Source organism: Streptomyces sp. NPDC107550 (assembly GCF_055639095.1).
Window position 1 is genome coordinate 112940 of sequence record NZ_JBVKBC010000005.1, and the last position, 54623, is coordinate 167562.

The following is a 54623-nucleotide window of genomic DNA, read 5'->3' on the forward strand; positions in this document are numbered from 1 at the left end:
CGGAGGCGGACGCGGAGGCCGGGGGTGACCTTTCCCTGGCGCCGGTGGAGGCGGTGACGGCGGTGGAGGCGGTGCCCGGGCGCGGGCCCGTGGCGTCGCCGCCGGTGGCGGGCATTCCCGCGCAGCCGGCCCCCGTGGAGGCGATACCGGCGAGGCCGGGACAGCCCGCACAGGCCGTACAGCCCGCGCAGGCCGCCGAGCCCGCCCGCAGGCGCCCCGCCCGTACGGCGAAGAAGAAGGTCACGCTGCCCAAGGCCCCCAAGAAGTCCCTCGCGGAGAACGACTCCTGGCAGCCCGCCCGGCTCTTTCCCGTACCGTCCGTGCGCAGCGACCGGGAGCGGGAGCAGCGGGCGACGTCCGTGCTGCTCGCGGTGATGACGGAGGTCCCGGAGTTCGGCCGCAGGCTGACGGCCGGGTTCGGGGCGCCGGCGGGCCGGATGCAGACCTTCACCGAGGTGACGCTGGCGCACGGCGACTCGCCCCGGCGCCCGGACGGCGTGCTCCGCGTCGAGCGCGCGGGCAAGCTGTGGACGGCCCTCCTGGAGACGAAGACCAACGGCAACCCGCTCAAGGCCGAGCAGGTCCAGGCGTACGTCGACATCGCCGCCCGGCGCGGCTACGAGGCGGTCATCACGCTCTCCAACGACGTCGCCCTGGAGGGCAGTCCGCTGGTGGACGTGAAGATCGACCGCCGCCGCAAGCACAAGGTGGCGCTCTGGCATCTGTCGTGGGCGGAGGTCACGCACCAGGCGCAGATGCTCCTGCGGCACGAGGGCGTCGGCAACGCGGCGCACGCGTTCGTCCTCCAGGAGCTGCTGCACTACCTCCAGCACGAGAACTCCGGCTGCCACGGCTTCCAGAACATGGGCCCGGCCTGGGTGCCCGTGCGCAACGCGATCGACTCCGAGACGCTGTGCCAGGGCGACCCGCGCGCCGTCGAGGTCGTCGGGAACTGGGAGCGGCTGATCCGCCAGGTCTGCCTGCGGCTCGGCGGCGAACTGGGCCAGAAGGCGCTGCCCGTGCAGCGCAGCCGGCGCGGGAGCGACCCGGGGGCGCGGCGGGCGGCGCTCGCCGACTCGTTCTGCGAGGACGGGCGCCTGTCGGCGGAGCTGCGGGTGGAGGGCTCGCCGGGGGTGGTGGCGATCACCGCGGACCTGCGTACGGGGAAGCTGCGGACGTCCGTCGAGATCGCGGTGCCCGAGGGCGGCTACCCGCTGTCCTCGGCGAAGCGGCTGCTGCGGGCGCTGGCCTCGGCGCCCGCCGATCTGCATGTGGAGACGCTGGTGGAGGGCGGGGGCGGGCCGCGCAGCACGCTGGAGAGGCTGCGGCCGGAGCCGGCGGACCTGCTGCCGAAGGACGGGGCGGTGATCACCGGGTTCCGGCTCTCCCTGTTCAAGGGCATGGGCGGCGCCCGGGGCAACGCCGAGTCCGGGTTCATCCGAAGCGTGGACGACGCGGTGGGGCGGTTCTACGCGACCGTCGTCACGCAGCTCTCCGCCCTTGAACGGGCGGGTGCGGGTGGGCGGGCGCGGGTGGATGGGGCGCGGGTGGAGGGGGCCGGGGTGCCTGTGTGAGCGGGGGCGGCGTGTCTGCGTGAGCGGGAGTGGGCGGCGGGCCGTCCCGTCGTTCATGCCGTTCACGCCGCCGCGCCCTTCACGCCGCCATGACCGCTGTCAGGAGTACCACCGCGTCCGTCTCCGCGAGCAGGCCGTGGCGTTCCTGCGGGATGGGATGGAGGGCGCCCTGGGTGAGGGTCGTGTCGCCGGAGACCGCGGTGAGGCGGACGCGGCCGGTGAGGATCTGGAGCGTGGCGGACTGGGGGGCGTTGTGCTCCTCCAGGGCCGTGCCCTCCGTGAGGGCGATGACGCTCTGGCGCAGCGGGTCCTCGCGGACGAGGAGTTCGGCGCTGCGGCCGTGGGCGGAGGCGCGGGCGGCGGCGAGGTGGTCCTCGGCGAGGGATGTCAGGTCGTGTGTCGTGGTCATGGGGCCAGGGTCGCGCGGCGGGCGGGGTGGCGCGAGTGCGGCTGGGGTGGCGTGTCGTCGGTGGGGGGTGCTCGCGCAGTTCCCCGCGCTCCTTTCGGGGCGATTAGCACCGGTGCCCTGGGGGAGCTGCCCCCGCCTTGGGCAGTCTGCCGCCTGGGGCGGCACGGGTGGGCAAGGCGGCACCCCAGCGCCGGGTGCGTGGAGGTTGTGCCTCGGGTGCAGCCCCGGTGGGGCTTCTCGCGCAGTTCCTCGCGCCCCTTTCGGGGCTGGCCTCCGCAACAACTCCCAGCCCCTCCGGCGATTGAGGAGCGGGGCCTGGGGCAGGGCCCCAGGGTGCCGGGCTCGTCGTGGCTGGGCGCGCAGTTCCCCGCGCCCCTTACGGGGCTGACCTCCGCGCCAGCTCCCAGCCCCTCCGGCGATTGAGGAGCGGGGGCTGGGGCAGCGCCCCAGAGTGCCGGGTGCGTTGGGGCTGGGGGCGCAGTTCCCCGCGCCCCTTACAGGGCCGCCCCGTGAGGCTTCGGCTCGGGGGTTCTTCTGCCCGGGCAGGATGTTGCGACCGTGGTGGCGAAGGCTTGGGCGGCTGGGGGGAGCGTGGACCAGCGGCGGGCCGCCCAGCCTGCCTGGAGCGGGGGGAGGCAGGGGGCCGGGACGAGGGTGAGGGTGGGGTGGCCGGGGCCGCGCAGCCCGGGCAGGTCGGGGACGAGGGCGCGGCCGAGCCCGAGTTCCGCGAGGTGGACGGCGGTGTCCCAGTCGGCGATGCCGGTGGCGCAGGCGGCGTCCTGGGCGATGCCGAGTTCGGCGAACCGTTCGTCGAGCAGCCCCCGGGACGTGGAGTGTTCCGGCGGCAGGACGAGCCCCCCGGCGGCGAGGTCCGCGGGCTCGACGCGGGCGCGGCCGGCGAGCGGGTCGTCGGCGCGGACGGCGAGGACCCAGGGCAGTTCGACGACCGGGCGCAGTTCGATGCCGCGTTCGGGGGCGCCGAGGGTGATCCAGGCGAGGTCGATGTCGCGGGCGGCCAGCGCGGCGAAGCAGCCCCGGCTGGAGCTGACCGTCTGGAACTCCAGGCTGACCTGCGGATGGCTGCGCCGGAACTCGACGACGGCCTGCGCCATGAAGTGCCGTACGGAGGTGGCGCCGGTGGCCACGCGGACGGCGCCGCCCTCGCCGCGCGCCAGTTCGCCGATCCGGCGCAGGGCCTCGTCCAGGGCCCCGAGGCCGTCGGCGGCGGCGGTGTGCAGGACGCGGCCGGCGGGCGTGGGGGCGACCCCGCGCGCGTGGCGTTCGAGCAGGGGCGTGCCGACGTCCTTCTCCAGCCGCCTGATGTGCTGGCTGACGGCGGACTGCGTGCAGGCCAGTTCGCGGGCGACCGCGCTGAGGCTGCCCGCGCGGCAGACGGCGGCGAAGACGCGCAGGTCGTCGAGGGTCATCGACATCGGCGGGGTTCTCCGGGTGCGGGCGGGGCCGACGTACCCCAAGGCAGAACTTGGGGGTGGCGTAGGAAACCCGAGGATTGACTGGGGTCACGGCTCGGCGCACGATCATCCTCGGGACGGCCCAGGGCGGCAACCCGCCCGGAGGTCGCGGACTCCGGGCGGGTGCCGACCCGTTCACGGGCCCGGCGGACACGGAGGCTCCGGATGCAGGTCGTCGAGGCGGTGGCGGTGGGCGCGGCGGGGCTCGCCGCGGGCGCGATGAACGCGGTGGTCGGGTCGGGGACCCTGATCACGTTCCCCACGCTGCTGGCGTTCGGCTGTCCGCCGGTCCTCGCCAACGTGTCGAACAACGTGGGGCTCGTCCCCGGCGTCCTGAGCGCCGCGTACGGCTACCGCCGGGAACTGCGCGGCCAGCGCGCCCGCCTGCTGCGGCTCGGGGCCGCGTCGCTGCTCGGCGGGCTCGCGGGGGCGCTGCTGCTGCTCACGCTGCCCGGCTCGGCGTTCCGCGCGATCGTGCCGGTGCTGATCCTGACGGCGTGCGTGCTCGTGCTGCTCCAGCCGCGCCTGAACCGGTGGGTGCGGGAGCGGCCCGGCGCCGCGTCGGGGCGCGTCGACGGCGGCCTGCCGATGTGGCTGGGGGTGCTCGGCACGGGCGTGTACGGCGGCTACTTCGGGGCCGCGCAGGGCGTCCTGCTCATGGGCCTGTTCGGGGCGGTGCTCCGCGACGACCTGCAACGCCTGAACGCCGCGAAGAACGTCCTGGCCTGCCTGGTCAACGCGGTCGCCGCGGTCGTCTTCATCATCGCCGCCGACGTCGACTGGACGCTGGCCGCGCTGATCGCCGCGGGCTCCACGGCAGGCGGCCTGCTCGGCGCGCGCCTGGGCCGGCGGCTGCCGCCGGTGGTGCTGCGCGGGGTGATCGTGACGATCGGTGTGACCGCGTCGGTGGTCCTTCTCGTACGGGGCTGAACCGCGTCAGGGCCGCGTACTCGGAGCCCCCGGACCGGGCCTCGTACCGGCCGGCCGCGCCTGCCCGGAGGTCGGGCGGCGCGGCAGGGCACGTACCGGAAGAAACCTGGGCTCTACCGGGAGCGCTGGCCGGTGACGAGGCGGTAGATGAACAGCACGATCACCGAGCCGATGATCGCGGCGATCCATGTCGACAGGTGGAAGAACCCGTTGATGGAGTGCACGCCGAAGATGACCTTGCCCAGCCAGCCGCCGAGCAGACCGCCGATGATGCCGATGATCATCGTGACCAGGCAGCCGCCGGGGTCCTTCCCGGGGGTGAGCGCCTTGGCGATGGCGCCGGCGATGAGGCCGATGAGGATCCAGGCGATGATGCCCACGGTGTGCGTCCTTTTCTCTCGGTGTGCTGTCGGTGTTCAGGCGGTGTGCCGTACGGCCCTACGCATATCCGTTCGGAAGCACTCCACACGGGACCAAGGTCCCGGGCCATCCGACTGGTCCACTCGGCGCAACGCGCGGGGCCTCCGTCAGCGCGTGTAGAAGGCGAGCCGGGCCCGCTTCGGCGGCAGGCGCACCTCGGGCAGGTCCACCTCAGGGAGCACGATCTCGGCCGCGGCCTCGAAGCCGCAGCGGGTGAACAGGGCGAGGGCGCGCTCGTTGCGGGCGTCCGGTTCGACGACGATCCGGCGCCGCCCGAGCCCGTCGAGGACGTACGCGACGAGCGCCCCGACCAGCGCCGGGGTGAACCCGGGCCGGGTGCCGTCCGGGCCTGGCGGGGCGACGAGCAGGTGCACGCCGATGTCGCCGTCGCGCACGGCGTAGCACTCGCTGACGCGGTCGGCCTCGGGCTCGTACGTCTGGAAGAGGGCGACCGGGGTGCCGTCGAGGCGGACGAGGTGGGCGTGGTGGGTGTCGAGCCCGGCCATGTGGGCGTAGATCCCGCGCACGTCCTCGCGGGACAGGCCCGTCATGCCCCAGAACCGGGCGCGGTCCTCGCTCACCCAGGCGTGCAAGGTGTCGATCTCGGGCCCGTCCACGTCGAGCGGCGCGAGCCGGAACGTACCGTGCCCTTCGACGTGGTGCGCGAACTCCCGTACGGCGTGCGTGTCCTCGGCGATCGCATGCTCGGTCATCGCGGGCTCGGTCATCGCGGGCTCGGTCATCGTGTGCTCCTCGGTCCGGGTCAGGCGGGCGAAGTCGGTGGTGACGGGGGCGAGGTCACCGGCGAGCCACAGCGGGAGCTGGTCGCGGTGGTGCGGGCTGCCGGGGATCCCGGACGCGCCGAGCGGCACGATCCAGCGGCTGTCGTCGCGCCGGGCGAGGTCCCACACGTACCGGGCGGCGGGCCCGCGCGCGCTGTGGTCGGTGAGGCCGGGCACGCTGGACGTGGACAGCACGCAGTCGTGGTCGCCCGCGAGGCCGGGCCACGCGGCGCCGGGGTCGGGCAGCGCCTGCCAGGGCGCGAGCCGGTGCAGCTCGCCCCAGGTGCGCCCGGCGCCCTCGGTGCGGGCGACCTCCTCCAGTGCCGTGCGTACGGCGGACAGCCGTTCCCCGTACGGGATGTGATCGCGCGTCAGCAGATTCTCCAGGCCGTACGCGACGCGCGGGACGAGCGCGAGCCAGGGCCGGAAGACGGCCGGGTAGGCGGGCATCAGCTCGGCGAGGGGCGCGAGCGAGGGGTGGGCGGCGATCTCGCGTACGACGGCGGACCGCACGCGCGCGTACGCGGCGGCCGGGGCGCTGTCCGCGTCCATCCGCCGGTCCCAGGCGAGGAGTTCGTCGCGGAGCGCGGCGGCGTCCGCGCCGAGCCCGTCCACCTGCCGTACGAGGTCCAGCAGCGGGACGGCGGAGGCGAGTTCGGTGTCCATGTGGACGGCCGCCATGTCCGGCGCGGACCAGGTCGGGCGTTCGGCGAGCAGGGCGGCGATGCGGCGGGCGCGGTGCGGCGGCGCGAACTCGGTGCCCAGGGGCGCGGCGAGGGAACGCTCGTTGGCCATGACGGCGACGCCGGTCGCCGGGTCGATCCCGGCGCGGGGCAGCGGGTCGTGGACGCCGCGCCAGGCGTACCGCTCCTCCCACGCGGGCACCACGCGCAGGGAGTTGGCCGGGTCGCGCACGGGGACGGTACCGGCGACGCGGTGCAGCAGGCCGCCCTCGGTGTCGGCGGCGAGCACCACGTTCACCGGCTCCGCCCAGGCGTCGAGCGCCCGGTCCACGTCCGCGACGGTACGGGCCCGCAGCAGCGCGGGCAGTGCGGAGAAGCCCAGGTCGCGGTGGACGCGGGCGGGATGGCGCAGCGTGATGCCGGTGCCCTCGTCGGGGCTGCCGGTGACGAGGACGCCGCGCGCGGTCTCGACGACCTCGACGCCGTCGTCGTCGTACGCATCGGCGCGCTCCCAGCCGCCAGGACCGTACGCCTCGACGCCGCCGTCCGGGGTGCGCCGCAGCCGCTCGCGGTAGAGGTCCTGGTAGTCGGCCATCGAGTTGGTGACGGCCCAGGCGACGCCGCCGGTGTGGCCGAAGTGCCCGATGCCGGGGACGCCGGGGACGGCGAGCCCGAGCACGTCGAACTCCGGGCAGGCGAGCCGTATTTGCTGGTAGACGCCGGGGGCCTCGATGAAGCGGTGCGGGTCGCCCGCGAGGAGCGCGCCGCCGTTCTCGGTGCGGGCGGGCGCGAGGAGCCAGCCGTTGCTTCCGGTGGTGCCGGGGCCGTCGGTGGCGAAGAGTTCCACGGCGTCGGCGCCGAGCCGCCGGACGACCTCGTCGCGCCACATCTTGGCGGGGAACCCGGCGAACAGGACATGCGTCGACAGCCACAGCCCGAGCGGCGTCCACGGCTCCCACCCCCCGGGCTCCGCCCCGGCCGCCGCGAACTCGGGGGCGGGGGCTGCGACTTCGGCTCCGGCTCGGGTTCGGGTTCGGGTGAGCCCGTCCTCGACCCCGGCGGCGTACCCGGCGACCCAGGCGCGGGTCTCCTCGTCGAGGGCGTCGTGGCAGCGGCGGGCGGTGTCGGCGAGACGCGCGCGGCGGGCGAAGGCGTCCCAGGCGCTCGTCTCGGGCCCGGCACCGAGCAGCGCGGCGCTCGTGCCGAGGAGGCGGTGCCGTTCGACCTCGATCTGCCAGGCGCGGTCGGCGGCGGTGACCCTGCCCTGCGCGTACGCGAGGCTCAGCGCGTCGGCCGCGCGCAGATGCGGTACGCCCCACGCGTCCCGGAAGACCTCGAACTCCACGCACTCCCCCAACGGTCGCTTTTTAGGGCAGCCTAACCTAACTAATTCGTCCCCCGGGCGCGGGGAGCCGTCCCGCGCGATGATCGACGTACGTGCGTACGTACCTGCCGTGGAGGATCCATGGACGTCACCCTTCACATCGCCCAGGACCCCGCGGCCGACGAACTCCTCGGCCGCAGCCCCCTCGCGCGGACATCACCGGGCCGGGGTCGCCGGCGGCGGTGCGGGCGCGTAAGCGGGAGCTGAAGGCGGGGGGACGGTAGTCGGCGTGTGCCGCAACCCGAAAACGCCCCGCACTTCCGACGCCCCTGGTCAGACTCCCTCACGCCCACGCACGCGGTTCCCCGCGCCCCTGAGGTGAGTGGGTGGCCCCGGCCGGTGGGAATCCGCAGCTCTCGCCGTGGCTAGTCGCGCAGTTCCCCGCGCCCCTAGGCAGGTGGGTGGTACCGGCCGGTGGGAATCCCCGACTCTCGTCGTGGTCGCTCGCGCAGTTCCCCGCGCCCCTACGCAGGTGGGTGGCACCGCCCGGTGGGAATCCGCAGCTTTCGTCGTGGTTCTCGCGCAGTTCCCCGCGCCCCTGAGGGAGCGGGGCCTCGCCCCTGCTCCCCAGGGGAGGAGGTGGCGACGAAGTCGCCCCTCCAGGGGCGCGGGGAACTGCGCGAGAAGCCCCACCGGCCGATAGACGACGAAACCACAGGCAGCCCCACCCACCCAGGGGCGCGGGGAACTGCGCGGCCAGCCACCCACCCGCCGAAAGACGAACAACCACCCCCAGGGGCAGCGCCCCTTCAGGGGCGCGGGGAACTGCGCGAGACGAACCACCGGCCGGTAGACGACGAACCACGGGCAGGCCCACCCACCCAGGGGCGCGGGGAACTGCGCGACCAGCCACCCACCGGCCCGCAGGTGAACGACCACGATCAAGGGGCAGCCCCGCTAAAGGTGCCGCCGGCGATCACCCGTACCGCCCGCTGCCGAGCGCGAGCGCCGGCTCAGCGTCGCCGCGTGCCGAAGATCGACCGCGTGATCTCGCGCCCGAGCTGCGTCCCCACCGACCGCGCCAGCGACTTGAAGATGCCGCTCCCAACCACCTGGTCGACCACGGACACATCCCGCGCGGGCCCAGCCGCCGGCACCTCAGCCACCCGCGCGGACAACTTCTCGTACGCCGACTTCCGGTCCACCCCCTCCGCGTACCGCCCGTACAACTCCGACCCCCGCACCGCCGCCCCCAGCGCCTCCCCCGCCACCGGCCCCATCAACGACTCCGGCGCCCGCAACCGCGTCACCGCGACCGGCGTCGGCGCGCCCGACTCGCTCAGCACGGTGACGACCGCCTCCCCGGTCCCGAGCGAGGTCAGCACCTCCTCCAGGTCGTACGCCGAGTCCGGAAACGTCCTCACCGTCGCCTTCAGCGCCTTCTGGTCGTCCGGCGTGAACGCCCGCAACGCGTGCTGCACCCGGTTCCCGAGCTGCCCGAGCACATCGGCCGGCACGTCCTTCGGCGTCTGCGTCACGAAGAAGACGCCGACGCCCTTGGACCGGATGAGCCGCACGGTCTGCGTGATGGATTCCAGGAACGCCTTGGACGCCCCGTTGAACAGCAGGTGCGCCTCGTCGAAGAAGAAGACCAGCTTCGGCTTCTCCACGTCCCCCACCTCCGGCAGCCGCTGGAAGAGGTCGGCCAGCAGCCACATCAGGAACGTGGAGAACAACTGCGGTTTGTCCTGCACGGCGGGCAGCTCCAGCACGGAGACCACGCCCCGCCCGTCGCCGGCCGTACGCAACAGCTCGCTCGTGTCGAACTCCGGCTCCCCGAAGAAGTCGCTCATGCCCTGCGCCTCGAACGTCGTCAGCGCCCGCAGGATGACCCCGGCCGTCGCCGTGGACAGCCCGCCGATCGCCTTGAGTTCGGGCTTGCCCTCGTCGGAGGTGAGGAAGGTGACGACGGCCCGCAGGTCCTTCAGGTCGTACAGCTCAAGGCCCTTCTGGTCCGCGTAGTGGAAGATCAGGCCGAGGGACTGCTCCTGCGTCTGGTTCAGCCGCAGCACCTTCGCCAGCAGCACCGGCCCGAACTGCGTGATCGTCGCCCGCAGCGGTACGCCCGTGCCGATGCCGCCGAGCGCGTAGAACTCGCAGGGAAAGCCGGTCGCCGTCCACTCCTGGCCGACCTGCCCGGCCCGCTCCCGCACCCGCGCGCCGTCCTTGCCGGGCGCGCTGACCCCGGACAGGTCGCCCTTGACGTCCGCGAGGAACACCGGGACGCCCTGCGCCGACAACTGCTCCGCGACGAGTTGCAGCGTCTTCGTCTTGCCGGTGCCGGTCGCCCCGGCGACGAGCCCGTGCCGGGTGAGCATCGGCAGCGGGATGCGGACCTGCGCCTCGGGGTGCGGCCGCCCCTCCCACAGCAGCGCGCCCAGCTCCAGCGCCGGACCGCTGAAGGCGTACCCGGCGGCGATCTCCGGCGGCGGCGCGGACCCCGGCGTCAACCCGGCGCCCTCCGCTACCCCGGACGGGGCGTCCGCACTCTCCGCTCCGCCCGCGATCGGCTCGCTGTCACCCATGTCAGGCCCCTGTCGCCGGCTTGAACGGTCGTCTTCGCCCCACTTCAGGGCGGTATTTCCCAGCGTCGCACTCGCTCTCCATGGCTGCGCCCGGAGAGCCGGGCCCGGTAGGCTTTCCGTGTGATCTTCAAGCGCATCGGAAACGGCCGGCCGTACCCCGACCACGGCCGGGAAAGCACCCGGCAGTGGGCGGACGTCGCGCCGCGCCCGGTCCGCCTCGATCAGCTCGTGACGACCAAGGGCCAGCTCGACCTGGAGACCCTCCTCGCCGAGGACTCCACGTTCTACGGGGACCTCTTCGCGCATGTCGTGAAGTGGCAGGGCGATCTGTATCTGGAGGACGGGCTGCACCGCGCCGTGCGCGCCGCGCTCCAGCAGCGCCAGGTCCTGCACGCCCGCGTCCTCGAACTGGGCTGACCACCCCCGGACCGCCCCCAGGCCGCCCCCGGACTCGCCAGGCCCCGCCCCGGGGACCGCCGCCCGGCGCCCGTATTGACCCTTTCGGGTTGGACCGGGCCCTCCGGCGTGATCATTTAATAGGCATCGCCGTCACACGGCACTACGCTGCGCTCATGAGCATGCTCACTCCCCCCGGCATGGGCGGCAAGTACCGCATCACGGGGGACCGGTATCCCCGTATGCGGCGCGGACGCTCGCGCAGCAGGATCGTGCTCGCCGTCGTGGCGTCCGTCGCCGCGATCGGCCTGATCGGCTGGGGGTCGCTCCAGCTCGTCGACGTCTTCACCGGCGGTGGCAAGGCCACGGCAGCCGGGGCGGGCGCGGCGCACTGCGCGAGGAAGCCCAGCCCGTCCGCGTCCGGCGCCGCCCACGCGGCGGCGCTGCCCCGCCCGGGCCAGATCAAGGTCAACGTGCTGAACGCGACGCCCCGCGGCGGACTCGCCAAGAAGACCGCCGACGAGCTGAAGAAGCGCGGCTTCACCATCGGCGAAGTGGGCAACGCGACGAAGGCGTACGACAAGAAGGTCAAGGGCGTCGGCGTCCTGCTCGGCGCGAAGGGCGCATCCGACGCGGCCCTCCCGGTCCTCGGTACGCAGCTGTCGGGCGCCGAGCTGAAGACCGACTCGCGCGCCAAGCCGGCCGAGGTGGACCTGATCATCGGCAAGGGGTTCAAGGGCCTCGCCCCGAAGACCACCGCGACGAAGGCGCTGACCGCGCTCACCGCGCCGAGCCCGAAGGCGAGCGCCTCCGCGGCCTCCTGCTGAGCCGCCTGCCTGCTGAGCCCCCGCCCCGGGGGCCCTTCCGGAACCGGAGACGGAAAAAGCCGCGGTCGCCGGCCGCTCGGAGTCCGAGCGCCTGGCGACCGCGGCTTTCGCGGTGCGGGGGGGGGGCGTTACTCCGCCGCGCCGTACATGCGGTCGCCCGCGTCGCCGAGGCCGGGGACGATGTAGCCGCTCTCGTTCAGGCGCTCGTCCACCGAGGCCGTCACCACGGTCACCGGCGTGCCCGCCAGCTCCCGCTCCATGACCTCGACGCCCTCGGGCGCGGCCAGCAGCACCACGGCCGTCACGTCGTCGGCGCCGCGCCGGATCAGCTCCTTGATCGCCGCGACCAGCGTGCCGCCCGTCGCCAGCATCGGGTCGAGGACGTACACCTGGCGCCCGGACAGGTCGTCGGGCATGCGCGTGGCGTACGTCGACGCCTCCAGGGTCTCCTCGTTGCGCACCATGCCGAGGAAGCCGACCTCGGCGGTGGGCAGCAGGCGGACCATGCCGTCGAGCATCCCGAGGCCCGCGCGCAGGATCGGCACCACGAGCGGGCGCGGGTAGGAGAGCTTGACGCCCGTCGTACGCGCCACGGGGGTGTCGAGGTCGACCTGCTCGGTCCGCACGTCCCGGGTCGCCTCGTAGGCGAGCAGGGTGACCAGTTCGTCGGCGAGCCGCCGGAAGGTCGGGGAGTCCGTGCGCCGGTCGCGCAGCGTGGTGAGTTTGTGCGCCACCAGCGGGTGGTCGACGACGTGAATCCGCATGTCCTCCACAGTAACCGGGCCGCACCCCGCCCGGCGCCGCCCGGCGCCGCCCGCACTGGCATCAAAGCCCTGGTCGGGGGGAAAGTGGAAGGAACGTGGCGGCCGAGGTACGTGGGGTGGTGAAGTGGCCATGCCGGACCGCAAGCGCCGAGAACGGCCCGAACCGGAGTCCGACGACACCGGGTGCGAGCCGGAGACCGACGCCGAACGCAGGCGCCGCAGGGCCCTGTTCCTGCGCGAGCTGACGGAGGCCCGCGAGCTGCGCGCCCGCGTCCAGCCGCGCCGCGCGCGAGCCGCCCGGATGCGCCAGCAGATGCGTATGCGCACCTTCCGCTGGTGACCGCGAGGCCGCGACCCGCCGGTCCCTTCGGGTGACGCGCCTCACACCACGGCCCCGTGCTCCCAACGATCCGGCGGCCCCGCGCCCAACACAGCGTGCGGAAGACCTCTCTTGAAGCCGTTCTTTCTGCCACGATTCCGAGTGGGCGGAGGTCGATTCGGACTCCCCGCCTCCAACGACCCCGCCGGGGGGACCCCCGACCGGAACACCTGAGACCAGTGGGAGAGTCACGGTGTACTTCGCCGCACTGCTCGCGCGCACCGAAGACGGGTGGGAAGCGAGCGACACGGAGCTCGACGACGTGGAGACCCTGTCGGACCTGTCCGACCTGGCCCGCGAAGCGGCGGCCGAGGCCGGCGCCGAGGACGACACGGTCCTCGTTCTCATCGAACAGGAGGACGCGTGGTTCGGCGTCGTCCGCGTGGACGGCGAGGAGGACCCCCGTATCTACGTGTCGGACGCGGCGGCCGCCGCCCGCAGCAGCTACGGCGAGATCCTCCTGACCGACGAACTGCTCGGCAAGGACCCGCAGACCGACGACGAGTTGGAGGCCCTGGACCTGGACGGCACCGAGGACGGTGAGCCGGACGAGGACGACGCGGACGCGGACGAGGACGGCGGCGGGGACGAGGGCGCCGGCGCCGAAGCCGTCCCCGCGGGCCCGCTCGGCGACCGCGAGGTCCTCGCCGACCTCGGCGTCCCCGAGAAGGAACTCCTCGCCCTCCACGCCGGCGACGCGGTGAACGAGATCGCCGACGTGCTGGGCGCCGCGGAGGTACTGGAGACCGTGCGCTGAGCCCGCGCGCGCGGCCCGCGCTAGATTCCAGGCCGTGACCACCCCCCGCCCCGGACACCCCGTGCCCGCCCCCGACCCCGCATCCGACCCCGCCCCCGACCCCGTACGCGATCCCTGGAAGCCGTCCATGCGGCAGGCCCTCGCCGAAGCGGGGCTCGCCGCGGCGGCCGGTGACGTGCCGGTCGGCGCCGTCGTGCTCGCGCCCGACGGCGTCACCGTCCTCGCCACCGCGCACAACGAACGTGAACTGACCGGCGACCCCACCGCCCACGCCGAGGTGCTGGCCGTGCGGCGGGCGGCGGCGGCCGTCGGTGAGTGGCGGCTGACCGGGTGCACGCTCGTCGTCACCCTGGAGCCCTGCACGATGTGCGCGGGCGCCCTCGTCCAGTCCCGCGTCGACCGCGTCGTCTACGGCGCCCGCGACGAGAAGGCCGGCGCCGCCGGCTCCCTGTGGGACGTGCTCCGCGACCGCCGCCTCAACCACCGCCCCGAGGTCATCGCCGGTGTCCTCGCCGCCGAGTGCGCCGCGCCCCTGGTCCGCTTCTTCCGCGACCACGATTTCAACCCACGGCCCCCCATGGGCTAGAGTTCCTCTCGGTAGCGTGTCCGAGCGGCCGAAGGAGCTCGCCTCGAAAGCGAGTGTGGGGAAACTCACCGAGGGTTCAAATCCCTCCGCTACCGCTGACAACGCCCCTCTGGACTGCGGAAACGCAGATCGGAGGGGCGTTTTGCGTGCGCCCATGGCAGGGTCGGTCTGCTGTTCCAACTCATCCAGCAGTCCGGCGCGGCCGAGCGCTGTGCCTTGTACAGGGCACTCATGTGGTGTATCCGCTCTTGTGCGGCCTGTGCGGCGATACGCTTCGTGAGGAGCACCGCAGGGAGCGGGCCTTGAGGTCGTACCAAGGAGGGCACCTATGACGACTGCCGCTCTGGGTGGACCAGGGGTCCCCCCCATGCCCGAGAGGACTCCAAGGGCCCTGCGCGAAGCCATCGCCCAGCACGCCCCGCAGCTCCTTGCCGATTTCGATGCCCACTGGAAGCGGGACATCGCCGATGCGTACGACATCGCGCCGGTTCCCGCGTTCATGGCCCGCTGGTGGGGCGAGTACGCCATCGCCCGCGACCCGCTCCTCGAGCAGAAGGTGCACCGTCTGGAGGACGAGGCAGGCGAGGCAAGCGACTCCGCCCGGGCCAAAGCCCTCCTTGAGGAAGCCGGACACCTCCGCCGCGCGGCCCGCCAGACGGAACCCGGCCGGTGACCGACGGCTTCATGGGGCCTCCCTGGCAAGCAGACTGGGTGGAAGCCGCACGTATCTACCGTGACGGTCTCCCTGCCGAGGTGCGGAAGCAGATCAGGGACGGCATGGCGGAACTCATCACCGCCAGGAATCCCTACGTCCCCCTGGGCGAGTTACCGGACGGCTACTACCTTGAGCCAGCCCGCTCCAGCCGTCCGCGAGGCCCTCACATTCTCTACTTCGACCGAGGAAGAGGCTGGTTCCGGTTCACCTTCGTGGGCCGCGTCGAGGATCCGCAGATCGTCGTGGAAGAGATCTTCTGGCAGTGAACTGACGCCAAAACCACGCGAAAAGGCCCCGGGCCTGACCGGGGCGCCGGGGTTTTTTCTTTGTTTGGGCGGGGGGAGCGGCATCGGGGGGACAAGCCGCTCCCCCCGACGAGGACGCGCCACCCGTAAGTCCACGCCGCTTCGGGGGGAAGCCGCGCCGTGGACCCCGCAGTCGGGGCCGCGTCCCTGCCCTTCGGATTCCTGCCAGACCCTCCGGGCTCATCACCTATCCTGCGCCACCGGAACCCGCCCGCGACCCGGCAAACGGCCTGTCCGCGCGGGCCGTTGGTCCTGAAAAGGAGCGGAACCGGCCACGCGGGATAGACTCGCGCCCGGCAACAGGGGCCCCACGGGCGACAGCCGGGGGCGACAGCGGGCGACGGGGAGGCCGGGACGTGGTGCAGACGAAAAAGATTGCTCTGTATGTGGCGGTCGTCTTCGTGCTCTACGTGGTGATCACCGACCCCGCCAAGGCCGCCGGGTACGTCCAGATAGGGTTCGAGGGCGTTTCGGCCGCCGCCCGCTCCATAGGCGACTTCATGACCTGGGTAGCCAACGGCGGCAAGTAGCACCCCGAGCCCCCAGGAGAGCCCCGCCGTGATCCGCCATCTGGTCCTGTTCAAGCTCAACGACGGCGTCAGCCGCGACGAGCCGCGCGTCGCCGAGGGCGTCGCCGCGTTCCGCGCGCTGGGCTCGCAGATCCCCGAGCTGACGTTCTGGGAGTGCGCCTGGAACATCACCGACCGCGACATCGCCTACGACTTCGCCATCAACTCCGCGGTCGAGGACACCGACGCCCTCAAGCGCTACCTGGAGCACCCCGCGCACCAGGCGGGCGTCGCCCTGTGGCGCGAGTTCGCCACCTGGGTGATCGCCGACTACGAGTTCTAGCCCCGCCGCTGCGACGCCGCCACCGCGTCGCCTCAGCGCCGCACACCCCGCCGGGCCCCCGCCCGGCCGCCGGGCCCCCCGTCCCTGTGACGCGGGGGCCTTTTCGCGTACCGGATCTGGGGTTTAAGGACAATCTGCCCGTCAACACGGAGTTATGGGGTGCTTGCACACAGTGCACATGTCTTGTGATGCTATGACCGCTTTTGACCGATGAGTTGACGGAAACAGAGGTGGCGTTGACCGTGCCGGCCAGTACTGCACCTCAAGCGCCGCCCGCGCGGTCCACCCGCGGCGCCGACACCCGAGCCCTCACGCAGATCCTGTTCGCGCAGCTCAAGGAGTTGCCGCCGGGCTGCCCCGAGCACTCCCGGGTGCGCGGGGCGCTGATCGAGGCGAACCTGCCGCTCGTGCGGTACGCGGCGGCCCGCTTCCGCAGCCGCAACGAGCCGATGGAGGACGTGGTCCAGGTCGGGACCATCGGGCTGATCAACGCCATCGACCGCTTCGACCCGGACCGCGGGGTGCAGTTCCCGACGTTCGCCATGCCGACCGTCGTCGGCGAGATCAAGCGCTACTTCCGCGACAACGTACGGACCGTGCACGTCCCCCGGCGCCTGCACGAGCTGTGGGTGCAGGTCAACGGCGCGACCGAGGACCTCACCACCGCGCACGGCCGCTCCCCCACCACCGCCGAGATCGCCGAGCGGCTGCGCATCGGCGAGGACGAGGTGCTGGCCTGCATCGAGGCCGGGCGCTCGTACCACGCCACTTCCCTGGAGGCCGCGCAGGAGGGCGACGGCATGCCGGGCCTGCTCGACCGGCTCGGCTACGAGGACCCCGAGCTGGACGGCGTCGAACACCGCGACCTCGTACGGCATCTGCTCGTCCAGCTGCCCGAGAGGGAACAGCGCATCCTGCTCCTGCGGTACTACAACAACCTCACGCAGTCGCAGATCAGCGCCGAACTCGGGGTCTCGCAGATGCATGTGTCAAGGCTCCTCGCCCGCAGCTTCGCGCGACTCAGATCCGCAAACAGGATCGAAGCGTAGCTGGAACGGGTAGACCGCCCTCGGGCACTTTTCCCGCCGTGTGCGCGCCCGCGCGCGGCCACACCCCTTGTCAACAGCGCGGATTCACCCGATCCATGTCGACATGTCACTACAGCGCGTTGCCGACATGTGACATTCTGCTGGAACCGCGTTTGGCGCAGCCTCACGTCCGGTATTCAGGTGGAGGCTGCGTTCCTACCTGACGGGAGCGTCGCCGCGACCGTCCGCGACCTCAAGGGGGTGGCATGTCCGCAGACCAGGGCAGCTCGAAGGTGCTCACGCTCCCGCCCGGCGCATCCGTCGCGTCCGGCGACGGCGAGTCCGTGACCGCCGCGCTGATCGACACCGTCCCGGCCCCCGAGGCCCTCGACACCGTTGTGGCGCCGGAGGCCATCGACACCGTTGTGACGCCCGAGGCCGTCGAGACGGTCCCCGAGACATCGGGAGCCATCGACACCCGGACCCTGTCCCGCTCCCTGTTCCTGCGGCTCGCCACGCTCGGCGAGGACAGCCCGGAGCGGGCCTACGTCCGCGACACCCTCATCGAGCTGAACCTGCCGCTCGTGCGGTACGCGGCGGCCCGCTTCCGCAGCCGTAACGAGCCGATGGAGGACATCGTCCAGGTCGGCACGATCGGGCTGATCAAGGCGATCGACCGGTTCGACTGCGAGCGGGGCGTCGAGTTCCCGACCTTCGCCATGCCCACGGTCGTCGGCGAGATCAAGCGTTTCTTCCGTGACACGTCCTGGTCGGTACGGGTACCGCGCCGGCTCCAGGAGCTGCGCCTCGCGCTGACCAAGGCCAGTGACGAGCTGGCGCAGAAGCTCGACCGCTCGCCGACCGTGCCGGAGCTGGCGGCTGTGCTCGGCGTCTCCGAGGAGGACGTCGTCGACGGCCTCGCCGTGGGCAACGCGTACACCGCCTCCTCCCTCGACTCCCCCGCCCCCGAGGACGACGGCGGCGAGGGCTCCCTCGCGGACCGCCTCGGCTACGAGGACACCGCGCTCGAAGGCGTCGAGTACCGCGAGTCCCTCAAGCCGCTGCTCGCCAAACTCCCGCCCCGCGAGCGGCGGATCATCATGCTCCGCTTCTTCGCCAACATGACGCAGTCGCAGATCGGCGAGGAGGTCGGCATCTCCCAGATGCACGTCTCCCGGCTGCTCACCCGCACCCTCGCGCAGCTCCGGGACGGACTGATCGCCGACTGAGGCCCACGGGCACCCGGTTCATCTCCCTTCGCGGGGTTCCGAATTGACGGACCGTCAGGGAAACTGGCGCGATGAAGTGGACCTGGGTGCGCGGACCTCGCCGCAGGCTCGTCCTGGCCGGCGCCTGCGCGGGAGTCATCGGTGTCGCGGCGCTCGGGGCCGTCGCCCTGGACGCGGGGGACGCCCCGGACGCGTACGTGGCGGTGGGCGCCGCCGGAGCACCCCCGGGCCCTCCCGCGGGCGGCGTCGCCCCCACCGGGAAGGTCCGGCTCGTCCCGCTGGACGGCACCGGCACGGGCACCCCGGGCTCCGGCACCCCCGGCGCGGACGGCACCCCCGGCGCAAACGGCACGCGGGCCGGCGAGAACGCGGGCGGCGACGGCACAGCCGGCGGCGGCTCATCCACCCCGGGCGCCCCCGGCACCGGCACGGACCCCCAGGCGGGCGGCGCCCCGGGCATGGGCGGCTCGACAGGCACCGGCACCGGCGCGGGCGGCGCGGGCGGCGCGGGCTCCGGCACCGGCGGCGGGGGCGGCACCGGCAGCCCCGGCTCGGGCGGCGGCTCGGCGGGCGGCTCGGGCACGGGCGGGACCTCCGGCGGCGGCACCCCGGGCACCCCCGGATCGGGCGGCGGCTCGGGCGGCGGCACATCCCCCGGCACCCCGGGCTCCGGGACGCCCGGATCAGGCGGCGGATCGGGCGGCGGCGGCAGGCCCCCCGCACCTCCCACCCCCGCTCACCTCCTCGTCAGCGACCCCGAGCGCGCGGGCACCGGCAAGCGCTGGTGCGAGGACGTGACGCTGAAGTTCCGTAACTCCGGTGGCACAGCGGTGCGTTCGGGCACCGTCACGTTCGGCACGCACATCATCGGCTCGCTCGGCATCGACTGGGCGACCATCGAGTCCACCGAGGACCTGCCCGTGCCGCTCGCGGCCGGGGCGAAGACGGAGAAGACCTGGAAGGTGTGCGTCGAGTCCTGGCGCGTACCGCTCGGCATGCACATCGAGACGCGCGACGTCTCCGTGAAGTGGAAGTAGTGTTCGCCCTCGCGGGCGCGGGCGAACGCCGGAAAGGGGCGTGACCGGGGTCGGTGAAGACCCGGGTCCGCCCCGAACTCCCGTACGGGAGAAGTTACTTGAGCGCCAGCCAGGCCACGGCGGCGATCACCACGACGGCGACCACGATGCCGATGATCAGACCCGCGCCGGGGCCGGACTTCGCGGGGGCCTGCCGGCCGCCGGCCGCCTGCGGCTGCTTGTCGTCGACGAAGGCGCGGAACATCTGGGTGCTGCCCGCGGGGTCGTAGTTACCTTCGGGGCCCGGGCCCTGGGGGTTGTGTGCCATGGGGCAGGACCCTAGCGAATCGGCGGCACAGGCGCCACAGCCTGCCCATGGCCCACGTGAGCTGCGGCTTTACCCTCTTACACCCCGCCTTTGCCGTGATTTTAGAGTCGAACGTCCCTTTTAGTTTGCCTGCGGCAACCAACTGCTTCTATGGTTGCCCTAAGCAACAAACCAGGCCAGGAGGGTGCCATGGCCGCGCAGCGTCACTACGACGAACTGGCGCGACAGCTCAGCGCCATCGGCGCTGTGAAGAGGGACATGGCGCGCATCCTGCCCCACGACTGTCCGGCCGGTTCGGCCGCCGTACTCACGCTGCTCGACCGCTACGGCGAGATGCGGATGAGCCGGCTGGCCGAGCTGCTCGCCGTCGACATGTCCGTGACCAGCAGGCACGTCGCGCACGTGGCCGACCGCGGGTGGATCGAACGCCATCCCGACCCGGCCGACAAGCGGTCCCGCATCCTGCACCTCACCGACGAGGGCAGGAAGCAGCTCGCGGTACTGAACACGAGGACGACCGATCTGCTCGCCGACCGGCTGAGCGACTGGTCGGACGAGGAGGTCGGGCAGCTCATCGCGCTCATGACCCGGCTGCGTCAGAGCTTCGGCGACTGCCGGACGTCCGCTTCCCGCGTCCCGCCGCTGTCGCCCGCCGACTCCTCGGCGATCACCCCACAGACCACCCGTACACCCGCGTAAGACGTAAGAGAAGGAATCCCATGGCAACATCCACACCGACCGGTGTGCGGGGCAGCCATGCCAAGCACGGAGGCGCCGCCCCCGACTCCGGCGCTCCGATGACGCATCGCCAGATCATGGAGGCGCTGTCCGGGCTGCTGCTCGGCATGTTCGCCGCGATCATCTCGTCGACGATCGTCTCCAACGCCCTGCCGAAGATCATCGGCGACCTCGGCGGCGGTCAGTCCGCCTATACGTGGGTCGTCACCGCCTCGCTGCTCGCGATGACCGCCACCACGCCCCTGTGGGGCAAGATGGCCGACCTCGTCAGCAAGAAGGCGCTCGTCCAGATAGCCCTGATCGTCTACGTGGTCGGTTCGGTCGTCGCCGGGTTCGCGCAGAACCCGGGGATGCTGATCTCGGCCCGTGCCATCCAGGGCATCGGCGCCGGCGGTCTGTCCGCGCTCGCGCAGATCATCATGGCCGCGATGATCTCCCCCCGGGAGCGCGGCCGTTACTCCGGTTACCTCGGCGCCACCTTCGCCGTCGCCACCGTGGGCGGTCCGCTGCTCGGCGGTGTCATCACCGACACCTCGTGGCTCGGCTGGCGCTACTGCCTGTTCGTCGGTGTGCCGTTCGCGCTGATCGCGCTGTTCGTGCTGCAGAAGACGCTGCACCTGCCGCTGGTCAAGCGGAAGGTCAAGGTCGACTGGGCCGGCGCCTTCTTCATCACGGCCGCCGTCTGCCTGCTGCTGGTCTGGGTCACCTTCGCCGACGACAAGTACGACTGGCTGTCGTGGCAGACCTACACCATGGTCGGCGGCTCGATCGTGCTCGGCCTGATCTTCCTGCTCGTCGAGGCCAAGGCCAGCGAGCCGATCATCCCGCTGCGCCTGTTCAAGAACCGCACGATCACCCTCGCCTCCCTGGCCTCGCTGTTCGTCGGTGTCGCCATGTTCGCGGGCACCGTGTACTTCTCGCAGTACTTCCAGCTCGCCCGGGACAAGACGCCGACCATGTCCGGTGTCATGACGATCCCGATGATCGCCGGTCTGTTCGTCTCCTCCACGGTCTCCGGCCAGGTCATCACCCGGACCGGCAAGTGGAAGGCGTGGCTGGTCTCCGGCGGCGTGCTGCTGACCGCGGGCCTCGGCCTGCTCGGCACCATGCGCTACGACACCCCCTACTGGCGCCTGGCGATCTTCATGGCGCTGATGGGTCTCGGCGTCGGCATGATGATGCAGAACCTCGTGCTCTGCACCCAGAACCAGGTCGCCCCGCAGGACCTCGGCTCCGCCTCGTCCGTCGTGACGTTCTTCCGCTCCCTCGGTGGCGCGGTCGGCGTCTCGGCCCTCGGCTCCGTGATGTCCACCCGTATCCAGCACTACGCGAAGGACTCCATCGGGCAGCTCGACCCGCAGGCGCAAGCTGCCGCCGCGAAGGCGTCCGGCTCCGGGTCCATCCCGGACATGAACATGCTGCCGGCGCCGGTCCGCACCTGGCTGGAGAGCGCCTACGGGCACGGCATCGCCGACATCTTCCTGTACGTCGCGCCGATCGCCCTGCTGGCGTTCCTCGTGACGCTGTTCATCAAGGAGGTCCCGCTGCGTACGTCCGGTGCCCTGGAGCAGGCCGCGCAGAACGACACCGCGACCGCGACGCCCGCCGCCACCGCCGGTGCCCCGTCCGTCGCCGCCGATGAGCCCGTGCCGAGCCTGGTCGGCTCCGCGTCCGAGCCCGTCGGTGACACGCAGACCCAGCGCCTCGCCGCCCCGGCCACGGCCGCCCCGGCCCCGGCCGCCGGCACCACCGGCGGCGGCACCCCGGTCCGCGGCTTCGTGCGCGGCGCCGAGTCCGCGCCGGTGCCCCGCGCCGCCGTCACGCTGATCTCGCTCGGCGGCCGACAGCTCGGCCGCGCGGTCGCCCAGGGCGACGGCTCCTACGCCGTCGACGCCCCGGGCGCGGGTTCCTACGTCCTGATCGCCTCCGCCGACGGCTACCAGCCGCAGGCGTCCACGGTGGTCGTCGGCGAGGAGCCGGTCACGTACGACATCCTGCTCAGCGGGACCAGCGGGCTCAGCGGTGTCGTCAAGGCCGCGGAGACCAAGGAGCCGGTCTCCGGGGCCATGGTGATCGTGACCGACGTGCGCGGTGACGTGCTCGCCACCGGGGTCTCCGGTGACGAGGGCGAGTTCACCTTCGCCGAGCTGGTGCCCGGCCCGGTGACCATCGCCGTGAACGCGGCCGGTCACCGTCCGCTGGCGCTGCCCGTCGAGGTCGGCGGCACGGGTGTCACCCGCGTCGAGGTCGAGCTGAACGCCGGTTCGCAGGTGCAGGGCACCGTGCGCGCCGCGGGCAAGCCGCTGAACGACGCCCGCGTCACGCTGATCGACGCCGCGGGCAACGTGGTGGCGACCTCCACCACCGGTGACGACGGCGCGTACGCCTTCACCGACCTGGACGGCGGTGAGTACACGGTGATCGCCACGGGCTACCCGCCGGTCGCCACGCACCTGACCGTGCAGGGCAGTGGCTACGACGGCCACGACATCGAACTCGCCCACCCCGGCGAGTAGTCAGACCCCGGGCCGCCTGAAGGCTCGCGCGCGCTTCGAGCGGAGACGCGCGCGGGCCGGCCCGGATGTGGGAAATGGGCCCCGGACCCGGTGGCGTCGTTAACGGCAGGGGACGGCCGGGACGTCACGGGACCGGGGCCCTTTCGCGCGGGCGAGCCTCGATGCGCTCCCCCGCGTCAGCGAAACTTGAGCTAGGAGTTGTGAACGATGGGACTCAGTGCGCGGATCCGTACGCGGGACGGGTGGGCTCTGCCGCACGCCGTCGTCACGGTGACCGACATGACCGGTACGCAGGTGCTGCGCGCCGAGGCCGACGACGAGGGCGCCGTGCACGACGCGAGCACCCTGGCCCCCGGCCCGTACACCGTGATCGTGACCGCCGTGGGATACGCCCCGGCCGCCTCCACCGCGCTGGTCACGGCGACCGGGCGGGCCGAGGTGGGGACCGTGGTGCTGGCCCGGCAGGGCGGCGCCGAGCTGCCGCCGCCCGGGCCCTGGACCGTGGACCCGGCGCACTCCGCCGTCGCGGCGACCGCGCAGCACCTGGGGATCACGTCGGTGCACGGCCGCTTCACCGACTTCCGGGCCCGCGTGGACATCGCGCAGGACATCGAGAAGTCGCGGGTGGAGGCGGTCATCCAGGCGGCGTCCATCGACACCGGCAACGGGATGCGCGACGGGCATCTGAAGTCGCCCGACTTCCTGGACGTCGAGTCGTACCCGGAGATCACCTACCGCTCCACCGGCCTGTCCCCCGCGGGCCCCGACCGCTGGACCGTGCACGGCGAGCTGAGCCTGCACGGCGTGGTCCGCCAGGTCGACCTGGACCTCAGCTACCTGGGCACGGGCGCCGACCCGTGGGGCGGCACGCGCGCCGCGTTCAAGGCGACGGCGGAGCTGAAGCGCGAGGACTTCGCCATGAACTACAACCAGGTCGTGCAGGCCGGCATCGCCGCGATCGGCGCGACCCTGCGCGTGGAGCTGGACATCCAGGCCGTGCAGGGCGACGCCCTCCCGGCGGTCTGACCCGGCCCGCGCCCGGCGCTCACGGCGCGTACGGCGCGTACGGCCAAGGCCCCGCGGCCCCGCTTACCCGCGGGGGCGCGGGGCCGCGTCGTAGGGTCGGCGCATGGCACCGAACACCGCGACCAACACCCGTGTGGCGCTGGACGAGTTGCTGGACTTCGTCCGCCCCCGCCACCGCGCCCTGCTGATCACCGCCCGCGCCGACGGCTCCCCGCAGGCGTCGCCGCTGACCTGCGGGGTCGACGGCGAGGGCCGGATCGTCGTCTCCACGTACCCCGAGCGCGCCAAGACCCGCAACGCCAAGCGCGAGCCCGCCGTCAGCGTCGTCGTCCTCAGCGACGAGTGGAACGGGCCGTGGGTGCAGATCGACGGCACCGCCGAGGTCATCGACGCCCCCGACTCGATCGAGCCGCTCGTGGAGTACTTCCGGGTGATCTCGGGCGAGCATCCCGACTGGGACGAGTACCGCGAGGCGATGGCCAGGCAGGGCAAGTCGATCATCCGCGTCACCCCGCGCCGCTGGGGCCCGATCGCCACGGGCGGCTTCCCGGCCCGGCTGGCGGAGGAGCGGTAGGCGTACGGGGATTCAGGCGGCGGTCGTAGCGCGGTACGGGACTTCTCGCGCCCGCGCGGGGGCCTTCCCGTACGGGACTTCTCGCGCCCCGCGCGGAGGAGGTCAGGCCGCCGGTTCTCCCGCCCGTTCCTGGGCGACCAGCGCCTCGATGCCGGCGATCTGGAGGTCGAGGGCGACCTCGAAGTCCAGGTCGCGGATCTCCTCGACCGGCTCGTCGGAGCGGGTCTCCATCATCTTCTCGGCGGCCTTGAAGTCCTCGGCCATCTCCGGCGGCACCCGGAACGCGGCCATCGCCTCGTGGAAGTACTCGTCCTGCGTCATCCCCGCTTCGGCGCACCGCTGCCGGAAGTGGCCCTCGATGGTGCCGTATCCGTAGACGAACTGGAAGACGGAGGCGATGGCGCCGCGCTGGCGCACGAGCGAGAGGCCGGTGCGGCCGATGACGCGCTGCACGGCGCGGGAGAATCCCAGCGAGTTCGGCCCGATGTTCAGGTAGTTGCCGACCAGCGGCGAGATCCACGGGTGGCGCACGATCAACGCCCGGTACTGTGCCGCCAGTTCGCGCAGCTCCGGGCGCCAGTCGGCGGTGTCGGCGGCGGCCGGTTCGGGCACCGTCAGCTCGCCGAAGGCGTGGTCGAGGGCGAGTTCGAGCAGGTCGTCCTTGGTGGCGACGTACCAGTACACGGACATCGCGGTGACGCCCAGCTCGCCCGCGAGGCGCCGCATGGAGAACTTGGCGAGGCCCTCCGCGTCGAGCAGGCGCACGGTCGCCTCGGTGATCCGGCGGCGGTCGAGCCCGCTGGGCTGCTCGCCGCGCCTGCCGCGCGGCTCCTTGGCCGGCTGCCTCTCCAGCCAGACGCTGATCCGCGCTGCCTTCACCATGGCGCACCTTCCCAGGAGTTCGTCGTTCGGGGGCCGGACGGGCGGCACGGGGGACCCCTCGCGGAATCCGTCCGTCCGCCCGTACCCGATGCTATGCGGAGGCCGTGTCCCCGCCCCGCGCGGACGCCGCCCCCGCGGAGTCTGCCCGCTCCGCCCGCCGCAGCAACGCGGCGGCCAGCAGCCCGCCGAGCAGCACGGCCGCGGCGCCCGCCGCCTGGCTGGTCTCCAGGCCCGAGGCGAACGCGTCGGCGACGGCCGCCTTCTCGCTGTCGGTGCGGGCCGCGGCGAGCGCGGCCGGCAGCGAGGTCGCGGCGACGGGGACGAGCGCGGCGAACCGGGCGTTGAGGACGGCGCCGAGGACGGCGACCCCGAGGCCGTTGCCGAACTCGGCGAGCGTGCCGTTGACGCCCGCGCCCACGCCCGCCTTCTCCGGCGGGATCGCGCTCATGATGGCGTTGGCCATGGCCGGCATGGCGAGCGCGATGCCGACGCCCATCACGATCAGGCCGAGCAGCATGCCGCCGTACCCGTGCCGGCCGAGCAGCGCGATGGCGAGCAGGCCCGCCGCGAGTCCCGTCATGCCCACGGCGATGGTCACCGGGGTGCCGAGCTTCGCCACGACCCGCGCGCCGAGTCCGCCGAGGTTGAGGGCGACGACGGTCAGCGCGAGCGGCGCGGTGCGCAGGCCCGCCTCAAGGGGCCCGTAGCCGAGCACGAACTGGAGGTGCTGGGTGAGCAGGAACAGCGAGCCCGTCATGCCGAACGCCACTAGCACCGCGCCCGCGACCGCGCCGGTGAACTTCTGGTTCCGGAAGAAGTGCATGTCGAGCATGGGCTCCGGCACGCGCAGCTCCCACACCACGAACGCGGCGAGCACGACGAGCCCGACCAGCGCCGAGACGGCGACCGGGGCGGACGTCCAGCCGTCGCCGGGCCCGGAGATGATCGCGTAGACGACGCCCGTCATGCCGACGGTCGACAGGAGCGCGCCGAGCAGGTCGGGCCGCTCCCCGCGCGGGTTCTTCGACTCCGGTACGAGGGCGAGCACCGCGACCAGGCCGAGGACGGCGACCGGGATGTTGACGAGGAAGATCGCGCCCCACCAGAAGTGGTCGAGGAGCACCCCGCCGAGCAGCGGTCCGACGGCGAAGCCGAGCGAACTGACCGTCGCCCACAGGCCGATGGCCTTCACCCGCTCGGCCTCGTCGAAGACCTGCACGACGACGGCGAGCGTGGTCGTCATCAGCAGCGCCCCGCCGATGCCCATCCCGGCGCGCGCGGCGATCAGCTGCCCGGTGGACTGGGCGAGCCCGGCGGCCAGCGAGCCCACGCCGAACAGGGCGAGGCCCGCCGCGAGCAGTTTCTTGCGCCCGTAGCGGTCGGCCGAACTGCCCGCGGTGAGCAGCAGCCCGGACTGGACGAGCGAGTAGGCGCTGATCACCCACTGGATGTCGGAGGTGGAGGCGCCCAGATCCCGGGTCAGGGAGGGGATCGCCACGTTCAGGACGGTGTTGTCGAGCAGCACGGTCAACTGGGCGAGGCAGATGACCCCCAGGATGATCCAGCGCTGCGGGTGGGGCCCGGTGGCCCCGGGCTGCCCTGCGGTCTCGGCGGTCGTCGCCATGGTGCGGCCCCCTGGGTGTGGGTGTGTCGGCGTCCGGGTCGGTTGCGGGTGCGGCCGGCGCGCACGGGTACGCGGCCGCGCACTCCTTGTACGGTGCATGGCTCTCACGGCGTTATACACCGTAGAGCTTGTGTCGTACGCCGTACAAGGGCTTTTTCGGCATACCGTTCCGACCATGCCGATCAGAGCCCGCGCACTCACCCGACTGGCCCTGCCCGCCGCCCTCCTGACCCTCCCGCTTCCGCTGACCGCCGCGCCCGCCCACGCGGTCGGCAAGCCGCCGGTGCCGCTGCGCATCGCCACGTACAACATCCACGCCGGTGCCGGCATGGACAACGTCTTCGACCTCGACCGGCAGGCCGCCGCGCTGCGCGCCCTCGACGCCGACGTCATCGGGCTCCAGGAGGTGGACGTGCACTGGGGTGCGCGCAGCCGGGACCTCGACGTGGCGCGGGAGCTGGCGGATCGGCTCGGGATGCGGGTCGCGTTCGCGCCGATCTACAGCCTCGACCCGGTCGAACCGGGGGCGCCGCGCCGGGAGTTCGGCGTCGCGGTCCTCACCCGCGCGCCCATCAGGTCCGCCGTCAACCACGCCATCACGCGCCTGTCGACGCAGGTCCCGAACCCCGTCCCGGCACCCGGCCCCGGCTTCGGCGAGGTCACCCTCAAGGTGCGCGGCGTCCCGCTCCAGGTCTTCGTGACGCACCTGGACTACCGCGCCGACCCCTCCGTACGGGCCGCGCAGGTCGCCGACACCCGGCGCATCATGGCCGCCGAGGCCGCGGGAGGCGCCCGCCAGGTCCTCCTCGGGGACTTCAACGCGCCGCCGACCGCGCCCGAACTGGCCCCGCTCTGGCGCGAACTGCGTGACGCGGGCCCGGCGAACGGCGGCACGTACCCGGCGAACGCCCCGGCCTCGCGCATCGACTACGTGGCGGTCGGCGCGGGCGTGCGGGTGCGCGGCGCGGGCATCCCCGCCGAGCCGGCGGCCTCCGACCACCGCCCGGTCGTGGCCGACGTGGCGCTCACCCGCTGACGGCGCGCGCCGAACGCCTCAGGACACCCGAGGAGGGCGGCCGGTTTGATCAGCCAGCCGGCCTGTTGATGAGGTGGCCGGCCTCAGGACACCGTGGTGGCGGCCGGCTTGATGAGATAGCCGGCCCCCCGGCGGGTGTGGATCATCGGCTCGCGCCCGGCGTCGATCTTGCGGCGCAGGTACGAGATGTACAGCTCGACGACGTTGGCCTGGCCGCCGAAGTCGTAGGACCAGACGCGGTCGAGGATCTGCGCCTTGCTGAGCACGCGCCGCGGGTTGCGCATGAGGAAGCGCAGCAGCTCGAACTCGGTGGCGGTCAGATGGATGTGCGTACCATCGCGCGACACCTCGTGGCTGTCCTCGTCGAGCAGCAGATCACCGACCGCGAGCACGGACTCGCTGCGCCGGTCGGCGGCCCCGCTGCGCCGGATCAGCCCGCGCAGCCGCGCGACGACCTCCTCCATGCTGAACGGCTTGGTGACGTAGTCGTCGCCGCCCGCCGTCAGCCCCGCGATCCGGTCCTCGACGGCGTCCTTCGCCGTCAGGAACAGCACCGGCACGTCCGGCAGCTCCCGGCGCATCCGGCCCAGTACGCTCAGCCCGTCCATGTCCGGCAGCACCATGTCGAGCACGACCGCGTCGGGCCGGAACGCCCGCGCCTCGCGCACCGCGCCCGCGCCCTCGGTCGCGGACCTGATCTCCCAGCCCTCGTAGCGCAGGGCCATGGACAGCAACTCGGTGATGGACTGCTCGTCGTCCACGACGAGCACCCGGACGGGACTCCCGTCCGGCCTCAGCAGTTCGGTGCGCCCCTGGGGCGAGGTCGTGGTCATGCGGACACCCTGGGCGGCGGCTCTGAGAGCGGCCTTTCGGCAACCTGTGAAAACCCTGAGAAAACGCTCGGGGCCACCAGTGCTCTGGGGCGCCCGGTGCCCTCAGGGCCCCCGATCACCCGTCGGCGCCCTCAGAGCCCGAACAGCCGCGCGCCGTTGTCATGGCACACGGCCCGCACCCAGGCGCTGCCGAGCCCGAGCCCTTCGATCACCTCCAGCTGATGCGCGTACGGGTAGGGGATGTTGGGGAAGTCGCTGCCGAGCAGCACCCGGTCGCCGAGGTCGAGGAGCCGGGCCCGCTCGCCGCGCGGGAAGGGCATCGCCCGCTCCACGAAGTCGGTGAACGCCATCGTCGTGTCGAGCGTCACCTTCGGATACCGCTCGGCCAGATCGAGGAACTCCGTGTACTCCGGCATCCCCATGTGCGCGACGACCAGCGGCAGCCGGGGGTGCCGGGCGAGGACGCGGGCCATCGGCTCGGGCCCGGTGTGCTTGCCGGGCGCCGGCCCCGAACCGCAGTGCGTCACGACCGGCACGCCCGCCTCAGCGAGCACCCCCCACACCCCGTCGAGCAGCGGGTCCGCCGGGTCGTACGCCCCCACCTGCACATGCGCCTTGAAGACGCGGGCGCCGCTCTCGACGGCCCGGCGCACATACGCGGGCGCGTCCGGCTCCGGGAAGAACGTGGCCGTGTGCAGACAGTCGGGCGTGCGGGCCGCGAACTCGGCCGCCCATCCGTTCAGCCACTCGGCCATGCCGGCCTTGTGCGGGTAGAGCATCGCCGTGAACGCCCGTACGCCGAAGCCGCGCAGCCGCGCCAGCCGCGCCGCCTCCTCCTCCCGGTACGTGATCGGCCACTCCAGGCCGGTCAGCGGGCCCGCGGAGTCGAAGTACGCCCACACCTTGCGCAGCACCCGCTCGGGCATGAAGTGGGTGTGCACGTCGACGAATCCGTCCCCGAGCCCGTGCCGCTCCCGGAACCGGGCGATCCGCTCGGCCTCCCCCGGCACGGGCTCGGCCGGCACGGGTTCTCCGGCCGCGCCCTCACACACGGCCGTCCGCCGCCTTCTCGTAGCCGTGGCTGCGCTCGACCTTGGCGACGTGCACGGTGTACCGCTCGTACCAGGCGTCCCGGCCGCGCCGCTGCGCCGCCCGGTGCTCGCCGACGGACCGCCACCGCTCGATGGCCTCCACGTCACGGAAGTAGGAGACGGTGATGCCGAGCCCGCCGGGCGTCCGCGCGGCCTCGTGCCCGAGGTACCCGGGGATCTCCTTGACCTGCTCGTCGAGCCGGTCCGATGTCTCCCCGTACCCCTCGTCGTCGCCGGTGCGCACGGACGTGAACACGACGACGTAGTACGGCACTTCATAGGCGGGCAACGGCCGCAGGGCACTCTCGGATCGCTCAGACATGCCCTTACGGTCACGCCCCCGGCGCCCGCTGTCCACCGGATCGGAACAACCTGATCAGAACGCCCCGGCCAGAACAGGGTGATCGACGATCTGATCAGAACGGCCTGATCAGAACAACCCGTCCTGCGCACGCGGCACCTCCCGCACCTCGACGTCCGAGCCGCGCACGCCCTCGGGCGCCCGGCGCAGCGGCCACCCGGACAGCAGCCGCGTGTCCACGACGAGCCGCCGCCCGCCCGCCTCGACCAGATGCAGATCGGGCCCGGCGGCGGCCACCACGGTCCCGGCGACGACCGCGCCCTCGGCGACGGAGGCGACCACCGCGTCCACCCGGTCGATCGCGGCGAGCCCGAACACCCCGGCGTGCGACACGACTTCGCACGGCAGCCGCTCCAGCGACTCCGGCCACCCGGCGAGCCCCGCGGCCACCGCGTGCGCCCGCTCCAGCTCGCCCCGCCCGGCCCCGGCTCCGCCCACCCGGTCCCGCACCGCGCGCTTCTTCTCGTACGGGATCCGGTCGGGCACCCCGAGCGCGCCCCGCAGCAGCTCCTCCGCGCGCCGCGCCGCCATCAACGGGCCGCGCCCCAGCCACGTGTACGCCACGGCTCCCTGCTCCAGCAGCCGGTCGCCGCCCCGGCGCACCCCGGTGATCCCCACTTTCACCAGGCCGTCCCCGAACCACGCCAGGTACACGTGGTACGGCCGCGGATCATCGGCGACGGTGTCGGCCGCGACGGAGTGCGCCCGGTCGAGCCCCGCGCACTCCGCGCACTGCGCCCGAGTCCCCCGTACGGGCACGGCGTCCCGCCCCGCGCACGGCACCCAGCGCCCGCCGCGCCACACCCCGAGACACCGCCGCGCCCCGCTCACCTCAAGCCCCACCCCCTCCCCGAACCGCACCAAGCTCTCCCGCTCCCGCCCACTCTCATCAACCCACGCCACGCCAACCCCGCCCCTCCCCCACCGAACCCCCACGCACCACCACGCCATACCCCCACTCTCCCCCACCCCACTGACAACGCCCCCAAAACGGGGACTTGCGCCCCAGACACCCGCGATGGAGCGTGAGGAACAGCCACAGAGCCCGGCTCCCAGGGGGACGCATGCAATGGTCGACGCTCGCAGCGACGACGGTCGGCGAACCCGCCCCGGCGGACGTCGGCAGGGGGCATGTCTCGATCGCCCGGCACGGGGTCTACGCGGCACAAGTACAACTCGAACTGTTAGCTCCGCCGGGGCTCGTGGCGAAGGCCGGCCGCGCAACCCTCGCCGCGCTCGACTTCCACGACGCAGTGGCGGCAGGTCACCCCGAGACATCCAGGGAGTACGTGCAGGCGTGGCGAGCGGTCCAGCAGGCTCGAACGGCACTGATCGACGAGATGCGAAAGACCTTGCGGGGCTCGGGATGAGCCGCAGGCAAAACGTAAGAGGCCCCGGGTCTCTCCGGGGCCTCTTACCAGTGTGCACTCGGCAGGATTCGAACCTGCAACCTTCTGATCCGTAGTCAGATGCTCTATCCGTTAAGCTACGAGTGCTTGTTTTTTCTTTTGTTGTTGTCTTCGGTTCCGGCCTTTCGGCCTGTCCCGGCGACAGGAAGAACATTACATGACTGCCGCCGTCATGTGAAATCCGTTGGGCGCACCCGTTGTGACCTGCGGAAACGTGCCTTCGGCGGTCACCCGCCACCCCGGCCGGACGGCCGTACGCGTGTGCGACGGAGGCCGCGCAGGGGGCGGAAACGACTCAGGGAGCCTCGTCCGTGGACGGGCTCCCTGAGTGGTGCGCGGAGGCGGAGGGATTTGAACCCTCGATGGGGGGTAAACCCCAAACCGCATTAGCAGTGCGGCGCCATAGACCGGACTAGGCGACGCCTCCAGCACAACCGTCCTTCACGCTCACGCGAGCGCGAGACGGTGCGTGCAGATGATGACACAGCGGAGCGCCGCGCCACCAATCGCCCCCCACGGTACTAGGCGTGCCGCCCCGAGAGCAAAGCAATACGCGGGCGCAACGCACGGGCCCGCGCGGCGTTAGACAGGGCATGTCCTTCCTTCGCCGTCTGCTGCTGACCACCGTCACCTCCGCCTCCTGCGTCGCCGGCCTCGCCGCGCTGCCCGCCGCCGCGCACGCCGACACCGGCCCGTACCTGACGCCCCCGGCCCCCTTCACCTCCCTGGATCTCGGCAAGGCCACCGGCCCCGTCGACCCCACCGACGCCGTCGGCCCCACCGCCCCCGCCCGTCTCACCGTCACCGTCGCCGACGCGGGCCGCGCGGACGGCACGTACGAGCTGCGCTGCGCGCCCGCCGGCGGGACGCACCCGGACCCGCGCGGGGCGTGCGCGCGCCTGGAGGAGCTGGGGGAGCAGGGGCAGGACCCGTTCGCGCCGGTGCCGAGGGATGCGAACTGCACGATGCAGTACGGCGGTGACGCCACCGCGCACGTCGCCGGAACCTGGCAGGGCCGGCCCGTCGACGCGACGTTCAAGAAGACGGACGGCTGCCAGATCGCACGGTGGCACGCGCTGGAGCCGGTGCTGCCCGCGACCGGCGCGTGACCGAGCGTCCCGCGGTCACACCGCCGTGACCTGGCCCTCCCCGGATCCCCACATCCTCTTCGCGGGCTCCCTCACATCCGGGGCCGCGCGCGCGAGCGCTGCCCGTAGACTCCCTGTCGTGACACGTTGCGCGCCGCGGGGCAAGATGGCCTGCGCGGTCGGCACGTCGCGGTAAAGCGGTACATCAGGGAGGAAGCGTCGTCGTGAGCAGCAGGCCATCCCGAGGCGCTGCTCGCCTCGCAGCCATACTCGATGCCCTTCCCGACGCGTTGGTGCTGGTCAACACCAACGGGACCGTCGTCAACGCCAACTCCATCGCCCTGGAGGCGTTCGAGGCCCCGGGCACCGCGCTCGTCGGGCGGGGGCTGCTCGACCTGCTGCCCGACTTCGACTCGCGGCTGATCCCCGGCTCGATGCGGCGCCCCGACACGGCCACCGACGAGCGCGGCCGCACCAAGCCGACGCGGATGATGGCCCGCCGCACGGACGGCGGCGAGTTCCCCGTCGAGGTCACCTCGGCGAACCTCGTCGACAGCGCGCGCGACGCCGTCGACCCGTACGCCTCCAGCGCGGGCCCGGGCAGCTACAGCGGCTCCGAGCTGCTGATGCTCGTCGTACGCGACCTCTCCGGAACGCTCGACACCGAGGCCGAGCTGGCCCGTTCGCAGCGCCAGACGGAGATGATCCTGCGGGCCGCCGCCGAGGGCGTCGTCGGCACCGACACCGACGGCCGGATCGTCCTGGTCAACCCGGCCGCCGCCCAGATCCTCGGCTTCCGCGCCAGCGACCTCGGCGGCCAGGAACTGCACCCGCTGGTGCTGCACTCGCGCGCGGACGGCGACCCCTTCCCGTACGAGGAATCGCCCCTGGCCGACACGCTGCGCTCGGGGCGCAAGCACCGGGTGCGCGGGCAGGTGCTGTGGGACCGCAAGGGCGAGCGGGTGCCCGTCGACATGACGACGGCCCCCGTGCGCGACGGGGATCAACTGGTCGGCGCGGTGATGACGTTCACCGACCGCCGCCCCTACGACAAGCTCGTCGCCGACCACGCCGCCGAACTGGAGCGGCGCGACGCCGCCGAGGCCGAGGAGCGCGAGCGGCACGCCGCCGAGCTCGAACGGCTGCGCGCCGAGCACGCCGACGAGCTGACCGCCGTACGCGAGCGCCTGACCGGCGAGCTGGAGGCCGCGCGCGAGCAGCACACCGAGGAGCTGTCGGCCGAGCGCGAGCGCGGCGCCTCCTTCGCGGAGCGCGAGAAGGACCGGTACGAGGCGCTGGCCGCCCGGCACTCGCAGTTGCTGGCGGTGCTCGGGCAGTCGCTGCGCGGGCCGCTGGAGGAACTGCGCCGCGAGCTGGGCCAGCTCGCCGCCGACGACGCCGGACAGCTCTGGCCGGAAGCCAACCAGGTGCTGCACCACCTGTCGGCCGGCTACTCCCGGATGACGACCCTCGTCGACAACGTCCTCGCCTACCAGTCGCTCGACGCCGGCCTGGACTCCGGCGGCGAGCAGCTCGCCCGTACGAAGGTGATGCTGGACGCCGTCGTCGCCGCCGGTGTCGAGGGCGCCATCGAGCTGATCGGGCCGGGCCGGGTCCAGTTCGCCGTGCACGCGCCGCCGATCGAGGCCGAGGTGGACGCGGGCCGGCTGGCGACCGCGCTGGCCCATCTGATCGCGGACGTCGCCGGCATCGACGCCACGGGCAACGCGCGCGTGCCCGCGAGCGCCGGGTACGCCGACTCGACCGTCGTCGTCGCGGCCGCGCTGCGCGGCGAGAGCGTACGGATCGAGGTGCGCGGCCCGTACACGGGCGGCGACCCGGTCCACGAGCCGATCGTGCGGGGCATCGTGCGGGCGCACGGCGGTGTCCTCCAGACGCACGAGGTGCCGGGCATGGGCGGCAGCGCGTACGTCCTCGACGTACCGATCGGCGAGGGCGCGGGCGCCGTCGCGGCACCGCCCGGCACCGGCCTGGAGATCGCCTCCGCCTACGCGCAGGAGCAGGGCCACGCGCAGGAGCAGGGCCACGGGAACGGGTACGGGGATCTGCGGCCGGCCGCTGCCCAGGGCGCGCCGGGACTCTCCCCGACGCAGGCCGGCGACACGGCGTCCGGCGGGCGGCGGCGCCGCGCCCGGCGGGCCGAGGGTCCGTCCGTGGACGCGTTCCTGGAGAGCGGGCACGCGGCGGCGCCGAGCGGCGGCACGGGTCGCCGCCGCGGGCGGCGCGCGGCCGACGAGGCCGCCGCGAACCCGGCCGTCCCCGACGCTGCGAACGACCCCGCCCCGCAGGAGGCCGCTGCCGGGCACGCCTCCGGGGGCACCGGCCGGCGCCGGGCGCGGCCCGCGCAGGGCGCGTCGGCGTCCGAGGGCGCGGTCATGACGGCGGCGGAACACGCGGCCGGTTCACCTGCGTTGGGTGACACCGTGCCGCCGCAAGGCGTTCCCGCGCCCGCCGGTACGGGACGTCGGGCGCGGCACGCCGAGGGCGGCGGCCAGGCGGCGCTGCCCGCGCTGCCGTCGGGCGCCGGCGCGGCCGTGGACCCCGGATCGGTCGGGGGTTCCGTGGCTGTCGTCGACTCCGTCGCGCGCGGCGCGGGGCTCGGCGTCGTGGCGGCTACGGAGGCGCCGTCGTCGCCGCTCCCGCAGGCCGAACCGGCTGGTCAGCAGGGTCCCGCCGGGGTCTCGGGGCAGCCTCAGCCGTCCGGGCGGCGGGCCCGCAGGGCGCTGGGTACGGCGGCGCAGGCGCAGGCACCGGCCGAGGGTCAGCAGCAGGCGGGGGGCGCGGGGGCCCGGGAGGCGTTCGCGCTGCCGCCGGCCGCGGCGGACCAGGCCGTTCAGACGGGCCAGGCCGTACCAGCGGGCCAGGCGGGCCTTCCGGGGTACGCCGAACCGGCGCAAGGCATCGCGGCGCAGGTCCAGGCGGGCCGGCCGCAGGCGGTTCCGGTGGGCGAGATCGCCGGGCTCGCGGGGGCGTCGTCGGCGCCGGGCGGCGCTCAGGCGGGCGGCACGGCCGGGGGCCAGGCGGGGGTTCCGGCCGCAGGCCAGGCGGGTGTTCCGGTGAGCGGTACGCAGCCGCAGCCGCAGCCCGCCCAGGCTCCCGAGGGCGCTGCAAACACCCCGGGCACTCAGGCCGCCCAGGGCGTACAGCCGCAGGTCACCGCCCCGGGCGCCCCCGGCGACGTACAAGCCGCGCAGCCGAACGCGCCGCAGCACCCCGGTGCGCCCCAGCGCCCCGGCTCACCCCAGCACGCCGCCTCGCCGCACGACGCGGACGACCACACGCCGATGCCGCCGCACCCGGCGCAGCACACCCCCGCCCAGGGCATGCCCGCGCAGGGCGGTCAGCCACAGGGCGCCGAGGCCCAGGGTCCGACCACGCAGGCCGGCCCCGCCCCGCTCCCCCCGGAGAACGGGGTCGCCCCGCGCCCCGCCCAGCCCCTCGCCCAGCCGCTCCCCGCCGAGTCGGCCCAGGCGCAGGCACAGGCGCAGGCACAGGCGCAGGCACAGCGGCCCCCGGCGCAACAGGCCCCGCAGCAGCCGCAGCACGCCTCGCAACAGGCCGGCCGCCAGGCACCCCCGCAGGCCCCGGCGGCGCCCGGCACCCCGCTGGACCCGAATTCGACGCAGGGCCGCGCCTTCAGCGTGCGCACGCTCGGGCAGGGCGTGCCGTTCGGTCGGCAGGTCGCTGACCAGCAGCGGATGCCCGGCGCTCCGCAGGGTGGCGCGCAGCCGATGCCGCCGCACACGCCCGCGCAGGGCGTGCCGAGGCCGCCCGAGGGGCAGACGCTGGGCGGTTCGGGCGCGGGCGCGCTCGGCGGTTCCGGGCGGCGCCGCAAGCTGTCGACGCGGCCCGAGCAGGCGGAGCCGACCGGCGCGGGCACCCCGCCGCAGGGGACGGCCGCGCCGACGCCGCCGCAGGGGACCGGCGCCCGGCCGCACCCCCAGCAGGCCGCGCAGCCGCAGCCACCGTTGCCGCCGCAGCAGCCGTTGCTGGCGTCGAACTCGTCGGAGGGCGCCGGCCGCGCCTACGCCATAGGCGCCCCCGATCAGAACGCCGCCGAGGGCCCCGAACCGCTCGACGGTCCCGGCGGCGCCGTGGAGGTCGCCAACCGGCCGCAGCCGCAGCCCATGGACGACGAGCTGCCTCCGGAGCCGCTGGACAACCCGCGCCGCCTCCTCGTGTGGCCCGCGCCGGACGTGACGACGCAGCAGGCGCTGAGCGAGCGCGGCTACCGCCCGGTGACCGTGCACTCCCGTGAAGAGGTCGACGCGCAGATCGCGGCGTTCCCCGCCGCGCTGTTCGTGGACCCGCTCACCGGCCCGATCACGCGCACCGCGCTCCAGTCGCTGCGCCAGGCCGCCGTCGCCGCCGAGGTCCCGGTCCTGGTGACGGCCGGTCTCGGACAGGCGACGCGCGAGGCCGCGTACGGGGCCGATCCCGCCGTACTCCTGAAGGCGCTCGCCCCGCGCGACAGCGAGCAGCACCCGCCGCGCGTCCTGCTGATCGAGGAGCACGAGGAGATCGCCCTCGCGCTGACGGCCGCGCTGGAGCGGCGCGGGATGCAGGTGGCGCGGGCCTCCAGCGACGCCGACGCGGTGACGCTGGCCGCGCAGATGCGGCCGAACCTCGTCGTCATGGACCTGCTCCAGGTACGCAGGCGCCGCGCGGGCATCATCGACTGGCTGCGCGCCAACGGGCAGTTGAACCGTACGCCGCTCGTCGTCTACACCGCCGCCGTCGAGCACGCGGACCTGCCGAGGCTCGCGGCGGGGGAGACGGTCCTGTTCCTCGCGGAGCGGTCGACGAGCGCCGAGGTGCAGACGCGGATCGTGGACCTGCTGGCGAAGATCGGCACGAACTGACAGCCGTCGAGGCGTAAGAACCGTCCGGGCATGAGGGTGCGGGGCCGTTTCACGTGAAACGGCCCCGCGCTGTTTCACGTGAAACAGTCCCTCGACCCTTCCCGGGCACCGGCCCGTAGGATGGTGCGTAGGACGGTCCGTACGCCGGCGGTCAGAGCCGGGTGACGTCCAACTCGCCCTCCGCGTACTGCTTGCGCAGCACCTTCTTGTCGAACTTGCCGACGCTCGTCTTGGGGACGGTAGGCACGATCGTCCAGCGCTCGGGAAGCTGCCACCTGGCGATCTTCTCCGCGAGGAACGCGCGCAGTGTCTCGAAGTCCGCGCTCGCGCCCTCCTTCAACACGACCGTGGCGAGCGGCCGTTCGCCCCACTTGTCGTCGGGGACGGCGACCACGGCGGCCTCGGCGACGTCCGGGTGCGCCATCAGCGCGTTCTCCAGCTCGACGCTGGAGATCCACTCGCCGCCGGACTTGATGACGTCCTTGGCGCGGTCGGTGAGCGTGAGGAAGCCGTCGGGGCTGATGGTGCCGACGTCACCGGTCTTCAGCCAGCCGTCTGCGCTGAACTTGTCGTCGGGGCGCAGCGGTTCACTGTCCGGGCCGCCGTAGTAGGCACCGGCGATCCAGTTGCCGCGCACCTCCAGCTCGCCCGCCGACTCGCCGTCCCAGGGCAGGATCTCGCCGCCGGGCCCGCACAGCCGCGCCTCGACGCCCGCGGGGAACCGTCCCTGCGTCAGCCGGTACGCGAACTCCTCCTCGCTGTCCCGCTCGACGTGTGCCGGGGGCCGCGCGATCGTGCCGAGCGGGGACGTCTCGGTCATGCCCCAGGCGTGGCAGACGCGCATGCCGAGGTCGTCGAACGCCTTCATCAGCGAGGGCGGGCACGCCGAACCGCCGATCGTGACCTGGGTGAGCGAGGAGACGTCCCGGGGCTTGGCGGTCAGCTCGGCGAGCAGGCCCTGCCAGATGGTCGGGACGGCGGCGGCGTGCGTGGGCCGCTCGGACTCGATCATCTCGGCGAGCGGCGCGGGCTGGAGGAAACGGTCCGGCATCAGCATGTTCACGCCGGTCATGAACGTGGCGTGCGGCAGCCCCCATGCGTTCACATGGAACTGCGGCACCACCACGAGCGAGGTGTCGGCGTCCGTCAGACCCATCGACTGCGCCATGTTGACCTGCATGGAGTGCAGGTAGATGGAACGGTGCGAGTACACGACCCCCTTCGGGTCGCCCGTCGTCCCCGACGTGTAACACATGGCCGCGGCCCGCCGCTCGTCCAGCTCCGGCCAGTCGTACGTGGTCGCCTTCCCCGCCAGCAGTTCCTCGTACTCGTGCACCCGCGCGGCGGCGCTGTCCAGTACGGAACGGTCGCCGGGCCCGGAGACCACGATGTGCTCGACCGTCGTGAGCGCGGGCAGCAGGGGCGCGAGCAGCGGCAGCAACGAACCGTTGACGATGATCACGCGGTCCGCCGCGTGGTTGACGATCCAGGTGAGCTGGTCGGCGGGCAGCCGGAGGTTGAGCGTGTGCAGCACGGCGCCCATCGCGGGGGCGGCGAAGTACGCCTCGACGTGCTCGGCGTTGTTCCACATGAGGGTCGCAACCCGGTCGTCGTCGCGGACGCCGAGGTCGTCCCGCAGGGCGTGCGCGAGCTGCGCCACACGGGCGCCCACCTCGGCGAACGTACGGCGATGCGGTTCGCCCTCACCCGTCCACGTGGTGATCGTCGAGGTGCCGTGCACCGTCACCCCGTGGTTCAGGATGCGGGTCACGGTCAGCGGTACGTCCTGCATCGTGCTCAGCACGGCGTCCTCCCGGTGGGCGCTACGGAGCAGTAGGGTTCCGCCGATTCTCGCCGCATACCGCGTGGTATGTCACTAGTCCCGGGAATGATCGATCAGCCGTCGGCCCCGGCGAACCCCAGATCAGCCGCGTCCGCACGGGGCGGGAAGAACGCGCGGGGGCCGAGGACGCCCCGTTCGGGGGGTGCGTTTTCAGCCGGGGGCGGGGGCCGCTCGGGGACGGGGGCCCGTTGGGGACGGTCGGGGGGTACGGGTGGGCCGGGCGCGGGACCGCTCAGGCCGCTGCCGCCGGGCGGAGTTCGGGGTCCTCGCGGAGCTTGCCGAGGGCGCGGGACACCGCGCTCTTGACCGTGCCGACGGAGACGCCGAGCACCTCCGCCGTCTGTGCCTCGCTCAGATCCTCGTAGTACCGCAGGACGACCATGGCCCGCTGGCGCGCGGGCAGCTTGAGGATCGCGCGCCACATCGCGTCGTGCAGCGCCTGCTGCTCGGCCGGGTCGGCGGGCGCCGGCACATACGTCGGCTCGGGCAGCTCCTCGCACGCGAACTCGTCGACCTTGCGCTTGCGCCACTGCGACGTCCGCGTGTTCACCAGGGCCCGGCGGACATAGCCGTCAAGGGCGCGGTGGTCCTCGATGCGGTCCCACGCCACGTACGTCTTGGCGAGCGCGGTCTGCAACAGGTCCTCGGCGTCGCACGGATTCGCCGTCAGCGACCGCGCCGTGCGCAGCAGCACCGGCTGACGCGCCCTGACGTACGACGCGAACGACGGGTACGAGGGGTACACCGAGTGCGCAGCGGGGGCTGCGGAAGCGGCAGGCGCCAGGGTTGCGGTCATGTCTCCACGCTATGAGCGCCCCCTCCCGTCAGGGATCGGCCGGAGGTCCCGAAGCCGCGTCCGCCTCAGGTTGTACGAGGGGTGGTAGCCCCACCTCCTTTGGGTGGAGGGCGCGACGACGATCCCTGAGGGTTCGCCCCTGAGAGCCCCCTCTCCGCGAGGCCCGCGCCCCGGCGCACGCCCGGCCCGCGGCCACGCCCCGCACGCCCTGCGCACCCCTCCCGCGCAACCCGCCCGCGCTCATCCGTCGGCCCCGAGGATCAGGCCCGATGTGGGGACGCCGGTGCCGGCGGTGACCAGGGCGGTGGAGGCGCCCGCTATCTGGTTCACCGCGGTGCCGCGGATCTGGCGGACGCCTTCCGCTATCCCGTTCATCCCGTGCAGGTACGCCTCGCCGAGCTGCCCGCCGTGCGTGTTGACGGGGAGCCGCCGCTCCGCGACGAACCCGGCCGCCTCCCCGGGCGCGCAGAACCCGAACTCCTCCAACTGCATCAGCACGAACGGCGTGAAGTGGTCGTACAGGATCCCGACGTCCACCTCCCCGGGCCCGAGCCCCGCCGTGCGCCACAACTGGCGGGCGACGACGCTCATCTCCGGCAGTCCGGTCAGGTCGTCCCGGTAGAAGCTCGTCATCTGCTCCTGCGCCCGGCCGGCCCCCTGCGCCGCCGCCCGGATCACGGCCGGCGGCCGGGCCAGGTCGCGGGCCCGCTCCACGCTCGTGACGACGAGGGCCTGCCCGCCGTCCGTCTCCTGGCAGCAGTCGAGCAGCCGCAGCGGTTCGACGATCCAGCGGGAGGCCGCGTGGTCGGCCAGGGTGATCGGCTTGCCGTGGAAGTACGCCGCCGGGTTCGTCGCCGCGTACTCCCGGTCCACGACGGCCACCTGCCCGAACGCCTCGGACGTCAGCCCGTACGTGTGCAGATAACGCTGCGCCGCCATCGCCACCCAGGACGCCGGGGTGAGCAGCCCGAACGGCAGCGCCCAGCCGAGCGCCGCGCCCTCCGCCGACGGCTCCCGCCGCTGCACGCCCGACCCGAATCTGCGGCCCGACCGCTCGTTGAACGCGCGGTAGCAGACCACCACCTCCGCGACCCCGCTCGCCACCGCGAGAGCCGCCTGCTGGACGGTGCCACAGGCCGCGCCGCCGCCGTAGTGCACACGGGAGAAGAAGGACAGCTCCCCGATGCCGGCCGCCTGCGCCACGGTGATCTCCGGGCTGGTGTCCATGGTGAACGTGACCATGCCGTCCACGTCCGCCGGCGTGAGCCCCGCGTCGTCCAGCGCGGCGTGCACCGCCTCCACCGCCAGCTTCAGCTCGCTGCGCCCGGAGTCCTTGGAGAACTCCGTCGCGCCGATCCCCGCGATGGCCGCCCGCCCGCCGAGCCGGTCCTTGTTCCGTACGCTCATGACCGGACCTCCCCGGGCCCGTCCTCGGCCTCGGTCCTGCTCGCGGCCTTGCTCGCGTCCGCCCCCGTGCTCGCATCCGGTCCGGGGACCGTGACCGTGACCGTGCCGGTGACGTGGTGGCCCAGGCCGTTGCGCCCGACGACGCGGACGAGGGCCGTGTCGCCGTCCGTGACGCCGGTGACTTCGCCGCTCAACACCATGGTGTCTCCGGGGTAGTTGGGCGCGCCGAGCCGTATCACCACCTTGCGGAGTATCGCGGTCGGGCCGAAGTGGTCGGTGATGTAGCGGCCCACCAGCCCGTTCGTCGTGAGGATGTTCATGAAGATGTCCGGTGAGCCCTTCTCCCTCGCCAGTTCCGCGTCGTGGTGCACGTCCTGGTAGTCGCGGGACGCGATCGCCCCGGCGACGATCAGCGTCCGCGTGACCGGGATCTCCAGCTCCGGCAGCACCTCCCCGACCTTCATGCCGCCGCACCTCCCCGCGCCGCGTCGGCGCTCTGCCCCAGGTCGTCCGCCGCGATCAACTCGCCCAGCTCCTCCAGGAGTTCCGCCCCGGCGCCCAGGTAGCCGTCGAGCTGTCTGCCCCACAGGAAGTGCCGGTGGACGGGGTGATCCAGGTCGGCGCCTGTGCCGCCGTGCAGGTGCTGGCCGGTGTGGACGACGCGGCGGCCCGCTTCCGACGCCCACCACGCCGTGGTCAGGGCGTGGGTGCGGAACGCCAGCCCCTCGTCCCGCCGCCAGGCCGCCTCGTACGCGGTGACCCGGATCGCCTCGATGTCCATATGGGCGTCCGCCGCGCGGAGTTGGACGCCCTGCTTGGCCGCGAGGGGCTTGCCGAACTGCTCCCGCTCGTTCGCATGGGCCACCGCTCTGGCCAGCGAGCCGGCGCACACGCCTGCCTGGAGCCCGGCGAACGCGGTTCTGGCCGCCGCCAGCACCTCCGCGTACGCCCCGCCGCTCCCTTCCACGGGGGCGCCGTCGCTCTCCGCCGGGGTGCGGGGATCTTCGGCCGGGGTGCCGAGCCGCTCCGCCGGAGTGCCAGCCAGGGTGAGCCGCCCCGCCGACCAGGGCGCCGTCAGCTCCACCGGCTCCCAGATGACGTCATCCGCCCGCGCCATCCACAGGCTGTGGGTAACTTTTCTGGGCGCCACCACCTCCCGCACCGGCACCAGGACATGCGTCGCCTCTCTCAGCCACGGCACCCAGGGCACGGTCCCGGTCAGCCGCGCCCTCACCCCGCCCGGTGCCCCCGAGCCGGCGCCCGGGTCGGCATCCGGGTCCGGGGCCGCGTCCACGCCCGGGCCCGCATCCGGGATCGGCGCCAGGCCCTGATCCAGGTCCAGGTCCAGGGCCACCACGATCCCACCGCGCGCCGGGAACGCCCCCGTCGCCACGGCCGTCCCGTCCCTGAATCCCGGCAGCAGCCGCTCCCGCTGCTCGGCGCTCCCGTGCGCGGCCACCGCCAGCAGCCCGTACACACAGCTCGCCGCGAACGGGACTTGCGCGGTCGTGCGCCCCTGCTCCTCCAGCATGAGCACGAGCCCGAGCAGCCCGACCTCTTCGACGGCCGCCAGAAGTCCCGCGTCGCCTAGCGCTTTCCACAGGCCGGTGTCCGTGCCGGTGCCGAGGCCGGCCAGGCGCTGCGGGGTGGACAGGTCGCCGAAGATCCGCGCGGCCAGTTCGCGTGCCGCCTCCTGCTCCTGCGTGGGCGTGAAGTCCATGGTCAGGCCCCCTCCCTCTCGACCGCGCGAAACACCGGCAGCTCCAACTCAGCGTCCGCCCGCAGGAATTCGAGCCGTACGGGCATCCCGATACGGACCTCGTCGCAGGGCACCCCCACCACGTTGCTGAGGACGCGGACGCCTTCCGCCAGCTCGATCAGGCCCACCGCGTAGGGCGGGTCGAACGCGGGGAAAGGCGGGTGGTGCATCACCACGTAACTGAAGACCGTGCCCTCGCCGCTCGCCTCGACGGTGTCCCACTCCTGGCCACCGCACGCGTTGCACCCGGGCAGCCAGGGGAAACGCAGCGTGGCGCAGGTCGTGCAGCGCTGGATGAGCAGCCGGTGCTCGGCGACCCCGTCCCAGAATCCGGCGTTGTCCCTATTGATCACGGGACGCGGCCGCAACGCCTTCGCCCCCGACTCGGCCCCGCGCTCCGCCCCGGGCCCCCGCCCCGCCCCGACCCCGACCCCGGCCCCAGAACCCGCCCCCGACTCCGCTCGCCGAGCAGGCGCGTACTTCAGGATGCGGAACCGATGGCGGCCCGCCAACTCCCCGTCCCCGTAGACGTCCATCCGTGTCGTCACGAAGTGCCCTGCGCCGAGCTTCGTCGTCTTCAGCGGCGACACGGACTCGATCACGGAGTCGTACGTGATGGCCTGCCCGGGCCGCAGCGCACGTACGTACTCCTGCTCGCAGTCCGTGGCGACGACCGACGTGCAGCCCGCGCCGTCCAGGAGCGCGAACAACTCGTCGTGGGCCGGGGAGCGCCCCTCGTACCCGGACAGCCCGCCCATCGTCCACGCCTGCAACATGGTCGGCGGCGCTATCGCGTCCGGCCCCGCGTACGCCGGGTTCGTGTCGCCCATGGCCTCGCACCAGTGCCGGATCATCGGCAGGTTCACCGGGTCCTTCCCGGTGCCGCCCGCCGCCGCGACCCGCCCCTCGAACGCCTTCAGCGCATCCGCGTCCAGCCCCGCCCGCACCTGTACATCCGACTCGGCCCGCGCTCCCGCATCCGCCCGTGCCCGCCCGTCCGCCTCGGCCCGCACCCGCTCCACCCCCGTCACCGCTTCCCCCGCTTCATCCCCAGCCGCATCTGCGCGACGATCTCCCGCTGGACCTCGCTCACGCCGCCCCCGAACGTGTTGATCTGGGCCGCGCGATTCATCCGCTCCAACTCCCCGCTCCCCACGGCGATCCCCGTCCCCCCGACTCCGTCCGCTCCCCCGAACGCCCCCGGCGATCCGGCCCTGATCCAGCCGGTGTCGCCCGTGATGTGCTGACACAGTCGATACGTCTCGATCGCGGATTCCGTTCCCGCGAACTTCACCCCGCTGGCGTCCCCCGGGGCCAGCGAACCCGCCCCCACGTCCCCCACCAAACGCCAGTTGAGCAGGCGCGATGCCGCCAGCCGGGCATGCGCCTCGGCCAGTTGGGAACGGACCCAAGTCGAGTCAATGCGGCGCTCGTTCGTCACTGGATCGGGTGTACGAGCGGCGGTGAGAGCGGCCTCGTAGAAATCCTCGGCCTGCATGCCGATCGCGGCGAGCGCGACCCGTTCGTGGTTGAGCTGGTTGGTGATCAGGCCCCAGCCGCCGTTCTCCTCGCCGACGAGGTGCGCGGCGGGCACGCGGACGCGGTCGTAGTAGGTGGCGGTCGTGGTGAGGCCGCCGACGGTCTCGATGGGCGTCCAGGAGAAGCCGGGCGCGTCCGTCGGGACGAGGATGATCGAGATGCCGCGGTGCTTGGGCGCGTCCGGGTCGGTGCGGCAGGCGAGCCAGATCCAGTCGGCGTTCTGGGCGTTCGACGTGAAGATCTTCTGCCCGTCGACGAGCCAGTCGCCGGTGGCCGTGTCGCGCACCGCGCGCGTACGCAGCGACGCGAGATCGGTGCCGGCGGACGGCTCGCTGTAGCCGATGGCGAAGATGAGGTCGCCGCTGAGGATGCGCGGCAGGAAGCGGGCCTTCTGCTCCTCGGTGCCGTACTTCATGAGGGTGGGACCCACGGTGTTCAGCGTGACCATGGAGACGGGTGCGCCCGCGCGGTACGCCTCGTCGAAGAAGACGAACTGCTCGTCGGCGCCGCGCCCCTGACCGCCGTACTCGACGGGCCAGCCGAGCCCGAGCAGGCCCTCCTCGCCCAGCCGGCGCAGCACACGGCGCTGGGCGGCGGGGTCGTCGGCGGCGGGCGGCCCGTCCGGCATCAGCGCGGCGAAACGGGCCCGCAGTTCGGCGCGTAGTTCTCGCTGGCGTTCGGTGGGAGCGAGGTGCACGGCGGCGGCCCTCCCGGGGGTCTGACCTCGGAGCGACAAGGTTACTGACTGTCCGTCAGATACGCCTGGCTGTCAAGAGATCACGCGCCCGCCCGATCCCGCCACCGGTCGCACGCCGCTGATCGCACGCCCCGCGCGGACGCGCCCCGCGCCCACCCGCGCCGACCCACCCCGCGCGGACGCGCCCCGCGCCCACCCGCGCCGACCCGCCCCCGAAACGCCGACGCGGCGGCGCCGAAGCACCGCCGCGCGACTGTCACGCACCCCACTGACGACCCCCGCGGAGCGGGAGCGCCGGGGCTACCAGAGCGGGGAGAAGCGCACGGCGACGTTCGAGTTGCCCTGCTGGATCGCCGTGAACGCCGAACCGTTCACCTGGGCGGTATTGCTCTGGTTCGAGGCGCCGTTGCCGACCGCCTGCTGCTGCGTGGTGGACGAGTTGCCGCTGTTGTTGTGCCCGACCCCGCTGCCGCTGACGGTCGCCACGCCAGCGTTCGATCCGTGGCCCGCGAACGCGCCGTTGTCGGCCACCGCGACCCCGGAGAACAGGGCCGCCGCGAGGGGCAGCGCGGCGACGGCGGCGAGGGCGCGGGCGGTACGGATGGAAGCCATGTCTATTCCTCCAGAAGTGGTACGCGCCGGGTGACGGACGGGTCCGGGCCCGGGTGGTACGGGAAGTACGGGTTGCCCCAAGGCAGTTGGCCGACCGCCTCGGCGATGTTCACGACGTCGCACGACCAGAGTTGCCCACGCCGACCCCGGCGAACCACCCCGGAAGCCCCTATTCGCTCGCAAGCGTGAGGACATGTCGATAAACGTGCTTCGCACCCACAAAACCCCAGCTCATCCCGAACGCGCCGCCCCTCATGACCCGGATCCCGGTCCCCCCACGAGGGGAAGCGTTTCGGCACATAGTCGGTAAATCCGCGCTCGGCGTACCCTGCCCTCCCCACCCCTTCCCTCTATCGAACACTCGTACGAAAATAAGCCCATGGCCACCACCGACCGACACCCGTCCTCCTACGGGCCGCCCCGCCCGGCGGGCCCCTCCGCCGCCTCGCCCGCGTCGCCGGCGGCCCTGGCCCTCGCGCACGCCCTGACCGCCGCCGAACGCGGCCTCGCCGTCATCCCCCTCACCCGCCGCAAGCTGCCCGCCCTGCCCTCGCCGCACCGCGACGACCCGCCGTGGGCGCCGCGCTGCCACGGGGAGTGCGGGCTGCCCGGGCACGGCGTGTACGACGCGTCGAGCGACCCGCGTCGCGTGCGCGCGCTGTTCGCGGCAGCGCCGAGGGCGACCGGGTACGGCATCGCCTGCGGCCTGCCCCCGTACCACCTCATCGGCGTCGACCTCGACACCAAGCCGGGTACGGACGCCTCCGCCGCCCTGCGCGAACTGGCCTTACGGCACCTCTTCACGATCCCCGACACCGTGGTCGTCGCCACGCCGAGCGGCGGCCGGCACCTGTGGCTGACGGGATCGCCGCACGTCGTGGTGCCCAATTCCGCGAGCCGCCTCGCCCCCGGCATCGACATCCGCGGCGCCGGCGGCTACCTCGTCGGCCCCGGCTCCCGCACCGAGCACGGCGTCTACACCCTGGTCCCCGGCACCGGCCACCTCGCGCCCGCGCCCTGCCCCCCGGCGCTCCTGCGGCTGCTCACGCCCCCCGCGCGCACGCCCCACCCGGCCGGCGGGCGCCCCGCGCACCACGGCGCGGGCCTGGTGCAGTTCGTCCTCTCCGCGCACGAGGGCCAGCGCAACACGCGCCTCTTCTGGGCGGCCTGCCGCGCCTACGAGAGCGGCCTGGGCGACGTCCTCGCCGACGCCCTCACCACAGCGGCCCTCCAGACGGGCCTCACCGCCCGAGAGGCCCGCACGGCAATCGCCTCGGCGGCCCGCTTGACGGCAGGCCAGTGAAGAACGGCCCACCCTGCTTCCACGTGGACGACCGGCGAGCACGCCGAAGGCCCCCGACCGATGTTCCTGGTCAGGGGCCTTCGAGAGGTGCGGTGGGTGTGGGATTTGAACCCACGGTGACTTGCGCCACGACGGTTTTCAAGACCGACGGGCGAACAGGTTGTTCGCCCAGCTCAGGCGTAGTGCGGGCCCTTTCAGTCGGCGCTCTGGCCCGTGTGTGGCCCACGAGGTCAGGGATCGGCCCTGGAACGCGTCCGCCAAGGGGCCTGCCGGAACGACATAGTCGTACCGGTAGTTGGTGCCCCCAGCTCATGCGAGCCGCTATCGACGCCACCCACGGGGGCGAAGCGGGCTGCCTCCCTTTCACGGGTGGCTGTCCCGCTGTGACGTAAGGGATGGCAGTCGCGTCCGCTGCAAACCCTCAGACCTGGGCGCTTCGACGGCACTTCTTCATACGTAGGCCACTGCGCACCCCGTGTGTGATTTACACCTCTTGCACGAAAGGGGCTGGCACGGCGTACCAAACACGCCATCAAAGGTTCACGCTGGTCGGGGCGTTGAGTGCCACCCGGGTGGGGTGGCGAACAGGGGTGGCTAGCACCTGCGCGGCACGCAGTGCCTTCGAAGCGCTCCTCAGGGCTACAGCCGGCAGGCGCCGGAGGGCCCTTGGGCCCGGGTAGGGTACCGCCTAACAATGCACCCCCTAGGGTCCGCGCTCCCTCGTGCGCCTCCCGGGAGTCCATGATGGTCATGGGCCCAGAAAGGGGTGGATCCCGATGGCTGACCAGCCTGAGGGGCACTGCCGCTGCTGCAGCAGGCGCGACCACGCATACAAAGTGACGCGCTGGCTGGGGCCGGTCTACACGATCTACAAGATCGCGCGAGATCACTGGCCCTTCTAACGCGAAGAGCCCCGACCTAAAGGTCGGGGCGTCGCTGCAGACGGTGTGCTGAAGAAGGGCCCTGCCTTGTAGCTTCGCGGGCGACAGGCGGGGCCTTTCCCATGTCCGGATGCGGTTACCGCGACGTAGAGCAAGCAAAGCCCGGAAAATGTGACCCTGATCACGTACCGGCGCGGCAATGTTCCCCATCTTGCCTTGTCCGCCGGCTCTTGTGTAGCAGGGGTTCGCATGTTGATCTGCGGCGTTACGCCCAGGGCACCGAGAAGGGCGCAGCTCACTGGGGATTTGGGAACGAAATCACAATTCCACCTGTGCGGCACATCACACCATGTGAGTGACGACCCGCACACCTGAACGGCTGCGATTTGGTCGGATTTTGTCGGGAATCCCCATCCACGGTCACGCCTGGATACGAACCTTCCGCGAACAGCGGCCGTAGCGTACCGGCTCCCACTGACAAAGGGGCGACCTTCCGATTCGCAGGCGATCCCTGGCTCGGGCGGCGGCTCCCCCTCGTGACACTGCTGAGGGAGCTGAAGGAATAGCACCACATGGGCTTCCGGCCCATCTGGCTCGGCCTCGCTGCCTGCCCTGCCTCGTCTCTCCGCGCTCCCAGCGCTGAGTGGGAAGGTCAGTCGATAGAACCAGCACGCTGACGCTGCTTGAAGACTTGACGCAAGGCCGCCCAAAGCAGCGGTGACGTCCTAGGGTGCTGGATCGTCGCTCGTCCTCGGTCGCCTAGCGGTTGGCGACTGTGTACCCCGCGACTGCGCAGCTGTTACAGCGAGAGCTCCTGGCAGTTGGCCTGTGGCAACCTTGCAGATGGAGCTTCGAAGACGAGGGGGAAGAGTGGCCGATCCGAGCCCGCGCGGCACGTACATGGTGATCGCTGACGCCTTGCGCACCACCCTGAATGAGGAAAGCGCGCCGGAGCGGCTCCCGTCCGAGAACGAGCTGATCGCGCAGTACAACGTCTCCCGTGGCACGATCCGCCGCGCTCTGCGCACCCTCAAGGACGAGGGGCTGATCGAGGCCCAGCACGGTGCCGGCTGGCGACGCGCGACGCCGGGAACCGACCGGCGGTCGCTCGTCGAACGCATCGAGGACATGATGCGCGCCGAGGCGACCGTGGGCGGGCCCTTCCTCTCGGAAGCGAAGCTCTGCGAGCGCTTCGGTGTCTCTCGGGTGGCACTGCGGGACGCTCTCGCCCAGCTTCAAGGGCGCGGATTCCTGGAGTCGCAGCCGGGCAAGCCCCGGGTGGTACGCGCCCTCCCGCCCGTTCGCTCTGACTCCTAAGGTGAATCGCATGTCTCTGACGAGCTGGGCATACGACCTGTCCGAGTCCGTCTTGGCGGAGGCCCTGCCCCGTCGATGGGCTCACGTCCAAGGTGTGGCGCGTCGCGCTCGGGAGCTCCGCCCGATCCTGTCGGAAACCGATGCGGAGGTGATGGAGGCCGCCGCGATCCTGCACGACATCGGCTATGCGCCGGCCCTGGTGCAAACCGGCTTCCATCCGCTCGACGGGGCCCGGTTTCTCAGGCAGACCGAACACGCGGATGAGCGGGTCGTGAACCTCGTCGCTCACCACTCCTGCGCACTCCTGGAGGCCGAGGAGCGCGGGCTACGCGGGGAGTTGGAAGAGGAGTTCGCGTTGGAGCGTCCCGAGTTGGTGGACGCTCTTGTGTACTGCGACATGACGACCACGCCGGACGGCACCCCCACGGACTCACACGCTCGCGTGCAGGAGATCGTGAACCGCTACGGCCCCGACACCATCGTCGGGCGGTTCATTCAACGGGCGGCACCCGAGATCCATGCCGCGTCCGGTCGGGTCCTTTCTCGTCTTGAGCACGCCGAAAGCCGCCCGGTCAGGTGACTCCAGCCAGCACCCCTAGCCGATATAGGGCTGGGTCTGAGTAGCGTCCAAGCCGTGCTCGATCCGAAGCCGAATGGACGGGTGGATGTTGAGCGCGGCGAGGTCGGCCGGCGGCACCCAACGGACCTCTTTGGACTCTGAGCTTGTCCTGAGTTCTCCCCCGACCGGTCGGGCCCGGAAGCAGATCGAGAACTGCTGGCGGACTTCACCGTCGTCGTACTCCATGACGTGACGCGGGTTCGTGTACAGCCCCACGACGTCCTGCACGACGACCTTGATGCCGGTCTCTTCCTCCACCTCACGAACAACGGTTTCCGCGATGCTCTCTCCTACGTCGTGACCGCCGCCCGGAATGGCCCACAGATCGTTATCAGTCCGGTGAATCATCAGCAACTCACCCGAGGGGTTGACGACGACCGCAGTCACCGACGGAATCACCGAGTTTGCCTGCGGAGCGTTCGGGTCGTTGTAGTAGTCGATGCGACTCATGAGGCTGGCCCTCCGAGGTCAGTGGGTGATGTGATGCGTCGGGCCGAGTCCCAGACGCGCTCGAAACTCTCCGCGTAGGAGTCGAAAAGCTCACCCCCGGGGATGCGCTGGATGTGCAGCACAGGGGCCATGTAGGCACCCACGCCGTAGAGGTGGCCATTGGCCAGCATCTCGTCATCCGCGCGATACAGTGAGTTGTAGAGAACGGTCGAGTGCAGCCTGAACTCCACGCCCGGAAGCCCAAAGAACCCGGCGTAGTTGAGAAGGGCGTTACGAATTTTCAGCCCCATGGCGGCGCCGATCCCTTCATCCTCTCCACGTTGCGCGACAGCTTCACAGTCCGGGTCGCCGAGCAGGAACCGGACAGGCACGCCGGCAGCAGCCTTTTCTTTCACTATGCGATGAAACGCCGCGTCCTCCGTGAGCCAGAAGCCCGAGTAGACGAGCACGTCGAAATGGTGGGTCGCCTTCGCGTACAGCTTGGGCCACGTCGCGTTCGGTACGACGGATCGGTGCGGGTAGAGCTTCACCAATTCGGCATTACCCGTCTCCGCTACCTCCGCTGACGTCGCCTCATCCGGCCACAGGTACGAGACGTCCTGCTGCAACAACGACGCGATGGCGTACTGAAAGCGCCGATACGGCTTACGGCGCGGCATGTTGATCCAGCGCTCGACTGTCTTGGGGTCCACGCCGATCCGTGTTGCAACCTGCTCGATCGTCAGACCGGCTTCGGTGATCGCTCCCCGCAGGCGCTCATTCGCCATGTGCTCATCCTCCCCCGACTGGGACGAGTTGGGACGACTTCACGCTACCCGGGGACGGCTCAAGTCGTACAGGACTCGTCCGGGACGTGCGTCCGACGTCTCGCCTGATCGCGCGAGGGTTGTGGACAGCACGACGGAGCGACGCGCGACCGAACTTCCCGAAGGGGTTGACGCCGCGAATCCTCCACCCCATGATGGAGAACAAGTAATACAGGTACCGCATCGCGGGACCGCTTGCTTGACCTGCAAGAACACGCCGTCAGGTCCCGTTCCCACGAACGGGAGCCCCCGGGGTTACCGCGCCTGCCGGGAGTGTTCGTCGCTTGAGAACTGAATAGGTGGGCCCCGCCTCCCCGAGTCGAAAAGGCGGACCCGCGCGGCATGGAGCCGCGTCCCATGTCCCTGCGAATGCGGGAGGTCGGTGTGTACCGACGACTACCAGGGCGCCGCCGGTAGGGACCGGCCGGCGGCGCCGTCCATGTTCGGTCCGTCCAGGTGCGCGGCGCTCGCCGCGCCCGGCTGCCTCTCCCGCCCGTCCGTCCCGCGCACAGCGTGAGGACGTACGGGCGGGAGCGCGGGGAGCCGGATCTACCGACTTCAACGGCGCGCGGCCCCGGTGCTGGAACACCGGGGCCGCTGTTCGGGCCGTTGCCACCTGCTAGGGAGAACACGACCCATGGACCACATCGTTACTGTTCAGGACGCCGTTACCGCGTCCGAGTGCTTCGACTTCATGGAGCCCACCGACGCGGAGCTGGACGCCATCGAGCGGGAGATGCCCGCCATCCGCGCGGAGATGGACCTGCTGGACGCGCAGATCGTCGTTATCGACCGCACGCCGGCCGAGCTGGACGAGCGGCGCGTCCGCCGGGCCCGCCGCCGGGTGCTGGCCGCCCACCGCGACCAGTTCAACGGCCGCGTCGGCCAGGCGGGGGACGCGGCATGATCCGGATCGTCACCAGGAAGCGGCTCGCCCGCCTGGAGGCCGACACCGCCGCCGCGTTCGACCGGGCCCGCCAGACCACCCAGGCAGCGGACACCGCGCTCGCCCGGCGCGCGGTCGCTCTGGCCGCCGCGACCGAGCGCGCCGAGCGGGCAGAGGCCACAGCCGCCCAGCTCGGTGGACTCCTGTCCAACGCGGTGAAGGAACTGTCCGTCGCACAGCAGGAGCTTCTGCTGAAGACGTTCGAGATGCGCCGGTTGAAGGGCGAACTGAGCCGGGGTCCGCGTGAGGGCGAGACGGTGACGGTGCTGCTGCACTACGGCGAGCCCTACGCCGTCTACGCCTCCCGCGAGGACGCGCACGCCGACACCGCCACCCACGGTTTTCCGGCGGACCACGTGTGGAAGCCGTGCGGTGACCACCCGGCGCAGGCGTTCAAGTGGCGCTGCGAGGCGTTCACGTACAACGCGGCGACCAACGCGTTCTACCGTTCCCGCCCGGCTGCCGGCCGGGAGCTGGGGGGTGCCGCGTGAACAGTGTTCAGACCCGTTCAGCGGAGCGTGCCCTGTCGGCCGGCACGTGGCTGATCGTGTGCGGGGCGATGCTCTACTCGATCCTCACCGTCACCCCGCTCATGGCCGACCACACGGCCCGCGCGTGGGGGTGGACGGCGCCGATCCTGCCGCTCGTCGTGGACGCGGCGGTCGTCATCGTGGTCAAGCTCGATGACGTGCTGGCCCGCCTGGGCGGGAACGGTGGCCGTTGGCCGCTGGCCCTGCGCTGGATGACCGGCCTGATGACCCTGGCCCTGAACACCGCCGACTCCGCGCTGAGGAAAGACCTGGTCGGTGTGGCTGTTCACTCGGTGGCGCCGCTCCTGCTCATCGTCACCGCAGAGACGAGCCTGGCCTATCGGCGGGCCATCACCGCCGCCGTGGCCGCCCAGGACGCCGAGCGTAAAGCCGAACGGGAGAAGGCCCTTGAGGCGGCCCGGGAGCGTGAGGAGCGGGCCCGCGCCGAGGCCCGCGAGGAGCGCGAGCACGCCGCCGCCCTGGCGCGTGAACAGCGCGAGCACGAAGCCTGCTTGGCCCGTGAACAGGCCGAGCGGGAGGAGCGCCGACTGCGTGAGGAACGCGAAGCCCGCGAGCGCGCGGAAGCGGCGGAGCGCGAGGCGCGTGAACGCCGTGAACGCGAGCGTGAACATCATGAACGCGAGGCCCGCGAGCGTGAACAGCAGGCCCGCCAGCGCGCGGAAGCCGAGCGCCGCGCCCGCGCCGCAGCAGCGGAGCGTGAACGCCGTGAACGAGCGGAGCAGGCCGAGCGTGAACGCGCCGCACTCCTGAGCCGGGGCCCCGCCGAGGACAAGATGCCCGAGGACGAGGCGCGTCGCATCGTGGCCGCCGCCTTCACGGCCACCCTGTCCGTGCGGCAGGCGGCGGAACTGTGCGGCTGGTCGGTCGGCTGGGTCTCCAGCCGGTACGCCGAACTGCGCGGTGCCGACGATTCGGGACGCGGTCTGGCGGTGGTCTCATGAGCGAGCCCAGGATGCGTGTGCTGTCGTTGGGGGCGGGCGTGCAGTCAACTGCGCTGCTGCTGCTCGCGGCGCAGGGCAGGTTGCCGCGCTTGGATGCGGCGATCTTCGCCGATACCGGCTGGGAGCCCCAGACGGTCTACCGCCACCTCGACCGGCTGGAGCGGGAGGTTGCCCAGCCTGCCGGTATTCCGATCATCCGTACCGGTGGCGGGAACATCCGCGCCGACGCGCTGAATCCTGCCCACCGGTTTGCGTCCATGCCGTTGTTCGTCCGCAACCCGGACGGCACGGTCGGGATGATCCGCCGCCAGTGCACCGACGAGTACAAGCTGAAGAAGATCAAACGGAAGGTACGGGCTCTGCTCGGGTATCCGGGCTCGCGCCGCCTGCCCGCCGGGGTGTTTGCCGAGCAGTGGGTCGGGATCAGCCGGGATGAGTTCACCCGGGCCAAGGACTCCGGCATCCGCTACGCAGTCAACCGGCACCCGCTGCTGGAGCTGGGCTGGGAGCGCACCGACTGCCTGCGGTTCCTGGCCCGCCACGGCTGGCAGTCCACGCCGAAGTCGGCGTGTATCGGTTGCCCGTTCCACTCCAACGCGCAGTGGCGTCACATGCGCGACCACCAGCCCGAGGAGTGGGCGGATGCGGTCGCGTTCGACCACGCGATCCGGGCGGGCAACGTGCGCGGCACGGCCACCGGCTCGCCGCTGCTGGGGCAGGCGTACCTGCACCGC

At 72.5% G+C, this 54623-nt stretch carries 52 protein-coding genes, 4 tRNA genes and 1 pseudogene (2 of these 57 running past the window's edge); 31 read left to right on the forward strand and 26 right to left on the reverse strand.

Annotated features, from left to right (window positions below):
* Positions 1-1574, forward strand: the 3' portion of a protein-coding gene (locus tag ACZ7LY_RS09530) for a TerD family protein (RefSeq protein ID WP_471623948.1). Its footprint begins 550 nt before the window's first position; 1574 of the gene's 2124 nt are visible here — the last part of the coding sequence; the start codon falls outside the window, past its left edge; it ends in the stop codon at positions 1572-1574.
* A 79-nt stretch (positions 1575-1653) separates the two neighbouring features.
* On the opposite strand, the gene ACZ7LY_RS09535 is transcribed toward ACZ7LY_RS09530, so the two are convergent.
* Both ACZ7LY_RS09535 and ACZ7LY_RS09540 read right to left on the reverse strand, forming a co-directional pair.
* Entirely contained in the window at positions 1654-1983 is a 330-nt protein-coding gene (locus ACZ7LY_RS09535) for a cupin domain-containing protein (protein WP_471623949.1), read from the reverse strand.
* A 494-nt stretch (positions 1984-2477) separates the two neighbouring features.
* Positions 2478-3410, reverse strand: coding sequence for a LysR family transcriptional regulator (locus tag ACZ7LY_RS09540; RefSeq protein WP_471624159.1), 933 nt, complete (start codon positions 3408-3410; stop codon positions 2478-2480).
* A 210-nt stretch (positions 3411-3620) separates the two neighbouring features.
* Between ACZ7LY_RS09540 and ACZ7LY_RS09545 the strand changes: the two genes are divergently transcribed.
* Positions 3621-4385, forward strand: coding sequence for a sulfite exporter TauE/SafE family protein (locus ACZ7LY_RS09545; protein ID WP_471623950.1), 765 nt, complete (start codon positions 3621-3623; stop codon positions 4383-4385).
* Between the two features lie 113 nt (positions 4386-4498).
* Here ACZ7LY_RS09545 and ACZ7LY_RS09550 read toward each other — a convergent pair whose 3' ends face one another.
* Together ACZ7LY_RS09550 and ACZ7LY_RS09555 are read right to left on the reverse strand one after the other, a co-directional pair.
* A complete protein-coding gene (locus tag ACZ7LY_RS09550; RefSeq protein ID WP_471623951.1) occupies positions 4499-4765 on the reverse strand; it encodes a GlsB/YeaQ/YmgE family stress response membrane protein in 267 nt (88 codons plus the stop codon).
* A 147-nt stretch (positions 4766-4912) separates the two neighbouring features.
* Positions 4913-7615, reverse strand: coding sequence for a GNAT family N-acetyltransferase (locus tag ACZ7LY_RS09555; RefSeq protein ID WP_471623952.1), 2703 nt, complete (start codon positions 7613-7615; stop codon positions 4913-4915).
* A gap of 120 nt (positions 7616-7735) precedes the next feature.
* Between ACZ7LY_RS09555 and ACZ7LY_RS09560 the strand changes: the two are divergent.
* Positions 7736-7804: pseudogene (locus ACZ7LY_RS09560) on the forward strand (HhH-GPD-type base excision DNA repair protein); the annotation flags it as partial.
* An 803-nt stretch (positions 7805-8607) separates the two neighbouring features.
* Here the strand turns inward: ACZ7LY_RS09560 and ACZ7LY_RS09565 are convergent.
* Positions 8608-10179, reverse strand: a complete 1572-nt coding sequence (locus ACZ7LY_RS09565) for a helicase HerA-like domain-containing protein (RefSeq protein WP_471623953.1) — start codon at positions 10177-10179, stop codon at positions 8608-8610.
* Positions 10180-10299: 120 nt separating this feature from the next.
* Here ACZ7LY_RS09565 and ACZ7LY_RS09570 point away from each other — a divergent pair, with 120 nt between their 5' ends.
* Positions 10300-10596, forward strand: a complete 297-nt coding sequence (locus ACZ7LY_RS09570; RefSeq protein WP_003955420.1) for a type II toxin-antitoxin system VapB family antitoxin — start codon at positions 10300-10302, stop codon at positions 10594-10596.
* Positions 10597-10751: 155 nt separating this feature from the next.
* Positions 10752-11402 (forward strand): LytR C-terminal domain-containing protein, encoded by a 651-nt coding sequence (locus ACZ7LY_RS09575; RefSeq protein WP_471623954.1) that lies wholly within the window; start codon positions 10752-10754, stop codon positions 11400-11402.
* Between the two features lie 128 nt (positions 11403-11530).
* Here the strand turns inward: ACZ7LY_RS09575 and upp are convergent, their stop codons facing one another.
* Positions 11531-12166 carry a uracil phosphoribosyltransferase gene (upp, locus tag ACZ7LY_RS09580; protein ID WP_471623955.1) on the reverse strand — a complete coding sequence of 212 codons (636 nt, stop codon included), beginning with the start codon at positions 12164-12166 and terminating at the stop codon, positions 11531-11533.
* Between the two features lie 130 nt (positions 12167-12296).
* Between upp and ACZ7LY_RS09585 the strand changes: the two genes are divergently transcribed.
* The 11 genes from ACZ7LY_RS09585 (at position 12297) to ACZ7LY_RS09635 (ending at position 19054) form a co-directional block, all read left to right on the forward strand.
* Positions 12297-12506, forward strand: coding sequence for a hypothetical protein (locus tag ACZ7LY_RS09585; RefSeq protein ID WP_471623956.1), 210 nt, complete (start codon positions 12297-12299; stop codon positions 12504-12506).
* Positions 12507-12738: 232 nt separating this feature from the next.
* Positions 12739-13302, forward strand: coding sequence for a tRNA adenosine deaminase-associated protein (locus ACZ7LY_RS09590; protein WP_471623957.1), 564 nt, complete (start codon positions 12739-12741; stop codon positions 13300-13302).
* Between the two features lie 127 nt (positions 13303-13429).
* Positions 13430-13888: a tRNA adenosine(34) deaminase TadA gene (tadA, locus tag ACZ7LY_RS09595; protein WP_471624160.1), complete on the forward strand. Its 459-nt coding sequence runs from the start codon at positions 13430-13432 to the stop codon at positions 13886-13888.
* 10 nt (positions 13889-13898) lie between these two features.
* Positions 13899-13983, forward strand: a tRNA-Ser gene (locus tag ACZ7LY_RS09600).
* Between the two features lie 272 nt (positions 13984-14255).
* The gene (locus tag ACZ7LY_RS09605; RefSeq protein WP_471623958.1) at positions 14256-14561 is read left to right on the forward strand and encodes a hypothetical protein; all 306 of its coding nucleotides are present in this window, start codon (positions 14256-14258) and stop codon (positions 14559-14561) included.
* Positions 14558-14869: a hypothetical protein gene (locus ACZ7LY_RS09610; protein ID WP_471623959.1), complete on the forward strand. Its 312-nt coding sequence runs from the start codon at positions 14558-14560 to the stop codon at positions 14867-14869. Before ACZ7LY_RS09605 ends, ACZ7LY_RS09610 begins: the two co-directional genes overlap by 4 nt.
* Positions 14870-15264: 395 nt before the next feature.
* Positions 15265-15438 carry a hypothetical protein gene (locus tag ACZ7LY_RS09615; RefSeq protein ID WP_471623960.1) on the forward strand — a complete coding sequence of 58 codons (174 nt, stop codon included), beginning with the start codon at positions 15265-15267 and terminating at the stop codon, positions 15436-15438.
* Between the two features lie 28 nt (positions 15439-15466).
* Entirely contained in the window at positions 15467-15760 is a 294-nt protein-coding gene (locus ACZ7LY_RS09620; protein ID WP_471623961.1) for a Dabb family protein, read from the forward strand.
* Positions 15761-15990: 230 nt separating this feature from the next.
* Complete coding sequence (locus tag ACZ7LY_RS09625) at positions 15991-16809, forward strand: RNA polymerase sigma factor SigF (protein ID WP_471623962.1); 819 nt, start codon at positions 15991-15993, stop codon at positions 16807-16809.
* A gap of 245 nt (positions 16810-17054) precedes the next feature.
* Positions 17055-18017, forward strand: coding sequence for an RNA polymerase sigma factor SigF (locus tag ACZ7LY_RS09630; protein ID WP_471623963.1), 963 nt, complete (start codon positions 17055-17057; stop codon positions 18015-18017).
* Positions 18018-18088: 71 nt separating this feature from the next.
* Entirely contained in the window at positions 18089-19054 is a 966-nt protein-coding gene (locus tag ACZ7LY_RS09635; protein ID WP_471623964.1) for a hypothetical protein, read from the forward strand.
* A gap of 94 nt (positions 19055-19148) precedes the next feature.
* Here ACZ7LY_RS09635 and ACZ7LY_RS09640 read toward each other — a convergent pair whose 3' ends face one another.
* A complete protein-coding gene (locus ACZ7LY_RS09640) occupies positions 19149-19361 on the reverse strand; it encodes a hypothetical protein (protein WP_471623965.1) in 213 nt (70 codons plus the stop codon).
* Between the two features lie 189 nt (positions 19362-19550).
* On the opposite strand from ACZ7LY_RS09640, the gene ACZ7LY_RS09645 reads away from it, so the two are divergent.
* The 4 genes from ACZ7LY_RS09645 to ACZ7LY_RS09660 all read left to right on the forward strand — a co-directional run bounded on the left by ACZ7LY_RS09645 (position 19551) and on the right by ACZ7LY_RS09660 (position 24215).
* On the forward strand, positions 19551-20060 hold the full coding sequence (locus ACZ7LY_RS09645) for a MarR family winged helix-turn-helix transcriptional regulator (protein WP_471623966.1): 510 nt from the start codon (positions 19551-19553) through the stop codon (positions 20058-20060).
* 98 nt (positions 20061-20158) lie between these two features.
* A complete protein-coding gene (locus ACZ7LY_RS09650) occupies positions 20159-22615 on the forward strand; it encodes an MFS transporter (protein WP_471624161.1) in 2457 nt (818 codons plus the stop codon).
* A gap of 207 nt (positions 22616-22822) precedes the next feature.
* Positions 22823-23641, forward strand: a complete 819-nt coding sequence (locus tag ACZ7LY_RS09655) for a YceI family protein (protein ID WP_471623967.1) — start codon at positions 22823-22825, stop codon at positions 23639-23641.
* 103 nt (positions 23642-23744) lie between these two features.
* Complete coding sequence (locus tag ACZ7LY_RS09660; protein ID WP_471623968.1) at positions 23745-24215, forward strand: PPOX class F420-dependent oxidoreductase; 471 nt, start codon at positions 23745-23747, stop codon at positions 24213-24215.
* A gap of 102 nt (positions 24216-24317) precedes the next feature.
* Here ACZ7LY_RS09660 and ACZ7LY_RS09665 read toward each other — a convergent pair whose 3' ends face one another.
* Both ACZ7LY_RS09665 and ACZ7LY_RS09670 read right to left on the reverse strand, forming a co-directional pair.
* Positions 24318-25097 (reverse strand): TetR/AcrR family transcriptional regulator, encoded by a 780-nt coding sequence (locus ACZ7LY_RS09665; RefSeq protein ID WP_471623969.1) that lies wholly within the window; start codon positions 25095-25097, stop codon positions 24318-24320.
* Positions 25098-25188: 91 nt separating this feature from the next.
* Complete coding sequence (locus ACZ7LY_RS09670; protein WP_471623970.1) at positions 25189-26721, reverse strand: DHA2 family efflux MFS transporter permease subunit; 1533 nt, start codon at positions 26719-26721, stop codon at positions 25189-25191.
* 175 nt (positions 26722-26896) lie between these two features.
* Here ACZ7LY_RS09670 and ACZ7LY_RS09675 point away from each other — a divergent pair, with 175 nt between their 5' ends.
* Complete coding sequence (locus ACZ7LY_RS09675) at positions 26897-27757, forward strand: endonuclease/exonuclease/phosphatase family protein (RefSeq protein ID WP_471623971.1); 861 nt, start codon at positions 26897-26899, stop codon at positions 27755-27757.
* 83 nt (positions 27758-27840) lie between these two features.
* Here ACZ7LY_RS09675 and ACZ7LY_RS09680 read toward each other — a convergent pair whose 3' ends face one another.
* The 4 genes from ACZ7LY_RS09680 to ACZ7LY_RS09695 form a co-directional block, all read right to left on the reverse strand.
* On the reverse strand, positions 27841-28590 hold the full coding sequence (locus ACZ7LY_RS09680) for a response regulator transcription factor (protein WP_471623972.1): 750 nt from the start codon (positions 28588-28590) through the stop codon (positions 27841-27843).
* A gap of 131 nt (positions 28591-28721) precedes the next feature.
* Positions 28722-29615, reverse strand: a complete 894-nt coding sequence (locus tag ACZ7LY_RS09685) for an amidohydrolase family protein (RefSeq protein WP_471623973.1) — start codon at positions 29613-29615, stop codon at positions 28722-28724.
* Between the two features lie 19 nt (positions 29616-29634).
* The gene (locus ACZ7LY_RS09690) at positions 29635-30003 is read right to left on the reverse strand and encodes an antibiotic biosynthesis monooxygenase family protein (protein ID WP_471623974.1); all 369 of its coding nucleotides are present in this window, start codon (positions 30001-30003) and stop codon (positions 29635-29637) included.
* A 108-nt stretch (positions 30004-30111) separates the two neighbouring features.
* Entirely contained in the window at positions 30112-30903 is a 792-nt protein-coding gene (locus ACZ7LY_RS09695) for a DUF2797 domain-containing protein (RefSeq protein WP_471623975.1), read from the reverse strand.
* Positions 30904-31106: 203 nt separating this feature from the next.
* Here ACZ7LY_RS09695 and ACZ7LY_RS09700 point away from each other — a divergent pair, with 203 nt between their 5' ends.
* Positions 31107-31412: a hypothetical protein gene (locus tag ACZ7LY_RS09700; protein ID WP_471623976.1), complete on the forward strand. Its 306-nt coding sequence runs from the start codon at positions 31107-31109 to the stop codon at positions 31410-31412.
* A 53-nt stretch (positions 31413-31465) separates the two neighbouring features.
* Here ACZ7LY_RS09700 and ACZ7LY_RS09705 read toward each other — a convergent pair.
* Together ACZ7LY_RS09705 and ACZ7LY_RS09710 are read right to left on the reverse strand one after the other, a co-directional pair.
* Positions 31466-31538 (reverse strand) — tRNA-Arg (locus tag ACZ7LY_RS09705).
* Between the two features lie 249 nt (positions 31539-31787).
* A tRNA-Ser gene (locus tag ACZ7LY_RS09710) sits at positions 31788-31878 on the reverse strand.
* 166 nt (positions 31879-32044) lie between these two features.
* On the opposite strand from ACZ7LY_RS09710, the gene ACZ7LY_RS09715 reads away from it, so the two are divergent.
* Both ACZ7LY_RS09715 and ACZ7LY_RS09720 read left to right on the forward strand, forming a co-directional pair.
* Positions 32045-32560 carry an SSI family serine proteinase inhibitor gene (locus tag ACZ7LY_RS09715; protein ID WP_471623977.1) on the forward strand — a complete coding sequence of 172 codons (516 nt, stop codon included), beginning with the start codon at positions 32045-32047 and terminating at the stop codon, positions 32558-32560.
* Positions 32561-32763: 203 nt separating this feature from the next.
* Entirely contained in the window at positions 32764-37422 is a 4659-nt protein-coding gene (locus ACZ7LY_RS09720; protein ID WP_471623978.1) for a PAS domain-containing protein, read from the forward strand.
* Positions 37423-37573: 151 nt separating this feature from the next.
* Here ACZ7LY_RS09720 and ACZ7LY_RS09725 read toward each other — a convergent pair whose 3' ends face one another.
* The 8 genes from ACZ7LY_RS09725 to ACZ7LY_RS09760 all read right to left on the reverse strand — a co-directional run bounded on the left by ACZ7LY_RS09725 (position 37574) and on the right by ACZ7LY_RS09760 (position 46075).
* Positions 37574-39226: a long-chain fatty acid--CoA ligase gene (locus ACZ7LY_RS09725; RefSeq protein WP_471623979.1), complete on the reverse strand. Its 1653-nt coding sequence runs from the start codon at positions 39224-39226 to the stop codon at positions 37574-37576.
* A 271-nt stretch (positions 39227-39497) separates the two neighbouring features.
* The gene (locus ACZ7LY_RS09730; protein WP_471623980.1) at positions 39498-40061 is read right to left on the reverse strand and encodes a SigE family RNA polymerase sigma factor; all 564 of its coding nucleotides are present in this window, start codon (positions 40059-40061) and stop codon (positions 39498-39500) included.
* A gap of 240 nt (positions 40062-40301) precedes the next feature.
* Complete coding sequence (locus ACZ7LY_RS09735) at positions 40302-41468, reverse strand: lipid-transfer protein (RefSeq protein WP_471623981.1); 1167 nt, start codon at positions 41466-41468, stop codon at positions 40302-40304.
* Positions 41465-41932, reverse strand: a complete 468-nt coding sequence (locus ACZ7LY_RS09740; RefSeq protein WP_471623982.1) for a MaoC family dehydratase — start codon at positions 41930-41932, stop codon at positions 41465-41467. Before ACZ7LY_RS09740 ends, ACZ7LY_RS09735 begins: the two co-directional genes overlap by 4 nt.
* Positions 41929-43188 carry an acyl-CoA dehydrogenase family protein gene (locus ACZ7LY_RS09745; RefSeq protein WP_471623983.1) on the reverse strand — a complete coding sequence of 420 codons (1260 nt, stop codon included), beginning with the start codon at positions 43186-43188 and terminating at the stop codon, positions 41929-41931. The genes ACZ7LY_RS09740 and ACZ7LY_RS09745 overlap by 4 nt, the downstream gene beginning before the upstream one ends.
* 2 nt (positions 43189-43190) lie before the next feature.
* Positions 43191-44174 (reverse strand): bifunctional MaoC family dehydratase N-terminal/OB-fold nucleic acid binding domain-containing protein, encoded by a 984-nt coding sequence (locus ACZ7LY_RS09750; RefSeq protein ID WP_471624162.1) that lies wholly within the window; start codon positions 44172-44174, stop codon positions 43191-43193.
* An 80-nt stretch (positions 44175-44254) separates the two neighbouring features.
* The gene (locus ACZ7LY_RS09755; protein ID WP_471623984.1) at positions 44255-45463 is read right to left on the reverse strand and encodes an acyl-CoA dehydrogenase family protein; all 1209 of its coding nucleotides are present in this window, start codon (positions 45461-45463) and stop codon (positions 44255-44257) included.
* 300 nt (positions 45464-45763) lie between these two features.
* Complete coding sequence (locus ACZ7LY_RS09760) at positions 45764-46075, reverse strand: hypothetical protein (RefSeq protein WP_471623985.1); 312 nt, start codon at positions 46073-46075, stop codon at positions 45764-45766.
* A 379-nt stretch (positions 46076-46454) separates the two neighbouring features.
* On the opposite strand from ACZ7LY_RS09760, the gene ACZ7LY_RS09765 reads away from it, so the two are divergent.
* The gene (locus ACZ7LY_RS09765) at positions 46455-47378 is read left to right on the forward strand and encodes a bifunctional DNA primase/polymerase (protein WP_471623986.1); all 924 of its coding nucleotides are present in this window, start codon (positions 46455-46457) and stop codon (positions 47376-47378) included.
* Positions 47379-47471: 93 nt separating this feature from the next.
* Here ACZ7LY_RS09765 and ACZ7LY_RS09770 read toward each other — a convergent pair.
* A tRNA-Ser gene (locus ACZ7LY_RS09770) sits at positions 47472-47549 on the reverse strand.
* Between the two features lie 1580 nt (positions 47550-49129).
* Between ACZ7LY_RS09770 and ACZ7LY_RS09775 the strand changes: the two genes are divergently transcribed.
* Both ACZ7LY_RS09775 and ACZ7LY_RS09780 read left to right on the forward strand, forming a co-directional pair.
* Positions 49130-49576 (forward strand): GntR family transcriptional regulator, encoded by a 447-nt coding sequence (locus tag ACZ7LY_RS09775; protein WP_471623987.1) that lies wholly within the window; start codon positions 49130-49132, stop codon positions 49574-49576.
* Between the two features lie 10 nt (positions 49577-49586).
* On the forward strand, positions 49587-50156 hold the full coding sequence (locus ACZ7LY_RS09780) for an HD domain-containing protein (RefSeq protein ID WP_471623988.1): 570 nt from the start codon (positions 49587-49589) through the stop codon (positions 50154-50156).
* 15 nt (positions 50157-50171) lie between these two features.
* Here the strand turns inward: ACZ7LY_RS09780 and ACZ7LY_RS09785 are convergent, their stop codons facing one another.
* Together ACZ7LY_RS09785 and ACZ7LY_RS09790 are read right to left on the reverse strand one after the other, a co-directional pair.
* The gene (locus tag ACZ7LY_RS09785) at positions 50172-50645 is read right to left on the reverse strand and encodes an NUDIX domain-containing protein (RefSeq protein WP_471623989.1); all 474 of its coding nucleotides are present in this window, start codon (positions 50643-50645) and stop codon (positions 50172-50174) included.
* On the reverse strand, positions 50642-51412 hold the full coding sequence (locus tag ACZ7LY_RS09790; protein WP_471623990.1) for a helix-turn-helix domain-containing protein: 771 nt from the start codon (positions 51410-51412) through the stop codon (positions 50642-50644). Before ACZ7LY_RS09790 ends, ACZ7LY_RS09785 begins: the two co-directional genes overlap by 4 nt.
* Positions 51413-52088: 676 nt before the next feature.
* Between ACZ7LY_RS09790 and ACZ7LY_RS09795 the strand changes: the two genes are divergently transcribed.
* The 4 genes in view from ACZ7LY_RS09795 to ACZ7LY_RS09810 are tightly spaced (each overlapping or abutting the next) and all read left to right on the forward strand, a layout consistent with a single transcriptional unit that may run on beyond the window.
* Positions 52089-52358: a DUF6284 family protein gene (locus ACZ7LY_RS09795; RefSeq protein WP_471623991.1), complete on the forward strand. Its 270-nt coding sequence runs from the start codon at positions 52089-52091 to the stop codon at positions 52356-52358.
* Complete coding sequence (locus ACZ7LY_RS09800) at positions 52355-52888, forward strand: hypothetical protein (protein WP_471623992.1); 534 nt, start codon at positions 52355-52357, stop codon at positions 52886-52888. Before ACZ7LY_RS09795 ends, ACZ7LY_RS09800 begins: the two co-directional genes overlap by 4 nt.
* Positions 52885-53889: a DUF2637 domain-containing protein gene (locus ACZ7LY_RS09805; protein WP_471623993.1), complete on the forward strand. Its 1005-nt coding sequence runs from the start codon at positions 52885-52887 to the stop codon at positions 53887-53889. The genes ACZ7LY_RS09800 and ACZ7LY_RS09805 overlap by 4 nt, the downstream gene beginning before the upstream one ends.
* Positions 53886-54623, forward strand: partial view of an adenine nucleotide alpha hydrolase family protein gene (locus tag ACZ7LY_RS09810; protein WP_471623994.1) — the 5' portion only. The gene runs 171 nt beyond the window's last position; only the first 738 of its 909 coding nucleotides appear in the window; it begins with the start codon at positions 53886-53888; its stop codon lies off the right edge, out of view. The genes ACZ7LY_RS09805 and ACZ7LY_RS09810 overlap by 4 nt, the downstream gene beginning before the upstream one ends.

What these genes read in the sequence shown, in the direction of transcription:
- ACZ7LY_RS09535 (WP_471623949.1), bottom strand. Translation starts at nt 1,983, where the DNA reads ATGACCACGACACACGACCTGACATCCCTCGCCGAGGACCACCTCGCC.
- ACZ7LY_RS09540 (WP_471624159.1), bottom strand. Translation starts at nt 3,410, where the DNA reads ATGACCCTCGACGACCTGCGCGTCTTCGCCGCCGTCTGCCGCGCGGGC.
- ACZ7LY_RS09545 (WP_471623950.1), top strand. Translation starts at nt 3,621, where the DNA reads ATGCAGGTCGTCGAGGCGGTGGCGGTGGGCGCGGCGGGGCTCGCCGCG.
- ACZ7LY_RS09565 (WP_471623953.1), bottom strand. Translation starts at nt 10,179, where the DNA reads ATGGGTGACAGCGAGCCGATCGCGGGCGGAGCGGAGAGTGCGGACGCC.
- ACZ7LY_RS09575 (WP_471623954.1), top strand. Translation starts at nt 10,752, where the DNA reads ATGAGCATGCTCACTCCCCCCGGCATGGGCGGCAAGTACCGCATCACG.
- upp (WP_471623955.1), bottom strand. Translation starts at nt 12,166, where the DNA reads ATGCGGATTCACGTCGTCGACCACCCGCTGGTGGCGCACAAACTCACC.
- ACZ7LY_RS09585 (WP_471623956.1), top strand. Translation starts at nt 12,297, where the DNA reads ATGCCGGACCGCAAGCGCCGAGAACGGCCCGAACCGGAGTCCGACGAC.
- tadA (WP_471624160.1), top strand. Translation starts at nt 13,430, where the DNA reads ATGCGGCAGGCCCTCGCCGAAGCGGGGCTCGCCGCGGCGGCCGGTGAC.
- ACZ7LY_RS09605 (WP_471623958.1), top strand. Translation starts at nt 14,256, where the DNA reads ATGCCCGAGAGGACTCCAAGGGCCCTGCGCGAAGCCATCGCCCAGCAC.
- ACZ7LY_RS09630 (WP_471623963.1), top strand. Translation starts at nt 17,055, where the DNA reads ATGTCCGCAGACCAGGGCAGCTCGAAGGTGCTCACGCTCCCGCCCGGC.
- ACZ7LY_RS09635 (WP_471623964.1), top strand. Translation starts at nt 18,089, where the DNA reads ATGAAGTGGACCTGGGTGCGCGGACCTCGCCGCAGGCTCGTCCTGGCC.
- ACZ7LY_RS09640 (WP_471623965.1), bottom strand. Translation starts at nt 19,361, where the DNA reads ATGGCACACAACCCCCAGGGCCCGGGCCCCGAAGGTAACTACGACCCC.
- ACZ7LY_RS09645 (WP_471623966.1), top strand. Translation starts at nt 19,551, where the DNA reads ATGGCCGCGCAGCGTCACTACGACGAACTGGCGCGACAGCTCAGCGCC.
- ACZ7LY_RS09650 (WP_471624161.1), top strand. Translation starts at nt 20,159, where the DNA reads ATGACGCATCGCCAGATCATGGAGGCGCTGTCCGGGCTGCTGCTCGGC.
- ACZ7LY_RS09655 (WP_471623967.1), top strand. Translation starts at nt 22,823, where the DNA reads ATGGGACTCAGTGCGCGGATCCGTACGCGGGACGGGTGGGCTCTGCCG.
- ACZ7LY_RS09660 (WP_471623968.1), top strand. Translation starts at nt 23,745, where the DNA reads ATGGCACCGAACACCGCGACCAACACCCGTGTGGCGCTGGACGAGTTG.
- ACZ7LY_RS09665 (WP_471623969.1), bottom strand. Translation starts at nt 25,097, where the DNA reads ATGGTGAAGGCAGCGCGGATCAGCGTCTGGCTGGAGAGGCAGCCGGCC.
- ACZ7LY_RS09670 (WP_471623970.1), bottom strand. Translation starts at nt 26,721, where the DNA reads ATGGCGACGACCGCCGAGACCGCAGGGCAGCCCGGGGCCACCGGGCCC.
- ACZ7LY_RS09675 (WP_471623971.1), top strand. Translation starts at nt 26,897, where the DNA reads ATGCCGATCAGAGCCCGCGCACTCACCCGACTGGCCCTGCCCGCCGCC.
- ACZ7LY_RS09680 (WP_471623972.1), bottom strand. Translation starts at nt 28,590, where the DNA reads ATGACCACGACCTCGCCCCAGGGGCGCACCGAACTGCTGAGGCCGGAC.
- ACZ7LY_RS09690 (WP_471623974.1), bottom strand. Translation starts at nt 30,003, where the DNA reads ATGTCTGAGCGATCCGAGAGTGCCCTGCGGCCGTTGCCCGCCTATGAA.
- ACZ7LY_RS09700 (WP_471623976.1), top strand. Translation starts at nt 31,107, where the DNA reads ATGCAATGGTCGACGCTCGCAGCGACGACGGTCGGCGAACCCGCCCCG.
- ACZ7LY_RS09715 (WP_471623977.1), top strand. Translation starts at nt 32,045, where the DNA reads ATGTCCTTCCTTCGCCGTCTGCTGCTGACCACCGTCACCTCCGCCTCC.
- ACZ7LY_RS09730 (WP_471623980.1), bottom strand. Translation starts at nt 40,061, where the DNA reads ATGACCGCAACCCTGGCGCCTGCCGCTTCCGCAGCCCCCGCTGCGCAC.
- ACZ7LY_RS09735 (WP_471623981.1), bottom strand. Translation starts at nt 41,468, where the DNA reads ATGAGCGTACGGAACAAGGACCGGCTCGGCGGGCGGGCGGCCATCGCG.
- ACZ7LY_RS09740 (WP_471623982.1), bottom strand. Translation starts at nt 41,932, where the DNA reads ATGAAGGTCGGGGAGGTGCTGCCGGAGCTGGAGATCCCGGTCACGCGG.
- ACZ7LY_RS09745 (WP_471623983.1), bottom strand. Translation starts at nt 43,188, where the DNA reads ATGGACTTCACGCCCACGCAGGAGCAGGAGGCGGCACGCGAACTGGCC.
- ACZ7LY_RS09760 (WP_471623985.1), bottom strand. Translation starts at nt 46,075, where the DNA reads ATGGCTTCCATCCGTACCGCCCGCGCCCTCGCCGCCGTCGCCGCGCTG.
- ACZ7LY_RS09765 (WP_471623986.1), top strand. Translation starts at nt 46,455, where the DNA reads ATGGCCACCACCGACCGACACCCGTCCTCCTACGGGCCGCCCCGCCCG.
- ACZ7LY_RS09780 (WP_471623988.1), top strand. Translation starts at nt 49,587, where the DNA reads ATGTCTCTGACGAGCTGGGCATACGACCTGTCCGAGTCCGTCTTGGCG.
- ACZ7LY_RS09785 (WP_471623989.1), bottom strand. Translation starts at nt 50,645, where the DNA reads ATGAGTCGCATCGACTACTACAACGACCCGAACGCTCCGCAGGCAAAC.
- ACZ7LY_RS09790 (WP_471623990.1), bottom strand. Translation starts at nt 51,412, where the DNA reads ATGGCGAATGAGCGCCTGCGGGGAGCGATCACCGAAGCCGGTCTGACG.
- ACZ7LY_RS09795 (WP_471623991.1), top strand. Translation starts at nt 52,089, where the DNA reads ATGGACCACATCGTTACTGTTCAGGACGCCGTTACCGCGTCCGAGTGC.
- ACZ7LY_RS09800 (WP_471623992.1), top strand. Translation starts at nt 52,355, where the DNA reads ATGATCCGGATCGTCACCAGGAAGCGGCTCGCCCGCCTGGAGGCCGAC.